This window comes from Streptomyces marincola, assembly GCF_020410765.1.
Taxonomy (GTDB): domain Bacteria; phylum Actinomycetota; class Actinomycetes; order Streptomycetales; family Streptomycetaceae; genus Streptomyces; species Streptomyces marincola.
This window is the reverse complement of sequence record NZ_CP084541.1, coordinates 2,415,410-2,470,529: the sequence shown is the minus strand read 5'-3', so window position 1 is coordinate 2,470,529 and position 55,120 is coordinate 2,415,410. Positions and strand designations below refer to the sequence as shown.

Sequence of the window (55,120 nt, the reverse complement as noted above, 5' to 3'; positions counted from 1 at the left end):
CGGCGCACGGACATCGCGACGGCGGGCGGCTCGTGGGAGCGCCAGGTGCGCGACCTGGCGCAGCAGGCGCCCCAGGGCGCGCAGCCGCAGGCCGGGCGCGCGCCGGCGGCAGGGCCGTCGCCCGCGCCGGTCGTGAACGCCCCGGCGGGCCCCGCCGCGCCCGCGCAACCGCGCGCGCAGGCGCAGGGCGCGGCGGTGCCGCAGGCGGGCGCGGCCGTGCCGCCGGCCGCGCAGCAGCGGGCGCCCCAGCAGGCCCAGCAGGCCCAGCCCTCCCCGCAGCAGGCGCGGGCCCCGCAGCCCGGCTACGGCTATCCGCCGCAGCAGGCGGGCGGCGCGGCGCCCGGCGGCTACGGTTACCCGCCCCAGCAGCCCGGCGCGGGCGCGCCCGGTGGCTACGGCTATCCGCCCCAGCAGGCCGGCGGCGCGGCGCCCGGCGGCTACGGCTATCCGCCGCAGCAGGCCCACCCGCAGCAGTCGCCGTTCCTCCAGTCGCACCAGGGCGAGGCCCTGACGATGATCCGGCGGTTCGAGACCACGCAGGCCCACCCGGCCGCCCTCGGCCGGCGGGTGCTGGCCCGGCTCGTCGACTCCCTGCTGCCCGTCGGCGCGGCCGTCGCGTTCGGCCTCCCGCTGCTCGGCGACGCCAGGGACCACATCCAGGACCAGGTGGACGCGGCAGAACGGGCCGGGGTCACCGAGACGGTCTGGCTGATCGACGGGACCACGGGCGGGTATCTGGCCATGGTCATCGGGGTGTTCCTCGGCGTGGGCCTGCTGCTCGAAGCGCTGCCGACCGCGCTGTGGGGCAGGACGCCGGGCAAGGCGCTGTTCGGTCTCCGGGTGCTCGACATCCAGCAGCAGGAGAAGCCGGGCTTCGGTGCGGCGTTGCTGCGCTGGCTGGTGTACAGCCTGCTGGGTGTACTGGTGGTGGGCGTCGTGAACGTGCTGTGGGCCCTGCGCGACCGGCCCTGGCGCCAGTGCTGGCACGACAAGGCGGCGGGTACGTTCGTCGGCACGCTGAAGCCGCGGGACCGCGAGGACTGAGCCGGTCGGCCCACGCCGCCTCGCGCGGCGGCCGGTGCCGGGATGCGGGCGCGCGGGGGCCGGGTTTGACTGGCGATCATGAGCACCGAGCAGCCAAGACCCGGCCCCGGCGACGAGCCGGGAAGCGGCCCCGACCGGAGCGCGTCGGACCTGCCCAAGGCACCTCCGCCCAGTGAGCCGCCGGGCGACCGCTACGGCGGCAACCCCTACGGCGGCGCGGGGGGCGCCGCCGACCCGCTCGCCGGCATGCCGCCGCTCGCCTCGCTCGGCCGCAGGCTGCTCGCGAGGATCATCGACTCGTTGATCGTCGGCATCCCCGTGTCGCTGCTCATGCTGCCGTTCATGGGCGACTACGAGTTCGACAACGGGGGCGGCGGCTACGGGCAGCAGGCCGTCGTGCTGCTCGTCTACTTCGTCTACGAGGCGCTCATGCTCAGCGCCCGCGGCCAGACCGTCGGCAAGATGGTGACGCGCGTGCGCGTGGCGATGCTCGACGACGGCGCGGTGCCGCGCGGCAATCCGGCCTGGACGCGGGCCGCGGTCTACGCGCTGCCGCAGCTCGTGCCGTGCATCGGCTTCCTGTTCTGGCTGCTGAACGTCCTGTCCTGCACGTGGGACCGGCCCTACCGGCAGTGTCTGCACGACAAGGCGGCGCGGACCGTGGTCGTCTCCGCCGTCTGAGGGGCGCCGGCGCGGCGCGGGCCGCGACGCGCCGTCAGACGTGCGCGCCCGGCCGCCGCGCCGTGCCGACGGGCCGGGCGGACCCCGCGGCCGGGCCCGCGGCCCCCGGCGCCCGGCCCTCGGGCGCCTGGCGGCGTCCCGGGGCGGCGACGGCGACCCAGGCCCCGGCGATCAGCGCGAGCGTGGCGATGAGGACCACCGCGGGCCCCGCCGCCGCGGGGAGCAGGAGCAGGGAGACGAACGTGAGGGAGATGACCGTGGCCGAACCGTAGGCGATCTGCACGGGAGTCGGGTGCGGCATGGCGGTTCCGTCCTGGGAGTGCCTCGGTGAGGGCTGCGGGTGGCCGCCCGGAAGGGACCCGGAAGAGGGGACGGCACTTCCGGACGGTTCTGGGGGGCTCAGTGCCCAGGTCTTGGATGCCGTAAGCGCGCGCCCCGGGCGGTGCGGGAGCACGGGGGGAGCAGGGGGGCGCACGGAACCGCGCGGCGGCGGGCCGCCGTACGACCGCGGTCGTACGCGCGAGCCGGATTGAGGGGTGTCTTTTTCTGCCTGACTCATGTCAAATGCTTCTGTCCCACTCATGTCAAACGCGTCCCACGACATCACTGCGTACGCAGGGGAGGCCAGGCAACACGTGAACACCGGAAAGCGGTCCATAAGAACGAGAACCGCCGCCGTGGCGACGGCCGTCGCCGCCGTCGGAGCGGCCGTGCTCGTGCCCGTCGGGGCTGCGCAGGCGCAGCCGGTGGCCGACGCCGAGGAAGTGCCGCGCGACGCGCGGGCGTTCTCGGCGGCCCCCGAGCTGGAGAACCCGCTCGGCGACAAGCGTGAGGCCCAGCGGCAGGAGGCCGCACGGCAGTTGGTCGCCGACGGGGCCAGCGCCCGCACCCTGGGCGGCTCCGAGGTGGTGGAGCTGAGCGACGGCGAGTTCGTGGAGACCGCCGTCACCGGGACGGACCGGATCTTCACCGTGCTGGTGGAGTTCGGCGACGAGATCCACCCCGAGTTCGGAGGCGACCCGGGCCCGCGGGTCAACCAGATCGCCGAGCCGGACCGCGAGACGGACAACACCACCATCTGGCGCGAGGACTTCGACCGCCAGTACTACGAGGACATCTACTACTCGGACGATCCCGCCGTCCCGTCGGTGAAGCAGTACTTCGAGAGCCAGTCCTCGGGCCGCTACACCGTGGAGGGCCACGTCACCGACTGGGTGCTGGTCGACTACAACGAGGCCAGGTACGGCAACAACGCCTGCGGTGACAGCGTGTGCCGCTCGGTGTGGGAGGTCGTGGCCGACGGCGTCAACGCCTGGTACGAGGACCAGCTCGCGGCCGGCGCGACGCCGGAGGAACTGGCGGCCACGCTGGCCGAGTACGACCGCCAGGACCGTTACGACTACGACGGCGACGGCGACTTCAACGAGCCGGACGGCTACCTGGACCACTTCCAGATCGTGCACGCGGGCGAGGACGAGTCGGCGGGCGGCGGCGCGCAGGGCGAGGACGCCATCTGGGCGCACCGCTGGTACGCGTTCAACGACCAGATCGGGCACACCGGTCCCGAGTACAACCTGGCGGGCGGCACCCAGATCGCGGACACCGGGCTGTGGGTCGGCGACTACACGATCCAGCCGGAGAACGGCGGAGTCGGCGTGTTCGCGCACGAGTTCGCGCACGACCTGGGCCTGCCGGACCTGTACGACACGCAGGGCGGCGAGAACGGCACCGGCTTCTGGTCCTCGATGTCCTCGGGTTCGTGGCTCGGCCCGGGCGAGGGGACGATCGGTGAGCTGCCGAACGACATGGGCCCGTGGGAGAAGCTGCAACTGGGCTGGCTCGACTACGACACGGCGCGGGCGGCGACCCGTTCCACGCACCGCCTCGGCGCTTCCGCGCTCACCTATCCCGAGGGGCGGGGCGCGCAGGGCAACGCGTCCCAGGCGCTGATCGTCGAACTGCCCGACAAGACGGTGACCACCGAGGTGCACGAGCCCGCCGAGGGCGAGGCGCAGTGGTGGAGCGGTTCCGGCGACGACCTGAACAGCACGCTGACCCGCACGGTCGACCTCGGCGGGGCGAGCACGGCGTCGCTCGACCTGACCGGCTGGTGGAGCATCGAGCAGGACTACGACTTCCTGTACGCCGAGGCGTCCGCGGACGGCGGCGCCACGTGGGTCCCGCTCGAAGGGACCGCGGACGGTGAGGAGTTGCCGCGGGACGGCGCGGACCGCCCGGCGCTGACCGGCGAGTCGGGCGGCGATGTGGCGCTGTCCTTCCCGCTGGACGCCTACGCGGGGCAGTCGGTCGACATCCGGTTCCGCTACCAGACGGACGGGTCCGTCTCCGGCACCGGGTTCACGGCCGACGCGCTCACGGTCACGGCCGACGGCGAGCAGGTGTTCGCCGACAACGCCGAGGCGGGCGAGGGTGATTGGGCCGTGGACGGCTTCCGCATCGTGGGCGCGTCCGTCACGGGCGAGTACCCGCAGTACTACATCGTGGAGAACCGCCAGTACGTCGGCTACGACGAGACGCTGCGCACCGGCCCGTACAACTTCGGCTGGGCGTCGGAGCGCCCGGACTGGGTCGAGCACTACTCCTACCGCAACGGCATGCTGGTCTGGCTGTGGGACACCTCGCAGACGGACAACAACACCAGCCAGCACCCGGGCGAGGGCCTGATCCTGCCGGTGGACGCCAACGCGGAGGCCGAGTACTGGTCGGACGGCACGCTGATGCGCAACCGCATCCAGAGCCGGGACGCCACGTTCAGCAAGCACGGGGTGCCCGAGCTGACGCTGCACCTGGACGGCGAGCCCACGACGCTGCCCGCGCAGCGGGCGACGCCGTACTTCGACGACCGCAGCGGCACCTACTGGGACGAGGCGAACCCGCGCAACAGCGTGGTCGTCCCCGACACCAACACCAGGATCACCCTGGTGGCCCAGCCGGGCAACGCGGAGCGGCCGATCCTGGTCCGGGTCGGCCCGAGCGGACGCTGAGGGCGCGGCGCCCGGCACGCGCCGGGCGCCGCGACCACCGGCGTGAGTGAACGGTCACGTTCCGTCGATATCTGACGGTTGTTGATCTTATCTGGCGCAAAATGGCTGGTCAGAGCGCATTCGGCCGCCGCCCCTCGACGGGCGGCGGCCGATGGCGTAAGGATGTCGGGGACCGCTTTTCCGCGTCCGGAGTCGATGAGAAGGTGACCCCATGGCCGAAGGAGGCTTTGTCCGGCTGCCCGATGGCAGCGTCGTCGTCGCGCTCGCCCTGCCCCGTCCCGGTGCCCCGGGCCGTGCCGTCCGCGTGCTGGTGCACGCGGCGAACCGCTCGCGGGCGCTGACCCGCCTGCGGAACCTGGGCCTGCGCTCGGTCTACCTGCGGGGGAACGGCGCCCCGCCCACTCCGGACGAGATCTCGGCCGTGCTGCACCACCCCGAGGGCGTCGTGTGGCGCCCGGCCCCGTGCCACGCCACCGAGGGCTGGCACCCGATGGCGCACCTGCTGCGGGGCCGGCCGACCGCCGCCTGAGCGCGCCTCGCCGGCCGGCCGCCGTTCAGCCGGCCACCACGGGCTGCCCGCTCAGCTCGACGCCGCCGGCCGCCATCTCGCGCAGCGCCGCGTCGACCGTGGGCCGGGCGACCCCGGCCGTCAGCCCGAGCAGGACCCGGGTCTCGAACCCCTCCCGCGCGGCGTCGAGCGCGGTGGCCCGCACGCAGTGGTCGGTGGCGATGCCGACGACGTCGACCGCCGCGACGTCGTGCGCGCGCAGCCAGTCGGCCAGCCCGGTGCCGTTCTCGTCGCTGCCCTCGAAGCCGCTGTACGCGGCGGCGTGCGCGCCCTTGTCGAAGCAGGCCTCGACCGCTCCCGAGGCGACGGCGGGCGCGAAGTTCGGGTGGAAGGCGGCGCCCTCGGTCCCGGCCACGCAGTGCGGCGGCCACGAGTGCGTGAAGTCCGGGTGCGCGGAGAAGTGGTCGCCCGGCGCGATGTGGTGGTCGCGCGTGGCCACCACGTGCCGGTAGCCGGCGGTGGCCGCGCCGATCAGGTCGGTGATGGCGGCGGCGACACCGGCCCCGCCGGCGACGGCGAGTGACCCGCCCTCGCAGAAGTCGTTCTGCACGTCGACGACGATCAGTGCGCGGTGCATGCGGTGCGTCCTTCCCGCGAGAGCGTTGAGCGGCCGTTGAGCAGCGTAGTCATCAGGCGGTCCCCGCGTAACGCGTCGGGAGCACCGGCTCGCCGCGCGAGAGCTGGCTGGCGGAGAGCGGCAGCGCCTCGCGGACGCGCCGGTGGCGGTCCCTGGCCGCGTCCAGCGACTCCCTGGCGACGGCGCGGCCCGCCCGCATCAGCTCGACGGGGACCTGCCGGTCGGCCAGCTCCGGCGGCAGGGGCCCGGTGCCGACGACCTCGGCCTCGGCGGCCCCGTGGGCGTCCAGCGGCCGGGCGGCCCACTTCCGCCCGCCGATCGACAGCTTGCCGCCCAGGGACTTCTTGGCCACCGGGACCAGCGGCGCGCCCTCTTCCTCGCCGCCGCCGTGCTCCTCGCCCGCCCGGGCGACGAGCTTGTAGACCATCGAGCACGTCGGGTGACCGCTGCCGGTGACCAGGCGGGTCCCGACGCCGTAGGCGTCGACCGGCGCCGCGGCCAGGGAGGCGATGGCGTACTCGTCGAGGTCGCTGGTCACGACGATCCTCGTGCCGGTGGCACCGAGTTCGTCCAGCTGCCTGCGCACCCGGTGCGCCACGACGAGCAGGTCGCCCGAGTCGATCCGCACCGCGCCGAGCCCGGGGCCCGCCACCTCGACCGCGGTGCGCACCGCCTCCGTCACGTCGTAGGTGTCGACCAGGAGCGTGGTGCCGGAGCCGAGCGACTCCACCTGCGCGGTGAACGCCTCGCGCTCGGAGTCGTGCAGGAGCGTGAAGGCGTGCGCGCTGGTGCCCACGGTCGGGATGCCGTAGCGGAAGCCCGCGGCCAGGTCGGAGGTCGAGGAGAACCCGCCGACGTACGCGGCGCGCGCCGCCGCCACGGCGGCCAGCTCGTGGGTGCGCCGCGCGCCCATCTCGATCAGCGGGCGGTCGCCGGCCGCGACGGCCATCCGGGAGGCCGCGGCGGCCACCGCCGAGTCGTGGTTGAGGATCGACAGGATCACCGTCTCCAGCACGACGCACTCGGCGAACGTGCCCCGCACGGTCATGATCGGCGAGCCGGGGAAGTAGACCTCGCCCTCGGGGTAGCCGTCGATGTCGCCGCGGAACCGGTAGTCGGCCAGCCAGTCGACGGTCGCCTCGTCCACGACCTTCCGTTCGCGCAGCCAGTCGAGCAGGGCGGGCTCGAAGCGGAAGTTCTCCACGGCGTCGAGCACGCGCCCGGTGCCCGCCACCACGCCGTACCTGCGCCCCTCGGGGAGCCGGCGGGTGAAGACCTCGAAGACCGACCGCCGGTGCGCGGTGCCCGCCCGCAGCGCGGCCTGGACCATGGTCAGCTCGTACTGGTCGGTGAAGAGCGCGGTCGAGGGCACCGCCACGGGCAACGCCGTGGGCGTGTCGTTCATGACATCCATGGCCCCACCCTACCCCCGATCTCGTCAATCTGACGATATGGGGTCGCGGGCCGCGCGTCGCCGGGTCCGAGGCCCCGCGAGGATCCCGTTTGGGCCCGTGGGGCGGGTTGGTGGCAGCATGGGAGGCGTGAGTGCCATCCCCCTGGAGATCGAGCGCACGGAGGCGGAGCGGGTCCCGGCGCGGGAGCCGGTGCCCGACGTGCCGTGGGTGACGATCGTGCACAACGATCCCGTCAACCTCATGAGTTACGTGACCTACGTGTTCCAGTCCTATTTCGGATATTCGAAGGACAAGGCCAAGAAGCTCATGCTGGACGTCCACCACAAGGGCCGTGCGACCGTTTCGCAAGGGAGCCGTGAAGAAATGGAGCGCGACGTGCAGGCCATGCACGGATACGGTTTGTGGGCGACGCTTCAGCAGGACCGCTGATGGCCGGCTACTTCGAGCCCGCCGCGGGCGGCGCGGCGATCGCGCTCGACGAGGTCGAGATCTCCATCCTGCGCAGCCTGGCCACGCAGCTGCTCGAACTGATCGGGCCGGGCGCGGGGGAGAGCGAGGACCCGCTGGACGCCCTGTTCGCCGAGGGGCCGGAACGGCCGCCCGAGGACCCGGCGCTCGCGCGGCTCTTCCCCGACGCGTACGGCGAGCCGGGGCGTCCGCAGGACGACGAGACCAGGCGGCTGGCCGCGGAATTCCGCAGGTTCACCGAGGGTGACCTGCGCACCCGCAAGCGGGACGACCTGCTCGCCATGGTCCGCGGCCTCGACGCCGCGGCCCAGGAGGCGGAGGCGGGCGGCGCGGTCCTGACGCTGAAGGCGGAGGAGTCGAAGCAGTGGCTCGGCGCCCTGAACGACCTGCGGCTCGCCATCGCGTCCCGTCTCGATATCACCGACGAACAGGGCGCGGAGAAGTTGTTCGAATTGCCCGACGATGACCCGAACAAGCCGATGGTCATGGCGTACTTCTGGCTCGGTGGCCTCCAGGAATCACTGGTGGAGACTCTACTTCCGTGATCTCATGTGATAGGAATACCGCTCATTCCTGCCACTGCTCACTGCCCGAGGTCGCGTCATGGCAAGCGGAGAATCCTGGACCGACGACGTTGACGAGGCGGTCAACGATGTATTCCAGCCGATCAGAGATGTCCTGTATGACGCGGTGTTCTACGAGATCGACCTCTTCGGCAGCGCGTTCCCGCTGATCGTCGGCTGGCTCGTGGTGGCCGGCGTGGTGCTGACCGCCTACTTCGGCGCTCCCCAGTTCCGCTACCTGGGCATATCCCTGCGCCTTGTGCGCGGCAAGTACGACCAGCCGGACGCCCCGGGCGAGGTCACGCACTTCCAGGCCCTCACCTCGGCGGTCTCGGGCACGGTCGGCCTCGGCAACATCGCGGGTGTCGCGATAGCCGTGTCCATCGGCGGTCCAGGGGCCGCGTTCTGGATGATCATGTGCGGCCTGCTCGGCATGGCCACCAAGTTCGTCGAGTGCACACTGGGCGTGAAGTACCGCGAGATCGACGAGAACGGCCGCGTGTCCGGCGGCCCGATGCACTACCTGCGCAAGGGGCTCGCCGAGCGCGGGCTGCCGGGGCTCGGCAAGGTGCTCTCGCTGCTCTCCGCGGTGATGATCCTGTTCTTCGCCCTGTTCGGCGGCAACCTCTTCCAGGTCAACCAGAGCCTTGAGCAGCTCGCCACCTCGACCGAGGACTACACCGGCTTCTTCGGCGGCTCGGGCGGCGCCCTGCTGTTCGGCGTCGTGGTCGCGGCCCTGGTCGCCGCGGTGCTGATCGGCGGCATCCGCGCGATCGGCGAGGTCACCAGCCGCCTGGTCCCGGCCATGGCGATCCTGTACCTCACCGCCTGCCTGGTGGTCATCCTCTTCAACGTCGGTGACGTGCCCGACGCGATCGGCACCATCGTCACCGAGGCGTTCAACCCCGAGGGCGTCACGGGCGGCCTCATCGGCGCCCTGATCATCGGCTTCCAGCGCGCGGCGTTCTCCAACGAGGCGGGCGTCGGCTCCGCCCCCATCGCCCACTCGGCAGTCAAGACCAAGCGCCCGGCGACCGAGGGCCTGGTCGCCCTGATCGAGCCGTTCCTCGACACGGTGATCGTCTGCGCGATGACCGCCCTGACCATCGTGGTGGCCGCGGGCCCCGAGTACATCGCGGCCCGGGATGCCGCGGCCGAGGGCGGCGAGGTCAGCGGCACGACCGTCGGCATCTCGATCACCTCGGACGCCTTCGAGACGGCCATGCCCTGGTTCCCCGGCGTGCTGACCGTGGCCGTCTTCCTGTTCGCCTTCTCCACGGTCATCACGTGGGGCTACTACGGGCAGAAGGCGTGGTCCCACCTCTTCGGCGACCGGCCCGTGTCGGTGAACATCTACCGCGTCGTCTTCTGCCTGTTGATCGTCGCGGGCGCGCTGCTCTCGGTCGGCACGCTGGTCGACCTGGCCGACGCCTTCCTCTTCGCCGCGGCCGTGTGCAACATCATCGGCCTCTACCTGCTGGCCCCCGTCGTCAAGCGCGAGCTGACCAAGGTCCTCGTCTACGTGCGCCGCCGCGACGCGGGGGAGAGCGACGCGCAGATCGAGGCCGACGAGGCCAGGGCGGCGGGCGAGAACGGCTCCGGGGAAGGTGCCACCCTGGCGAAGTGAGGCCGGGGCGCGGCGTTCTACGCTGGCGGCATGCTGACCATCTCGTATGAGCTGCGCGACCGGATCGTCGCGCACGCCCGGACCGATCACCCCGACGAGGCGTGCGGGGTGATCGCCGGGCCGGCCGGCAGCGACCGGCCCGAGCGGTTCATCCCCATGCTGAACGCCGCGCGCTCGCCCACGTTCTACGAATTCGACTCGGGCGACCTGCTCCGCCTGTACCGGGAGCTGGACGAGCGCGACGAGGACCCCGTCGTCATCTACCACTCGCACACCGCGACCGAGGCGTACCCCTCGCGCACGGACATCAGCTACGCCAACGAGCCGCTGGCGCACTACGTCCTGGTCTCCACGGCCGAGTGCGGCAACGACGAGGGGCCGGTGTCGTTCCGCTCGTTCCGCATCGTGGACGGCACGGTGACCGAGGAAGAGGTCCGCTTCGTCTGACCTCCGGGGGGCGGTGGCGGGCGCGGAACGCCGCATCTCTCGCGCTTCGAGACGGTTGTCCGGATGGTGGGACAAGGGCTCGGGTCGGCGGTCGGGAATCGATACGATGCACGCATGGTTGTCCAGGACGTGAGCGGCGAACGAGTGATCAGTGGTGCCCCGCTGCTCGTCGCGCGGCTGCACGTCGACCTGTGCCGCCTCGCCGGCTGCCTGTGTACCGCGCCTCGTTGATCCCCCGCCGATCCGTCGCCGCCGTTCCGTTCCGCACCCGCCCGCCTCAACCAGGAGGTCATCCATGGCCATCGAGGTCAGCATCCCGACCATCCTCCGCACCTACACCGACGGCCGGAAGGCCGTGGAGGGCAGCGGCGACACCATCGCCGAGCTGTTCACCGATCTGGAGGCCAACCACCCCGGCATCAAGGACCGGCTGGTGGAGGGCGAGGCCCTGCGCCGCTTCGTCAACGTCTATCTGAACGACGAGGACGTCCGTTTCCTGAGCGGCATCGAGACCAAACTGACCGACGGCGACCGGGTCACCATCCTGCCCGCCGTCGCCGGGGGCATGCGCTGATGCGCTTCGACTCCCCGCTCGCGGCGGTCGGCAACACCCCGCTGGTCCGGCTGCCGCGGCTCTCGCCCAGCGACTCCGTACGGATCTGGGCGAAGCTTGAGGACCGGAACCCGACCGGTTCGATCAAGGACCGCCCCGCGCTGTTCATGATCGAGCAGGCCGAGAAGGAGGGCCGGCTCACGCCCGGCTGCACCATCCTGGAGCCGACCTCGGGCAACACCGGCATCTCGCTGGCCATGGCGGCCCGGCTCAAGGGCTACCGCATCGTGTGCGTGATGCCGGAGAACACCTCGTCGGAACGGCGCGAGCTGCTGGCGATGTGGGGCGCGGAGATCATCTCCTCGCCCGCCGCCGGCGGTTCGAACACGGCGGTCAGGGTCGCCAAGGAACTGGCCGCCGAGCACCCGGACTGGGTGATGCTCTACCAGTACGGCAACCCTGGCAACGCCGGCGCGCACTACGCCGGCACCGGTCCCGAGATCCTCGCCGACCTGCCGTCGATCACGCACTTCGTGGCCGGCCTCGGCACCACGGGCACCCTCATGGGCGTCGGCCGCTACCTGCGCGAACAGCGGCCCGGCATCCAGATCGTCGCGGCCGAGCCGCGCTACGACGACCTCGTCTACGGCCTGCGCAACCTCGACGAGGGCTTCGTTCCCGAGCTGTACGACGAGTCCGTGCTCACCTCGCGGTTCTCCGTCGGCTCCGCTGACGCCGTGGCCCGCACGCGCGAACTCCTCTCGCAGGAGGGCATATTCGCCGGTGTCTCCACCGGCGCGGCGCTGCACGCGGCCGTCGGCGTCGGCCGCAGGGCGGTCAAGGCGGGGGAGCCGGCCGACATCGTGTTCGTGGTCGCGGACGGCGGCTGGAAGTACCTGTCCACCGGCATCTACACGGCCGAGTCGACCGAGGAGGCCGTCGCCCGCCTCCAGGGCCAGCTCTGGGCCTGAGGCCGCAGGGCGCCGGGCCGGACCCAGTCCGGCCCGGCGGCCCGCCCGGGCGCGCGTCACACGGAGTGTCGGTGCCTGCACGTAGAGTCTGCTCGTGTGACCGTGCGCAGCTACTCCCGTTCTTCCGGCGGTGTGGAGAGGACGGTCTGGACCAGGATCACCGCCCGGGACTCCCTGGCCAGACGGCTCGACTGGCCGCTGCTCGTCTCCGCCGTGACCCTCTCCCTGCTCGGCACCCTGCTGGTGTACTCGGCCACCAGGGGCCGGATGGACCTCAACAGCGGGGAGCCGGAGTTCTTCCTGGTCCGCCACTTCTTCAACGTCTGCGTCGGGGCCGGGCTCGCCGCCCTGACCGTCTGGCTCGGCCACATCAGGCTGCGCACCGCCGTGCCCGCGCTCTACGTGCTCTCGGTGCTGCTGTCCCTGCTGGTGCTGAGCCCGCTCGGCTCCACGGTCAACGGCTCGCGCAGCTGGATCCAGCTCGGCGGCGGCTTCGCCTTCCAGCCCTCCGAGCTGGTCAAGGTCGGCGTCGTGCTGGCGATGGCCACCCTGCTCGCCGCCCCGCTGGAGAGTGACGGCAGGCTGCGCCCCGACACCAGGGCCGTGCTCCAGGCGCTGCTGATCGCCGCGCTGCCCGCGGCGTTGATCATGCTCTCGCCCGACGTGGGCCAGACGATGGTGGTGGCGGCCATCGCGCTCGGCGTGCTGCTCGCCTCCGGCGCGGGGCGGCGCTGGGTCCTCGGGCTGCTCGGCCTCGGCGTGGCGGGCGCGCTGGCGGTGTGGCGGCTCGGGCTGCTCGACGAGTACCAGATCGACCGGTTCGCGGCGTTCGCCAACCCCGCGCTCGACCCGGCCGGGGTCGGCTACAACACCAACCAGGCCAGGATCGCGATCGGTTCCGGCGGGCTGACGGGGCAGGGCCTTTTCCACGGCAGCCAGACGACCGGGCAGTTCGTGCCCGAGCAGCACACCGACTTCATCTTCACGGTCGTGGGCGAGGAGCTGGGGTTCCTCGGCGCCGGGACGGTCGTCCTGCTGATCGGCGTGGTGCTGTGGCGCGGCTGCCGGATCGCCGCCCACGCCCCCGACATGTACGGCACGATCGTGGCCGTCGGCATCGTGACGTGGATCGCGTTCCAGAGCTTCCAGAACATGGGCATGGCCCTGGGCATCATGCCCGTCACGGGTCTGCCGTTGCCGTTCCTGTCCTACGGGGGATCGTCCATGTTCGCCATTTGGATCGCTATCGGTCTCTTGCTTGCCATTCGTGTCAGATCTCGTAGCAGAATGTGATCGAACGGGCTTGAGGGGGCATCTGACCGCCCGTTCGGCGCCGTGGCGTGCCCGTCCGCCGCGCTGGTGATTCCGCCCACACCCCGGCCCGCACCGGGAGCAGCCGGGCCCGTGGCGACTTACAGTCGTTCGAACCCCACTACGGAGGTTCCCCCTTCCATGAAGCTCACCGTCGTCGGCTGCTCGGGGTCCTTCCCGTCCGCGGACTCGGCCTGCTCCAGCTACCTCATCGAGGCCGAGGGCTACCGGCTGCTCCTTGATATGGGCAATGGCGCCCTCGGCGAGCTACAGAAGTACTGCGGGCTGTACGACATCGACGCCATCGCGCTCAGCCACCTGCACCCGGACCACTGCATCGACATGTGCGGGTACTTCGTGGCCAGGTACTACCGCCACGAGGGCGGCAGGTGCGACCCCGTGCCCGTCTACGGGCCCGAGGGCACCGAGCGCCGGCTGACCACCGCGTACGCCGACACGCCCACGGACACCTCGATGAGCGAGGTCTTCGACTTCCGCACGCTGGCCCCGGGTTCCCGGTTCGAACTCGGTCCGCTGAGCGTGGTCGCGCAACGCGTCACGCACCCGGTGGAGACCTACGGGTTCCGCGTCGAGCACGAGGGCAGGGCGTTCGTCTATTCGGGCGACACCGGGCGCTGCGCCGAGCTGGCCTCCCTCGCCGCGAACGCCGATCTCTTCCTGTGCGAGGCGTCGTTCACCGACGGCAAGGAGGACGCCCCCGAGGTGCACCTCACCGGCCGGGAGGCGGGGGAGTGCGCGCGGGAGGCGGGCGCCGAGCGCCTGGTGCTCACCCACATCCCGCCGTGGACGGACGCCCAGACGAACCTGTCCGACGCCAAGGCCGTTTTCGACGGCCCGGTGGAGCTGGCGAGGCCGGGCGCGGTCTACGAGATCTGACGCCGCGGGCCGCGGGCGGCGCCGGGCTGGCGGAGGGCGGCGTTCCGGCTCCGGGTTAGGCTCGCCCACATGTCCCGTATCGACGGCCGCTCGGCCGACCAGCTCCGCCCCGTCACGATCGAACGCGGCTGGAGCAAGCACGCAGAAGGATCGGTGCTTGTGTCCTTCGGAGACACCCGGGTGCTGTGCACCGCGAGCTTCACCGAGGGCGTGCCGCGCTGGCGGCGCGGCGGCGGCGAGGGCTGGGTGACCGGCGAGTACGCGATGCTGCCGCGCGCGACGAACACGCGGGGCGACCGCGAGTCCGTGCGCGGCCGGATCGGCGGCAGGACGCACGAGATCTCGCGGCTCATCGGCCGTTCGCTGCGCGCCGTCGTCGACTTCAAGGCGCTGGGCGAGAACACGGTCGTGCTCGACTGCGACGTGCTCCAGGCCGACGGCGGCACGCGGACCGCCGCCATCACCGGCGCGTACGTGGCGCTGGCCGACGCGATCGCGTGGGGCCAGCGGCAGAAGCTGGTCAAGGCGAAGGCCCAGCCGCTGACGGGCACCGTCTCCGCGGTGAGCGTCGGCATCGTGGCGGGCACGCCCCTGCTCGACCTCGCTTACGAGGAGGACGTGCGGGCCGAGACCGACATGAACGTGGTGTGCACGGGCGACGGCCGGTTCGTCGAGGTGCAGGGCACGGCGGAGGGCCAGCCGTTCGACCGCGGGGAACTCGACGCGCTGCTCGACCTCGCGGCGGCCGGCTGCGCCCAGCTCGACGGCGCCCAGCGGGCCGCCCTCGCCACCGGGTGAGCCGGGTAAAGTGGAGGCAAAACCAGGGGAGGGAGACGCCGATGCCGGGAAGGCCGGTCGTATCGGGGGCAGTGTCGGCGGCGCTCGCCGTGGCCGCGGCGATGACGCTCGGCGCGTGCGACGTGCAGCGCGCCGTGGACTGCGCGCGGCTCGCGCTTGAGGTCTCGCAGAGCGTGGACGAGCTGGAGCAGGCGGCCCAGGGGGAGAACCCGGACGTGCTCGTGGACGCCGTGGACGCGGTGGGCAACGACATCCAGGAGCTGCGCGACACCGTGGACGACGTCGACGTCCAGGAGGCCACGGACTCCGTCGAGGAGGCGGTGGACAGCGTCCGCGCGGGCGTCGAGGACGGGACGTCGATCGACCTGTCCCCGCTCGGTGACGCCGTGGACGCGCTGACGGACGTCTGCGCGTAGGCGCCGGTCCGCACGGGGCGTTCGATATCGCGAACGCCCCACAGAATTTCGAACCACACCCTTGACGGTGCGACAAACGCGTCCTTAGCGTGTCCGCACTCCGGCTGATCGTGCCCTCAGCCGGCCGTTCCGGCAAGGGAGCTGGTGGTGACGGACCGGGTGTCGAAGGAGAACCGCCCGTTCCGCCGTGCCGCGCGCCCGTTCCGCGGCGCCGCGCGCGCGGGGTCGCGCACCGTGCCCCGGGCCGCGCGCCCGCGCGCGCCCGCCCCCGGGCCGCGCGCCGTCCGCGCCGGTGCCCGGCCGGCTGCCTCCGCCCCCGCGTTCGCGCCCGCGCCCGCGTTCCCGTTTGCAGGAGAACGGCCGCCGGCGCCCGGCGCCGCGCGGGGCGCGAACCTGCGGCCCGCACGCCCCTGGCCCGGGAACGCCACGGGCTGCGCCGCCCGGAGCGCCGCTCGCGCCGCGGGGCGCCCGGGGCGGCGCCTCCCCGACTTACCGGGGCGGCGCGCCAGCGCCGCGCTCCCGGCAGCCAGGACGCAACCGAACGAGGGACGACGATGACCCTTCCTTCTCCTGCCCCGCCCCAGCCCCCCGATCTCACCCGCCGCCGGCTGCTCCGCCTCGGCGGCGGCCTCGGCGCGGCCGGCCTGCTCGGCGGCGCGCTCACCGGCTGCGGCGGCACCGCAGAGGCGGAACCCGTCACCTCGGGGACCGTCGACCTGTCCTTCTGGACCCACGACGACGCCTACGTCGAGTACTTCCGCACCGCCGCCGAGAACGCCGCGGCGGCCGGCGCCTCCCCGTTCCGCTGGCGCCTCAGCCCCACCCGCGCGGGCGCCTCCGACGTCGTCACCAAGACCATCGCCCAGGCCATCGCGGGCCGCGGCACCCCGGACGTGGCCGGCCTTGAGATCGGCGCGTTCCCCCGGCTCCTGCGCGGCGAGCTGGCGGCCGAACTGCTCCAGCCGCTCGACGACGCCGTCGCCGATGTCCGCGACGACCTGCTGACCGTGCGCACCGCGCCGTTCAGCAAGGACGGCACCCTCTACGCGCTCGACTCCGACGCCCCCCTGGTCGTCTACTACTACCGCGAACCCGAGTGGGGGCGGATCGGGCTGCCCACCGACCTCGGCTCCTGGGAGGAGCTGGCCGAGGCCGGCGCCCAGGCGCACCGGCGGCACGACGTCTGCGTCGGCCAGGTGACCGTCGGCAGCGAACTCGGCCAGGTCGTCCAGAGTTTCGACATGCTGCTGATGCAGCGCGGCGGCACGCTCTTCGACGAGCGGGGCGAGCTGGCCATCGACTCCGCGGAGGGCGAGGCCGTGCTGACGTTCATGGCCCGCGGCGTGCAGGAGGGCTGGATCGCCACCGTCGCCGACCCGATGGGCCCGTCCATGCAGGCCGCCCTCAAGTCCGGGCACGTCATCGGCCTGTGGATGGCCACCTGGTACAAGATCTACGGCCTGGTGCCCAACGTGCCCGAGCAGTCGGGGGAATGGCGCATCCGCCCCCTGCCCGCGTTCCGCGACGGCGGCTCGCGCACCTCGTTCACCGGGGGCACCGGCTTCGCCGCCCTGCGGGACAAGGAGAACACGCTCGCGGCCGTCGACCTGATCACGGCCGGCTACCTCACCCCGTCGGAACAGGTGCGCCGCTTCCTCGACCTCGGCTACCTGCCCACCAGGCGTTCCGTCTACGACAGCGGGGAACTGCTGCGCACCGAGGACGAATACTGCGGCGGCCAGCGGATGTTCGAGGTCTACCGGGGGGTCATCGACGAGGCGCCCGTCTTCCACCTCAGCCCCGACAAACCGGTGCTCGACACGGTGCTCAGCGGCTACCTGCTGCGCGCCTACCGCGGCGACCTGTCCCCGCGCGAGGCGCTGCGCCGCGCGACCGACGACTTCCACGGCCAGACCCGGTCGTCCCGCTCGTGAAGGGCAGCCCGATGACCCCACCACCGGCCGGGCGGGAGGGCAGGCGCAGGCAGCTCGCGCCGTACGCCTTCATCGCCCCGTTCTACGTCCTCTACGGCCTGTTCATGATCGTCCCCATCGCGGCGGGCGTGTACCTGTCGATGACCGAGTGGGTGGGCCTTGGCACACCCGAGTTCGTCGGTCTCGACAACTTCGCGAACCTCGCGCGGGACACCAGCTTCCACAAGGCACTCGGCAACTCGCTGATCTTCGTGCTGATCAGCCTCCTCGTCGTGGTGCCGGCCGCGCTGCTCATCGCGCAGGCCCTCAACACCCGCGGCCTGCGCGCCCGCGACCTGTTCCGCGTCACCTTCTTCATCCCGATGGTGCTGTCGCCCATCGTCATCGCCCTCGTCTACAGCCTGCTGCTCGACCGCGACTACGGCCTGGTCAACTCCGTGCTGCGCGCCCTGTTCGGCACCGGCACCACCGACTGGCTCGGCGACCCGACCCTCGCCAAGGTCTCCGTCGGCTTCGTCCTGCTGTGGCGCTGGGTCGGCTACCTCACCATCTTCTTCCTCGCCGCGCTCCAGGCCGTTCCCAGGGAGCGCTACGAGGCCGCCGAGATCGACGGCGCGGGCCCCTGGCGGACGTTCACCGCGGTCACCCTGCCCGGCATCAGGCCGGTCACCGCGTTCGTCGTCGTCACCTCGTTCATCGGCGCCTCCCAGCTCTTCGACGAACCGTTCCTCATCACCGGCGGCGGACCCGGCGAGGAAACGCTCACCGTCGCCATGTTCGTCTACCGCGCGGCCTTCGACCGCCAGCAGTTCGGCTACGCCGCCGCCGCGGGAGTCGTGCTGTTCGTCGTCGTCTTCGCGATCAGCCAGCTCCTGAACCGCCTGCTCTCCATAGGGAGGACGTCATGAGCGCCGCGACCCCGGCCCCGCCCGCCGCGGCACCCGCGGCGCGCCCCGCGCCCGACCGGAAGGGCAACCGCCCCAGGCGGCGCGGCAGCCGCTCCGGGCGCGTCGCGCTCTACCTCACCCTGTCCGTGCTGCTGCTGGTGTTCGTCGCGCCCATGGTGTGGGCGGTCAGCGGCTCGTTCAAGCCGCGCGGCGACATCTTCGAGTACCCGCCGAACCTCATCCCCAGCCCGGCCACCCTGGAGAACTTCGGCAACCTGCTGTCCGGCCAGCCGTTCTGGCGCTGGTTCGCCATCAGCGTGACCACGGCGCTGCTCGCCACCGCGGTCGCCGTGTTCGTGTGCGCGCTCGCCGGGTTCGCGTTCGCCAAGTACCGGTTCGCGGGGAAACGGGTGCTGTTCTCGGTGATGTTCAGCTCGCTCTCCGTGCCGTTCGCCGTGATCCTCGTGCCGCTTTTCGTGCTCGTGGTGAAATCCGGCCTCTCGAACCCGTGGTTCGCGCTCATCGTGCCGTGGGTCGCCCCGGCGTTCGGCATTTTCATGATGCAGCAGTACATCATCCAGTCGATACCCGACGAGATACTCGAAGCCGCGCGCATCGACGGGGCCTCCGAGTTCGGCATCTTCCTGCGTGTGGTCCTGCCGCTGCTGCGGCCCCCGCTCGGGGCCCTGGCCGTCTGGCAGTTCCTCCAGAGCTACAACAGCTTCCTGTGGCCGCTCGTCCTCATCTCGGACACCGACAGCTACACCCTGCCGCTCGGCCTCAACATCCTCTTCCGCGCAGAGAACCGCTCGTTCGACCTCGTGCTGCCGGGCGCGGTCCTCGCCTCCGTGCCGACCATCCTCGTGTTCCTGCTGCTGCGCAAGCAGTTGCTCGAAGGGCTTTCGGCCGGCGCCGTCAAGGGCTGAGGAACGCCGGCCCGCACCCCGCGGGCCCGCGTTCCCGACGACCGGCCTGAGCCCGACCCGCACACCCGCACCAACGGAAGAAAGAAAAGAGCGCACGTCATGCACAGGCTTCCCGGCCGGGTTCTCTTCGGTGCCGCCTATTACCACGAATACCAGCCCGTTCCGCGGCTGGAGGAAGACCTCGACCTCATGGCCGAGGCGCGTTTCAGCGTCATTCGCGTCGGCGAATCCGTCTGGTCCACGTGGGAGCCGGACGACGGCGTCTTCGACCTCGACTGGCTGCAACCCGTACTCGACGGCGCCCACCGGCGCGGCATCCACGTCATCCTCGGCACCCCCACCTACGCGGTGCCGCCGTGGCTGGCCCGCATCCACCCCGAGATCAACGCCGAGCGCCGCACCGGGCAGCCCATGGGCTGGGGCGTCCGACAGGAGATCGACTACACCCACCCCGCGTTCCTCTTCCACGCCGAACGCGTCATCCGCCGCGTCGTCGCCCGCTACGCCGACCACCCGGCCGTCATCGGCTACCAGGTCGACAACGAGCCGGGCAACGAACTCTTCCACAACCGCGGCGTCTTCCAGCGCTTCGTCGACCACCTGCGCCGCACCTACGGCTCGGTCGAGGAGATCAACGAGCGCTGGGGCCTCACCTACTGGTCCCACCGGCTGTCCACGTGGGCCGACCTGTGGACCCCGGACGCCAACGGGCAGCCGCAGTACGACCTGGCCTGGCGCCGTTTCCAGGCGGGCCTGACCACCGACTTCATCGGCTGGCAGGCCGACATCGTGCGCGAGTACGCGCGCGACGACCAGTTCGTCACCACCTGCATCTCCTACGAGCGGCCGGGCATCAAGGACGACGACCTCACCCGCCGCCTCGACATCACCGCGGGCAACCCGTACTACCGCATGCAGGACGGCCTCGCCCTGCCCGACACCGGCCAGGACGAACAGGGCTGGACCACCAGCGGCACGTGGTCGCTGTACGCCACCGCCGACCGCATGTACGCGTCGCGGCAGGAACCGTTCCTCGTCACCGAGACCAACGCCCAGGCCATCGGCGGCCCCTGGGTCAACGAACCCGCCTACGACGGCCAGTGGCGCCAGGCGGCGTGGGCCCTGGTCTCGCGCGGCGCCGCCATGATCGAGTACTGGCACTGGCACACGCTGCACTTCGGCGCCGAGACCTACTGGGGCGGCGTGCTGCCGCACAGCCTGGAACCCGGCCGCGTCTACGAGCAAGTCGCCGCACTCGGCGCCGAGTTCGAACGCGCCGGAGAGCTGGTCGCGGGCCTGACCCCCGACGCGGACGTCGCGATGGTCTGGTCGGCCGACACCAAGTGGGCCCTTGAGGGGCACCCGATGCTGCACGACGAGCGAGGCGATCCTGACCGCCGCTCCTACCGCGCGGTCTTCGACGCGTTCTACCGGGGCGCGTTTGACGCCGGTCTCCAAAGCCGCGTCCTGCACCCCTCGCAGATCTTCGCCGAGGACCCGGCGGCCTTCGCCGCGCGCCACCCGCTGCTGATCGCCGCCGGGCTGCTCGTCGCGGGCGACGACCAGCTGCGCTGGCTCGCCGCGTACGCCGCGGCCGGCGGCCACCTGCTGCTCGGCATCCGTACCGGGTACGGCGACGAGGAGGTGCGGGCGCGCCGCGAGGTCAAGCCCGCGTTCCTCACCGAGGCGGCCGGCGTGTCCTACGACGAGTTCTCCACGCTCAGGCGCCCGCTCGGCGTCGTCGCCCCCGAGGGCTCCCCGCTCGCCCTGCCGGGCGACGCGGTCGCCACCCGCTGGGCCGACGGTCTGCGCCCGGCCGGCGCTGAGGTCCTGGCCGCCTACGAGCACCCGCACTTCGGCCGCTGGCCCGCCGTCACCACCCACGCCCACGGCGAGGGACGCGTCACCTACGTCGGAACGGTCCCGAGCCCCGGCCTCGCCGCGGCCGTGCTGCGCTGGTGCGCCCCGGCGACCGGGGACCGCTGGCGCGCCACCGCCGACAGCCAGACCGTCACCGGCGCCACCGCCGCCGACGGCACGCGGCTGCGGTTCCTGCACAACTGGACCTGGCTGCCCAGCACGTTCGAACTGCCCGCCGCCGCCCGCGACGTGCTCACGGACGACGAACTGGCCGCCGGCACCGCCCTGACCCTCGGCCCCTGGGACGTCCGCGTCCTGGCGGAACTCCCGTGAGGCCCGCCCCGCCCGGCCGCAAGTTGCCCGGTCGGGCGGGGCACCGGCGGGCCGCTCCGTGAGGCGACTTCGACCGCATCGCGCGGTGCCGGAGGTGGCCGTCGTCCTCGGCCAGGCAGGAGCGTGACGTCAGTTGCCGCTCTCGTGCTCATCGGGAGGTGCCGCTCCGCGCACCCGGTCGAGGTATCCGGCGGAACCGGCGCTGATCGGGATGGCTGCGACTTCCGGGTTGTTCCACGGGTGGTGCTCCAACAGGTACGCCTCAAGCGCCGGATACCGGTCGGCCGTGGTCCGCAGGACGAGTTGCCACTCCTCGCCGGTGCCGAACCGGCCCAGGTGCCAGAAGACGGAGGTCACCGGGCCGAGGATCTGAGCCCCGGCGGCCAGCCGGGCCGCCACCGCCCCCCGCGCCAGACGCTCCGCCGCCTCGCGGCTCTCGGTCGCGGTGGACACCTGCACGCAGTCGGTCATGCCACGAGGCTACTGAGGCCGACACCGCGGCGGCGGCCGGCGCCGATCACCGGCAGTGGCCTTCTGCCGTGTGAGGAGCGGGCGGGGTCGGGGTCCTTCGCGCCCCGGGGACGTCCGGGTTCTCGCCGAACAGCCGTGGAGCCTTCACGGCTGTTTCGGTCTCCATCAAACTCTTTCTTGACCACCGGAGGCAGGCCCATGATGAGGAAGTCCTCAGGTATCCGACTTCTCGCGACTCATCGATTGTTATCCGTCCAGGCGGTGCGGAAAGCGGTATGCGGAGTATCTGTGCGGTGCGGTTCACCTGCGTGTCAGCTTTCCGTGGCCCGTTCTTCATCTTTCCGCTACGATCAACACGCATTCCGTGAACGGTCGATCGACGCGGCAGACGTCAAGTCGGCGGTATCTCCTTCCAGGTTGGCAGAGTCGCCAACGGCGGCTCTTGCTGCTTGCTCTTCGTCAATGACGTGAGTGTCGACACCACTCCCTGACCTTTTGGCGGCGTGGTGGCGCGGGACTCGGTATCCCGCGTCACCACGCAATCGAGGATTCCGTGAGATTACGTACCCTGCTACGGTCGAGCAGCGCACTTCGGGTAGCCCCGCTGGCTTTGGGTCTGGTCCTCTTCTACTACGCCGCGGTCGGATCCGAACTTGCCTTCCGGCAGGATTTCGGCTGGGCGCCCACCCTCGTGTCGGCGCCGTTGCAGGTGTCGTACGCCTTCGCCTACGGCGTGGCCGCCGCACTCGGCGTGTGGGAGAGCGGGCGGCTGAGGCGCGGGGCGATCTGGGGCCTGGCTCCGGCCCGGTCGCGCTACCTCATCGCCGCCCAGGCCCTGGCGCCCGTCGTCGTTCTGGCGTGGCTGATGCTGATCCTGCCGGTCGCCATCGCCCTTGTTCAGGGCGGTGCCCTCCCCACCCCCACGAGCGTCGGCCCCCTGCTGCTGGGAATGCTGCTGTGCCCGGCGCACGCCACCATCGGCTTCGCCGTCGGCCTGCGGGTGCCTGCCGTGGTCGGTGCGCCGGTACTGGCCGTCGTCGTGTGGCTCGTGGTGGCGACGTCACGGGCGACGTCGGAGCGTTGGAGGCGCCACACACTGGGGCAGTACCAGGTCCGCCTGGAGTTCGGCGAGACAGCGACGCTCACCTCGCTCGTCGCCCAGGCGCTCCCCACGGTGGGAATCGCGGTGGCCATCGGCGCCCTCTGGCTGCCGCTCCGCCACCTGGCAGTCCGGCTGGTGATAGGCGCCGCCGTGGCGGTGTCCTGTGCCGTGGCCGCCGTCGAGTCGACGCGGGACTGGGAGACGACCCCGCCACTGAACGCCGCTCAGGCTCCCATGCGCTGCGAGGGGACCATGCCCCGCGTCTGCCTGCCCGAGGCCACGGTCGGCGACCTCGCGGCGGTCCACGCGGACGTCACCGCCGCGATCGACGATCTCGTCGCGCTGGGGGTGTCGGAACGGCCGGAGGTCGTGACCGACTCCCTCCCCGACGGCCGGGGCGTCCGGCCTTCCACCCCGGAGACCTGGCGCCTCGCTCTGACGAACGGCGAACGTCAGGACAACGTGCGCTTCCGGGTCGTCGATGAGGCCGTGCGTTTCCCGTGTTCGAGCCCCGACCCCGCTATCGCTCTGGCCGCGATGATGTGGGTCACCGAGCGCACCGGTACCGCGGACACCCATGAGGAGTTCCTGGCCGGAGATCCCTACCTGGAGACATCCGAGCGCCAGTCGGCGCGCACGGCCGTCGACACCGTTCTGGCGATGACCGAGGAGGAGCAGCTGACCTGGTATCTCCAAGCGCTCCGCGAGTCGTGCGAGGCCGACGCGTGATCTGGTGGTGCAAAGTCAGGCGGGCCCATGTCCTGCTGCCCCTCGGGCTGCTGTCCCTGGCACTGCTCGCGCTGGTACTCCGGGACAGCACGGCGGCGTTGCCGTCCTTCAGCATGTCCGGCAGCAACGAGGCCAAGATCATGCTGTTCGCGCCGATTCCCCTGGTGTCGACCATCGCCTTGTGCCTCGACTCCCGGCTGCCCGCGGCCGAGGTCGCCGGCATCCGCCCGGTACGCGGGCTGGACACGGCCCTGACCGGTCTCGTGTTGGCGGTCGCCGTCATGGTCTGCCTTCTGCTGGGCGTATGGCTGGACTCCGGCACGGTTGTCGCCGCGGGGCGCAACACTGTCTTCCTGACCGGCCTCCTGCTCCTCCTGCGTCCCGTCGTCGGCGAGGCCGCCGTGATCGGCCCGGTCACCTGGCTCATGGCCGTCGTCCTGCTCGGATTCCGCGAGTCGGACGACCCCTATCCCTGGACCGTCCTGCCGGAACCCGTCGACGCGCCGCACGCCGCGCTTGCCACGGCTCTCGCGTTGCTCGCCGGCTCCACTCTCCTGCTTCGAGGCCCGAGGAACGTGCCGTGACCCTGGAACTGGAACTGTCCGCCTGCACCTACGGTTACCGGCGGCGCCGCCGACCGGTGCTGGAGAACCTCGACTACCGCCTCGCCGAAGGGCTGACGATCCTCCTCGGCCCCAACGGGGCCGGTAAATCGACGCTGTTGAAGCTGGCCGCGTCCGTCGTCAGTCCTCGCTCCGGAGCGATCACCTGCGGCGATCTCGTCTTCGGCTCCCCGTCCTATCGGCGGGCCGTGGCCTGGATGCCGCAGACCATCACGCCGCTCCCCTCCCTCACCGCCCGCGAGTACGTCGCCTACGTCGGATGGCTGAAGGGCATGACGCGCGGCGATGCGTGGCACCATGCCCGCCGGGCCCTCCACCGCGTGGAACTCACCGACAAGGTGTCGGAGAAGACCTCCCGACTCTCCGGCGGCCAGCTCCGCAGGGTCGGGGTGGCGGCGGCCCTGGTCCACGGCGCGCGCGTTCTGCTGCTCGACGAGCCGACCGCGGGCATGGACCCGCGCCAGCGGCGCGTCTTCCGCGACATCCTGGCCGACCTTCGCGGCGATGTCCGCGTCCTGATGTCGACCCATGACGTGGCCGACCTCGCCGAGGAGGCCGACCATGTCACCGTTCTGGACGAGGGACGTGTCCTTCATACCGGGACCACCGCGTCCTTCTTCCGCCACACCCCCGCGGACACCGCGCCGGCCCGTGCGGCAGAGGGGGCCTACACGGCCCTGCTCTCCCGCGGCCACTGAACTCCCTTGGTGATGTCCGGGCGTTCGCCTCCCGTGCCGGGAGGGCGCTGTGCACCACCTGAAGTGCGAGGTATGCGCGGGGCGGCGAACTGACCCACGCCGCTCAGCGGGGGGTGGCGAGGAGTTCGAGCGTGTCGATCACGCGGTGCGAGAAGCCCCACTCGTTGTCGTACCACGCGACCACCTTGACGCGGCGGCCGTCGACGCGGGTGAGGGCGGAGTCGAAGATCGACGAGGCGGGGTTGCCGGTGATGTCGGACGACACGAGCGGGTCGTCCGCGTATTCGAGGATGCCGGTCAACGGGCCCTCCGCCGCGGCGCGGTACGCCGCCAGCACGTCCTCGCGCGTCACGTCGCGGGCGACGGTCGTGTTGAGTTCGACGATCGAGCCCACCGGCACGGGAACGCGGATCGCGTCGCCCGACAGCTTGCCGTCGAGGTTCGGCAGCACCAGGCCGATCGCCTTGGCGGCGCCGGTCGTGGTCGGCACGATGTTGAGTCCGGCGGCCCGGGCGCGGCGGGGGTCGCGGTGGGGGCCGTCCTGAAGGTTCTGCTCCTGCGTGTAGGCGTGCACCGTCGTCATGAACCCGTGCTCGATACCGGCCAGTTCGTCGAGCACCGAGGCCAGCGGCGCGAGCGCGTTGGTGGTGCAGGAGGCGTTCGAGACGATCGTGTGCGCGTCCGGGTCGTAGGCGCCGGTGTTGACCCCGAACGCCAGGGTGACGTCGGCGCCGTCGGAAGGCGCGCTGACGAGGACCTTCCGCGCCCCCGCGTCGAGGTGGGCGCGCGCGGCTGCGGCCGAGGTGAACCGGCCGGTGGCCTCCAGAACGGTGTCGACGCCGAGTCCGGCCCAGGGCAGCCGCGCCGGCTCGCGTTCGGCCAGGACGGTGATCCGGCGGCCGTCGACGACGAGGGTGTCCCCGTCGACGGTCACCGGGCGCCCGAGCCGGCCGGCCGTGCTGTCGTAGGCGAGCAGCCGGGCGAGAGCGGCGGGCTCCGTCAGGTCGTTGACGGCGACGATGTCGAGGGCGCTGTCGCGCTCCAGCAGCGCGCGCAGCACATTGCGTCCGATACGGCCGAACCCGTTGATGGCGATGCGAGTCATGAGTGCGTTCCCTTCCCTTCGCTCCCAGCCTCGCCCGCGGCCCGCGCCGCCGACAGCGGCGGGAACGCCAGGGTCCGCAAGGATCCCGTCACGGGGTCATCCGCCCCGGGTGGGCCTTCTGGTGAAGCCCCGGGTGAAGGTCCGCCGGTACTCGCTCGGTGTGGTGCCGAGGATGCGCTGGAAGTGCAGGCGCAGGTTCGCGCCGGTGCCGAGCCCGACCTCGGCGGCGATCCGCTCGACGCTGTGCTCCGAGCGTTCGAGCAGTTCACGGGCCAGGTCCACGCGGGCGCGCATCACCCACTGCATCGGCGTGCAGCCGGTCTCCTCGACGAAACGCCGGGAGAACGTGCGCGGCGAGACCTCCGCCTGCCGCGCCAGCGCGTCGAGGGTGAGCGGCTCGCCGAGCCGGTGCAGCGCCCACTCGCGGGTGGCGGCGAACCGCTCGCCGAGCGGCTCGGGAACGCTGCGCGGCACGTACTGGGCCTGGCCCCCGCTGCGGTAGGGGGCGGCGACCAGGCGCCGGGCCGCGTGGTTGGACGCGGCCACCCCCAGGTCGCCGCGCAGGACGTGCAGGCACAGGTCGATGCCGGAGGCGGCGCCCGCCGAGGTGAGCACGCTGCCCTCGTCGACGAACAGCACGTTCTCGTCGACCCGGACGAGCGGATGCCTGGCCTTGAGCGCCCGCGTGTAGTGCCAGTGCGTCGTGGCGCGCTTGCCGTCGAGCAGGCCCGTGGCGGCGAGCGCGAAGGCGCCCGTCGAGATGGCGGCCAGTCGCGCGCCCCGGTCGTGGGCGGCGATCAGCGCGTCGACGACGGCCCGCGGCGGGTCGTCGCGGTCCGGGCCGCGGTAGCCGGGGACGAAGACGAGGTCGGCCCACGCGAGCGCGTCGAGACCGTGGGCGACGTCGTACGCGAGGCCGTCGCCGCCGGTCACGGGCCCGGGGGCCGCCCCGCACACCCGCACCTCGTAGGGCATGCTCGCGCGGGTGGTGAAGACCTGCGCCGGGATTCCGACGTCGAGCGGCTTCGCGCCGTCGAGCACGAGGACGGCGACGCGGCGCAGGCGGGAGGCTGGCACAGGAAGAGGCTACGGGGAACGCGCACGCGCGGTCGCGCCGCGCGGGCCCGGGGGCGCGCCCGCGCGGGGCGGGCCGTGCCGCCAGGGGGGTCAGGCGGCGGGGAACCGGGCCACCCAGCGGCGCTGCCACGGCGTTTCGACGGCCCGGGGGTGGTGGTGCGCGCGGGCCCACGCGACGGCGTCGGCCGCGGGCACTCCGGCCAGGACGGCCAGGCAGGCGATGACCGTTCCGGTGCGGCCGACGCCGCCTCCGCAGGCGACTTCGACCGCCGCGCCCGCCCGGGCCCGCTCGTGCAGCGCGCGGATGTGGCGCACGGCCGCGTCGCGGTCGCGCGGCAGCCGGAAGTCGGGCCAGTCGAGCCAGACGTGCTCCCACCCGAGGCCGGCCCCGTGCGTGCGGCGCAGCCGGTCCGTGCCCAGGTAGAGACCGACATCGGGTACGGCGCCGCCCGGTCGCGGGCGGCGCAGCCCGCGACCGCGGACCCAGGAGCCGTCGGGTAGGCGCAGGGCTCCCGGCAGCGGTGCCTCGTTCATCGGACGCCGTCCCCGAGTCGTTGGCGGCGGCGGTGGTTGGCGACCTTCAGCCGGTTCCCGCAGCGCTCGGGCATGCAGTAGCGGCGTTCCCCGGCCCGGGAGGTGTCGGCGAACACGCCGCGGCAGCCGGGGGCGGCGCAGGCGCGGAAACGCCGGTGGCCGAGCCGGCGGACCACGCCGAACAGGCCGATGGCCAGGAACGCCGCCAGCTCGGCGGCCAGGGGCGCGCCCGCGGAGGTGGTCACGTACCACTGCCACCGCCCCTTCCCGTCGCGCCGCAGCACCGGTGCGCGCGCGGCGCGGGCGGCCAGCACGCCCGCGCCCGCGACGGCTTCCTCCGCTGTGGCGGTCTCCATGACGCCCCGCACCTCCCGGCGCAGCAGATGCACATCGAAGAGGTCCGCTGCGCTCGGCGGGCGCGTCTGCGGCACGGCGTCGAGCCGGAGTCGGTGCCGCTCCAGGAAGGCCGTGAGCGCCTCGGCGTCCGGCAGGGCGTCCCCCTCCGGCTCCCGGACCGTGGGCGACGTGCACACCAGGGCGGTCGCCACCGCGGCCCCCCGTTCGTAGTCGTCGAGAGGGATCTCCATCGCGCCTCCGCTGCGGTAACGGGAATAGGCGAACTATACCGGTTACTTGCGACGGTCGGCGCCCTGTTCCGCCGGGGAACGCGAGGGCTGCGGCTCCGGGGCCGCGGCCGAACGGGCGTTCCCGGGCCCGGTCCGAGTCCCGGGCCCCCGGCCGGGCCGCCGGGGCCGCCCGCCCGCGGGGGGCGGGCCGCCGCGGGCCATAATCGCCGCATGTCACGACTCGTACTCGCCACCCGCAACGCCCACAAGGTCACCGAACTGCGCGCGATCCTCGCCGCGGCCGGCGTCGACATCCCGCTCGTGGGGGCCGACGCCTTCCCCGAGGTCCCCGATGTGAAGGAGACCGGTGTCACGTTCGCGGAGAACGCCCTGCTCAAGGCGCACGCCCTCGCGCGCGCCACCGGGCTGCCCGCGGTCGCCGACGACTCCGGGCTGTGCGTGGACGTGCTCGGCGGCGCGCCCGGCATCTTCTCGGCCCGCTGGGCGGGCCGGCACGGCGACGACGCGGCGAACCTCGACCTGCTCCTCGCCCAGCTCGCCGACGTGCCGGCCCGCCATCGCGGCGCGTACTTCGCGTGCGCCGCCGCGCTCGCCCTGCCCGACGGCACGGAACGGGTCACCGAGGGCAGGCTGCCCGGCGTCCTCAGGTACGAGCCGGCCGGCGCCGGGGGGTTCGGCTACGACCCGATCCTCCAGCCCGAGGGCGAGAGCCGCACGTGCGCCGAGCTGAGCCCTGAGGAGAAGAACGCCATCAGCCACCGGGGCCTGGCGTTCCGCGCCCTGGCGCCCCTGATCGGGGAACTCGTCACCGGCGGCCGGTGAGGTAGGCCGAGACGACGACGTTCGCCGAGTAGGCGCGGGTGGCCGGGTCGAAGTCGCCGCCGCACGTGATCAGCCGCAGTTCGGCGCCGCCCGAGCGCGGCCCGTAGACGCGCGCCGCGTCGAACGCGCCGCGTTCGACCACCTCGACGCCCCGCACCGCGAACTCCGCGACGCTGCCGTCGGCGCGCGTCACGCGCACCGCGTCGCCCGGCTCGGCCTCGCTCAGCCCGTGGAACACCGCGGGTTCGCGTTCGGTGTCCAGGTGTCCGACCAGCACCGCCGCGCCCTCGGCGCCGGGCGTCGGGCCGTCCGCGTACCAGCCGACGAGGTCGGGTTGTCCGAACGGCGGGGGCGCCACCCCGCCGCCGTCGTCGAGCCCGCGCGGCACCACGTCGGCGCGCACCCCCACGGCCTCGAACTCCACGGCGCGCGGCTCGGCGTCGCCCGGCAGCGGCGCGGCGGGCGGCGGCAGCCGCGCGCCCTGCGCCTGGCCGCCGGCCGGCAGCGGGCCGGCCGGCGCGCCGCCCGTCAACTCCCGCCCCCACAGCGACAGGGCGAGCAGCAGCACCGCCCACGTGGCCGCGGCGGCCAGCCGCCCGGCCGGGGACGAGCGGGGCTCGCCCCGGGCCATCACCCGCCCCGCGCGTGCAGCCGCCGGACGGCGAGCAGCGCGCAGCCGGCCAGCGCGCAGGACAGCAGCGTCAGCGCGGCCGCGCCGGCCGCCGCGGGCGGGCCGTCCGCGCCGTCGGCGGCGGTGCCGCCGCCCCCGGCCCGCACGGGGCCGGTCGGGCCCAGGGCCTCCGGGTGGCCGCCCGACCCGCCGTGCGGCCCCGACCGGCCCTGGTGCTCCGGGCCCGGGGGGCCGGGCCCTTCACCGTGTCCAGACCCCTCGGGCTTGCCCGGCTTGCCGGGCGGCCCGTGCCCGTCGGGGCCCGTGATGATCAGCCGCCCGGTCACCTCGCCGTGCTTCGCGTCGCACATCACGTCGATCCGGTGGACGCCGGGCTCGGCGGTCGAACGGACCGTGGCCTCGCCGACCAGGCCGCCGCCGGGCCCGGGGGCCAGCCGCGCGGGGGCCACGAACGCGGGGGACTTGGCCACTCCCGTGTCGCCCGCGCAGCCGTGCACGCGCAGTTCGACGTCATCGCCCGGGCGCGGGCTGACCGGCGTCACCCGCACCCCGCCGCGGTCGTCAGCCGCGCCGGCCCCTGGCCGTTCCTCCGCGACGCCCCCGGCCGGAGCGGCCGTCGCGGCATGCGGGAACGGCGCGTGCGCGGGCGCGGGGTTCAGCACGCGGGCGGGCGCGCCGCCCAACGCGCCGACGTGCGCGGTGCTCCACGTGCCGGCGTCAACAGCGTTCGACGTGCCGACGGGCGCGGCGTTCTGGGTGTCGGCGTGCGCCGGCGCGGCCCACAGCGCGGCGCACGCCGCCAGGGCAGCCGCGCCCACCGCGGGCCGTCGCGGGGAACGGATCGAGCGGGCCTGGCCCATGGCGCACCTCCGCCTCGGGTGGGGTTCTCCTCACCCGACGAAGGTCACCCGGCGCACGCGCGGGCGCACCCGCTGCGCCGCCCGGTTGGGCCGGTCGGGGCGCCGGGCCGCCCGACCGGGCGGCGCGCGCGGCGTTCCGTCAGACGCGCTCGATGAGGTCCGCGATCGAGTCGACCACGGCCGAGGGCCGGAACGGGAACCGCTCCACCTCGTCGGGACCGGTCAGCCCGGTCAGCACGAGGAACGTCTCCATGCCCGCTTCGAGCCCCGCGAGCACGTCGGTGTCCATCCGGTCCCCGATCATCGCGCTGGTCTCGGAGTGCGCGCCGATCATGTTCAGACCGGTGCGCATCATCAGCGGGTTCGGCTTGCCCACGAAGTACGGGTCGCGGCCGGTCGCCTTCGTGATGAGCGCCGCCACCGACCCCGTCGCGGGCAGTGCGCCCTCCGTCGAGGGCCCGGTGTGGTCGGGGTTGGTGGCGATGAACCGCGCGCCGTCGTTGATCAGCCGGATGGCCTTCGTCAGCGCCTCGAAGCTGTACGTCCTGGTCTCGCCGAGCACCACGTAGTCGGGCGCCACGTCGCTGAGCACGTACCCCACGTCGTGCAGCGCGGTGGTCAGCCCCGCCTCGCCGATGACGTAGGCGGTGCCGCCCGGCCGCTGGATGTCGAGGAACTGGGCGGTCGCGAGCGCCGAGGTCCAGATGCTCTCCGCCGGCACCTCAAGCCCCATGCGGGACAGCCTGGCCTTGAGGTCGCGGCGCGTGTAGATCGAGTTGTTCGTCAGGACCAGGAACGGTCGGCCCGACTCCTGGAGCCGCGCCAGGAAACGGTCCGCGCCCGGTACCGGCACGCCCTCGTGGATCAGGACGCCGTCCATGTCGGTCAGCCACGACTCGATCGGTTTGCGCATCGCCACGTCAGTCCGCTCCTTACCGGTTTCCCGCCGTCTACAGCTTCAGGTCCTTGATGAGCTTCGCCACGTGCCCGGTGGCCCGGACGTTGTACAGCGCGTGCGCGACCGTGCCGTTCTCGTCGACGACGAACGTGGAACGGATCACGCCGGTGACCTTCTTCCCGTACATCGTCTTCTCACCGAACGCGCCGTACGCCTGGAGCACCTGCTTCTCCGGGTCGCTGACCAGGGTGACCCTCAGCTCCTCCTTGTCGCGGAACTTCGCCAGCTTCTCCGGCGCGTCGGGGGAGACGCCGATCACGTCGTAGCCGGAGGAGGCGAGCAGGTCGAGGTTGTCGGTGAAGTCGCAGGCCTGCTTGGTGCAGCCGGGGGTGAGCGCGGCCGGGTAGAAGTAGACGATGACCTTGCGGCCCGCGTGGTCCGCCAGCGACACGGGCTTGCCCTCGGCGTCCGGCAGGGTGAAGGCGGGTGCCGGGTCCCCCGGCTGCAAACGCGCGCTCATGGTCGTTGTCTCCTCGTCGCAATCCCTCGGGTGCCGCTCGCCGGTCCACCGCCGCCCAGCCTAAACGGGGGCTCCGGCGGGCGGCGCCCGCGGTGAGCTGACACACTGTGCCGTGACCCGACGACGAGGCGACGGCGACCAGACGACGACGGAACGATGGACGACGGAACGATGGAGGCGCGAGCGTGCCGGAAGCAGCCGAGACCCCCGCGGAGATCCAGGCGCGGATCGCCAGGCGCCGCGACGACCTGCGCGTGACGCTTGAGGAGATCGGCGTCCGCGTGCACCCGAACACGATCGTGGGCGACGCCAAGGCCCGGGTGGCCGCGACCGTCGACCAGACCGCGGGCCGCGCGTTCGTCGCGGTCAACCAGGCCGTCAGCACGGTGCGGGCGCAACTGGTCTCCCCCGACGGCGCCCCCCGCCTCGAACGAGTGATCCCCGTCGCCGTGGTGACGGTCGCCGTCGCCGGGCTGTTCCTGGCCGCCACGCGCCGCCGTCGCGGGTAGGGCGCGTCCGCGAGGTCCCAGCGGGGCGCCGGGGGCGGAACCGATCCAACCCGGCGGCCCCGGCACCCGCCGTCCTGAGATACGGTCATCACGTGAGTTCGCACCCCAGCCACGACAAGCTGCCCATCCGGATGCTGCACGACCGGGTGCTGGTCAGGGCAGACACCGCGGAGGGCGAGCGCCGCTCGTCCGGCGGCATCGTCATTCCGGCAACCGCCCAGGTCGGCCGTCGGCTTGACTGGGCCGAGGTGGTCGCCGTCGGGCAGAACGTCAGGACCGTCGAGCCGGGCGACCGCGTGCTCTACGACCCGGAGGAACGCGCCGAGGTCGAGGTGCGCGGCGTCTCCTACCTCCTCATGCGCGAGCGCGACCTGCACGCGGTCGCCGCGGAACGGCTCCAGGGCTCCGAGGACTCCACGGGCCTCTACCTCTGAATATCTCTGATACCTCTGAGACGTCCGGGCTCTTCTGAGCTTTCTGGGTTCTTCTGAGTTCCCACGGCTTACCGGCCCGGCCGTTCGTGTCCCCGTGACCGGCGCGGCCCGCGCGGCACTACGCGGCCTGTGCGCCCTCGGTGGCCCCCGGGTCGGGCGCGGTCGCGGCGCCCGTTCCCGCCTCCGTTTCCGGGCTCGCGGGGCCCGCGGACCCGGTCGGGCCCGCGGACTCCACCGGCGGCGGTTCCGTCGGCCCCGCCGCGACCGGCGGCGGCCCGCCGCCGCTGTCGTCGGGTGGCGGCCCGGCGGACGCGGCCGGCTCCGCGCTGCCGCGCGCCGGGCCGCCGGGCGCGGTGGGCGTCGCGCCGTCCGGCGCGGTCCCCTCGGGTGCCGACGGCGTTCCGCCGGGGGCTCGCGGGCCGCCGCTCTCCTCGGCCTCCCGGCGTTCCTCCCCCTCGCCGCCGTCCTCGCCGCCTTCCTCCTCGCCGTCCTCGCCGTCCTCGTCCGGGCGTTCGCCCTGCCCGGGCACGTCCGTCCCGTCCTCGCCCGGCGGCCCGCCGGACTCCACCTCGGGCACCGGTTCACCGGCGCGCAGGTCGAACGACCGCACCGGCTCGCCGCGCAGCGCCTCGGCCGTGTACTGGCCCCAGATGCGCGCCGGGAAGCCGCCGCCGCTGATGCGCTCCTGGCCCGCCGCCCCGTACAGCTCGCGCTGCTCCCCGGTGTCCGGGTCCTGTCCGAACACGGCCACCACCGTGGACAGTTCGGGCGTGTACCCGGCGAACCAGGCGGCCCGGTCCTGCTCCGCCGTGCCCGTCTTGCCGGCCGCGGGCCGGCCGGCGGAACCGGCCGCGGTGCCCGTGCCGTCCTCCACCACGCCGCGCAGGACCGCGGTGGTCGCGTCGGCCGCCTCGCGCGACACCGCGCGCTCGGGGCGCGCCTCCGGCAGCCGCAGGCGTTCGCCGTTCTGCCTGACCTCGTCGACCAGCGTCACCTGCCGCCGTTCGCCGTGGGCGGCCAGGGTCGCGTACGCGCCCGCCATGTCGAGTGTGCTGGGCGTGGCGGTGCCGAGGGAGATCGAGCCCTGTGCCGTGTCGAGGCCAGGCGTGGTCTCCGGGATGCCGAGCGCGACCGCCGTCTCGCGCACCAGGTCGGTGCCGACGTCCGCGCCCATCTGCGCGAACACCGCGTTGACCGACTTGTCCATGCCCTCGGTCACGGTGATCTCGCCGTAGTCCCGGTCGCGCTCGTTCTCCGGCGCCCAGCCGGTGCCGCGGCCGTCGCGCCCCGTCACCTCGCGCCCGCTGTCGCCGTCGTACTTCGTGGCGGGGCCGATGCGTTCCCCGTCCCGTGTCTCGGAACGGTGTTCGAGCGCGGCGGCGTAGACGATCGGCTTGAACGTGGAGGCGGCCTGGTAGTCGCGGCGGGTCGCGTTGTTCACGTACTGCCGCGTGTAGTCCCGGCCGCCGTACATGGCCACCACGCGGCCGGTGCCCACCTCGACGGACGTCGCGCCGGCCCGCACCCACGCGTCCTGCTCGCGGTCCTCGCTCAGCGCGCTCTCCAACTGCTCGTTCACCGCGTCGGTCATCGCCCGCTGCCGCTCCGGCTCGATCGTCGTCGTGATCCTGAAGCCGCCCTCGGCGAGCCGGTCGCGGTCCGCGATGCCGTGCTGGGCGAGGTGGATGTTGACGGCCTCCACCAGGTAGCCGCGCTCGCCGCCGAGCCCCTCGCCCGGGGACCACTCGCGGGGCTCGGGGAAGTCGAGGCCGGCCCTGCGCCGTTCGCCGAGCCAGTCCTCGGAGACCATGCCGTCCAGCACGTAGTCCCAACGGGCGATGGCGCGTTCGGTGTTCTGCGGGTTGGCGCGGACGTCGTAGGAGTTCGGCGCGTTCAGCAGCGCGGCCAGGTAGGCGCCCTCGGCCGTGTCCAGGTCGGCCGCGTCCTTGCCGTAGTACGCCTGCGCGGCGGACTGGATGCCGTAGGCGTTGCGGCCGAAGTAGCTGGTGTTGAGGTAGCCCTCCAGAATGTCGTCCTTGCTCTCCTCGCGATCGAGTTTGATCGCGATGAACAGCTCCTTGACCTTCCGGGTCACGGTCTGCCGCTGGTCGAGGTAGTAGTTCTTCACGTACTGCTGGGTGATGGTCGATCCCGACTGGCGCCCGCCGCCGCGCAGCATGTTCCAGCCCGCGCGGGCCATCGCGGTGACGTCCACCGCGGGGGCGTGGTAGAAGTCGCGGTCCTCCGCCGCGAGGACCGCACGGCGCACCGTCAGCGGCACCTCGGAGAGCGGCACGCTCTCCCGGTTCACCTCGCCGACCCGGGCCAGCTGCGTGCCGTCGGCGTACAGGTACACGTTGCCCTGGGCCGCCGCGGCCGACTTGGGCTCGGGGATCTCCACCAGCAGGTAGCCCGCGATCAGACCGGCGAACAGGAGGACGAGACCCGTCAGCGCCGCCCCGAGCACCATGCGCCAGGTGGGGATCAGCCGGCGCCAGCCGGTGCGCCGCCGCCGCGGGCGCGGCGGGCGCGCGGCGTTCCGGGACGGCCACCCGGGCCACCGGCCGGCGGCGCGTCCTCGGGGCTCGCTGTCGTCGCTCACGGTGCGCTGTTGTCCCATCTGTCCGTTTGAGACACTCTCGCACCGTGCGTAACGAACCGCGCCCCGCGGCCACCCCCGCGCCCCGCGCCCGGTCCCCCGGACGGGCCCCGGGGCTCACCCGTTAGAGCGTGCGGTCGCCGCCGGCCGGCAGCGCCGCGAGGTCCACCGCGCCGGCCATCGCGCGGTAGCCGGCGTCGCTGGGGTGCAGCCCGTCGCCCGAGTCGAAGCGGGGCGCGAGCCGGTGCGGGTCGTCCGGGTCGCGCAGCGCGGCGTCGAAGTCGGCCACGGAGTCGAACACGCCGCCGTCGCGTATCTCCTCGTTCACCGCGAGGCGCACCCGCTCAAGCTCGGGCGTGTAGGCGCTGTGCCCGCCGAACGGCGCGAGCGTCGCGCCCACCACCCGCAGGTCGGCGGCGCGCGCGTCCTGCGCGAGCCGCCGCAGCCCGGCGACGAGCACCGCCGGGTCGGTCTGGCGCGGCTGGAGGATGATGTCGTTGATCCCGAGCTGCACCACGACCGCGCGCACCCCGGCCTGCGGCAGCACGTCGGTGTGCAGGCGGCGCAGCCCCGCGGGCCCGTTGAACTGCCGGTCGGGCGCGCCGTCCCGCAGCAGCCGGTTCCCGCTGATGCCCTGGTTGAGCACGGCGAGGGGCGGCGCGCCCGGCTCCTCGCGCAGCCGCGCGGCCAGGTGGTCGGTCCACCGCTGGTTGGCGCCCGGCGTCGAGGTGCTGCCGTCGGTCAGCGAGTCGCCGATGGCGACGACGGCGCCCGCCGTACCGGTCGAGAACACCTGCACCGCGGTCACGTAACGCCAGGTCTCGATCGACTGCGTGAACGCCGCGCCCTCGATGTCGTCGGCGTGGTCGCCCCGCGCCACCCAGCTGGTCTGCCGCGCCATGCGGTGGTGGGTGACGGGCCCCGAGGGGCCCGGGGCGTGCACGGTGACCAGCAGGTCGGCCGCCGCCGGCACGTCGAGCCGCACCCCGTCGCTCAGCACCGAGCCGCGGGCGGGAACGGTCACCGAGCCCCGGTCGCCGAACGTCAGCCGCCGCATGCTGTCCGGCACGGCCGCGGGCCCGCCCGAGGCGGACAGGGCCACGGTCACGTCCGTGAACGTCACGGGCTGGCTCCCGTAGCGGTTGGACAGCTCCACGCGCACGCCGGTGCCGCCCACGGTGGCGCGCAGCACGTTGCGGACCGAGCGGTTCGCCAGGCCGTCGCGCGTGCCGGGCTCGGGGCCGCTCGGGGCGGCCGACCACGTGCCGGTCCACTGGCCGTCGGCGGCCGGCCTGATGCCGTCGGCGGGCGCGGGAGCGGCCACGTCGTGCCGCGCGCCCTGCCCGGTACCGATGCCGAGCGCCACCCCGAGCAGTACGGCGAGCACCCCCGTCAGCAGGGCGAACACCCGCCGCCCGGTCACCACTCCCACGGGCACATGATCCCACGGGCACATGACACCGGCTGGCTCGTCCGGGTGAGGCGGCTCACCCGGCGACCGGCCCCGAGCCGTTCGGGAACGTCCCGCTCGTCCGGGCCCGTCCCGCGACCTGGTTCCGGGCGGGCCGCGGCGGGGCCGGGAGAATGGGAGCATGACCACGACTCGCTCCCCGGCCGGTCCCGGCCTGCTCACCGAGGCGGACGCCGAGAAGCTGCGCGGCCTGCGCAGGATGAAGGCACTGGCCACAGGACTGCTGGTGGCCGTTGCCGTCGTGTACGCGCTCGCCACCTGGGCCGAGCACAGGGGCGCAGGCGCGTGGGCGGGCTACGTGGCCGCCGCCGCCGAGGCCGGCATGGTGGGCGCGCTGGCCGACTGGTTCGCGGTCTCCGCCCTCTTCCGGCACCCGCTCGGCCTGCCGATCCCGCACACGGCGATCATCCCCGCCAAGAAGGACCAGCTCGGCCAGTCGCTCGGGGACTTCGTCGGTGAGAACTTCCTCGCCGAGGACGTCGTCCGCGACAAGCTCCGCTCGGTCGGCCTGGCCCGCCGCCTGGGGGCCTGGCTCTCCCGCCCGGAGAACGCCGACCGCGTCACCGCGGAACTCGCCACGGCCGTCCGCGGCGGCCTGCGCGTGCTGCGCGACAACGACGTGCAAGCCGTGCTCGCCGAGACGATCACGCGCAAGGCCGAGACCCAGGAGATCTCACCCGGCGTCGGGCGGCTGCTCGAACGGACCGTCCAGGACGACGGGCACCGCCGGTTCGTCGACCTGGTGTGCGCCCAGGCGCACGACTGGCTGGTCAAGCACAGGGACACCGTGCTGTCGGCCGTCGAGGGCGGCGCGCCGGGCTGGACGCCCCGGTTCGTCGACCGCCGCGTCGGCGACCGGGTGTACCGCGAACTCCTGCGCTTCGTCACGGAGATGCGCGACTCCCCCGAGCACCCGGCGCGCGGCGCGCTCGACCGCTTCCTGACGGATTTCGCGCACAAGCTCCAGCACGACGAGGAGACCCGGGCCCGCGTCGAGCGGCTGAAGTCGGACTTCGTCGCGCGGCCCGAGGTGCAGGAGCTCATCGCCTCGGCGTGGGGGAACCTGCGCGCCATGATCCTCACCGCGGCCGAGGACGAACGCAGCGCCCTGCGCCGCCGCGCCCGCGCCGCGATCCTCGGCATCGGCACCCGCCTGGCCTCGGACGAGGTGCTGCGCGCCAAGCTCGACGGCTGGGTCGCGGACGCCACCGTGCACGTCGTCTCCGGCTACCGCGCGGAGATCACCTCCCTGATCAGCGACACCGTCGCCTCCTGGGACGCGCGCACCACGTCGCGGAAGATCGAGCTGCACATCGGCCGCGACCTCCAGTTCATCCGCCTGAACGGAACCATCATCGGCTCCCTCGCCGGCCTGGCGATCCACGCCGTCACGACCGCGGCGGGCGGCTGATCTCCGGCCGGGCCCGGTACGATTGGCGGGCGAGCGGCCGTGATGGAATTGGCAGTCATGCTGGGTTTAGGTCCCAGTGCGCCACGCGCGCGTGAGGGTTCGAATCCCTCCGGCCGCACCGTTCGATCCGCTCCCCGGGGCCGCGAGCCGTTCCCCCGGACCCGTGAGCCGCCCCCGGAATGGGGGACAGGGCGCACATTACCCCCGCGCGGTGGGTATGCCTTCCCTGCGAGCGTGCACAAGTGATCGACCCGGCGCGGATGTTCACGGGGGGAATGTGCGGGAACCGCGGGAGCACCACGTGCGCAACGAACTCGGCGGGACCGTCGCGGGCCAGGCCGTTCAGATCGGTACCGTCCACGGCGACGTGCGGCTCGGCGCCCCGACCGGCCGCGACGGCGGCCACCGACCGCCGTGGCAGCTCCCGGCGGGCGGTGAAGTCGTCGGCCGGGCAGCGGAGTTGGCTTCGCTCGAACGCGCCAGGCAGCGGGCGGCGGAGCAGGGCCGCGCCGTCCGCGCCGTGCTCACCGGCCTCGGCGGCGTCGGCAAGACGGCGCTCGCCTCGGCCTGGCTGCACACCCTGCGCGACGAGTGCCCCGACGGGCAGCTCTACGCGGACCTCGGCGCGCAGTCGGAGACGGGGCCCGTGCCGCCGGGCGTGGTGCTCGGCCGGTTCCTGCTCGGGCTCGGCGTCGAACCCGAGCGCGTTCCGGCGGGCGTCGAGGAGCGCGCCGGTCTCTACCGCACCCTGACCTCCGGCCTGCGCCTGGGCATCCTCCTCGACGACGCCGCCTCGGCCGCCCAGGTCAGGCCGCTGTTCCCGGGCGGGCCCTGCATCGTCGCGGTGACCAGCCGCTGGCGGCTGACCGGACTCCTGCTCGACGACGCGTTGATGTTCGAACTCGGCACGCTCGACACCGACTCCGCCGTCCAACTGCTCGCCGAGGCGCTGCCGGGGGACCGCGTCGCCGCGGAACCGGCCGACGCGCGCGCCCTGGTCGACCTGTGTGCCGGGCTGCCGCTGGCCGTTCGCCTCTCGGCGGCCCGGCTGGCCGCCCGGCCGCGCCGCTCCATCGCGCTCATGGTGCGCGAACTCGCCGCCGAGCACGACCGCCTCGGCGCCCTCGGCCTGCACGACGACCGCGACGTGCGCGCGGCCCTCGACGTGTCCTACCGGGCGCTGCCGGGGCCCGCGGCCCGCCTCTACCGGCTCCTGGCGCGGCACCCGGGTCCCGACGTCACCGCGTCGACAGCCGCCGCGGCCCTGGGCGAGCCGCGCGCGAGCGGCACCGCGTGGCGCGCGATCGACGCGCTGCACGAAGCGCACCTGCTCGACGAGTTCGCCGAGGGCCGCTACCGCTTCCACGACCTGGTGCGCCTGCACGCCCGCGGGTGCGCCGAGCGGGAGGAGGATTCCGAGGAACTGGCCGCCGCCGGGCGTCGCGTCATGGACTTCTACCTGGCGACGGCGACAGCGGCCGAGGCGATCCTCGACCCGCACCACAGGACGCTCGCGCGCGACCACGGCCCCGGGCCCGTGGTCGTCGAGGAGTTCGCGGGCTCCGAGGCCGCCGCGCTGGCCTGGCTCGAAGCCGAGCTCGGCAACCTGCTCGCCATGCAGCGGGCCGCGCGCGAGGCCGGGCTCCCCGGCGTGGTGTGGCAACTGGCCGACGCCCTGCGCCCGTTCTTCCTGCGGCGCAAACATGTCGACGCGCGCCGGGCGGCGTACGCCGACGGGCTCGACGCCGCGCGAGCGGACCGGGCCACGGAGGCCGAGTTCCGCATGCTCGTCTCCGCCGGTCTCGGCGACCTGGACACGGGCGACGCCGGGCGCGCGCTCGACCTGTTCGAACGCGCGGCGCGGCTGTGCGCGGAGACCGGCGACGCGCTGGGAGCGGCCCGCACGCTCAACTACCGCGGGCTCGCCCTCGTCCGGCTCGGCCGCCTCACCGAAGCGGCCCGCTGTTTCGCGGACGCCGCGGCGGAGTACCCCCGCCTCGGTGACGCGCGGGCCGGCGGGCTCGCCCGGCTCAACCTCGCCGACGTGGCGCTGGCCCGCGACCGGCCGGCCGAGGCGGTCGACCACGCCGTGGCCGCCCGGGCGACGCTGGCCGCCGAGCGCGACGCCTACAACGCCGCACGCGCCCTCGTGCTCCTCGGCCGCGCCCGGCTGGCCGCGGGCCGGGCCGCCGCGGCCGAGGCCGCGCTCGACGAGGCCCACACCGCGCTCCGCGCCATGGCGGCCGACCACGAGGTCGCCCGCGTGCTCGAAGCCCTGGCCGACCTCGCCGACCACCGGGGGAACCGCGGCGCGGCCGAGGACCACAGGCGGGAGGCCGTCGCCATCTACACCCGGCTCGGGCTCCCCGGCGCGGCCGAGGCCGTGCGCGCCCGCCGCCCCGGCCGGCCCCCCGGACCGGCCGGAGCGGGGTAGGCGGCGCCCGGCCGGGCCGGTCACCGGCCGGGCCCGTACCGTGGCGCGGCCGTGGCGGGGCGCGGTCGTGGTGGGGCGCGGCCGTGGTGGGGCGCGGTCCCGCACCCGTTCCCGCCTCCCCGGCCGGCTCGGCTCAGCCCCTCCCGAAGTGCTCGCTCAGGCGCGCGTAGCTGTCGTCCGCGTGGCCGTCGGCCAGGGCCCCGGTGACCAGGTCCAGGGTGTAGCGGGGGAACCCGGTGTCGAGCCCGCGCGCGGCGCTCTCCCCGGTCAGGTCCTCGATCGACGGCAGGTGGTGCTTGAGCGCGCCGAACGGCGTCGCGAACCGGCCGTTGTCGGTCTCGTCGGCCACCACCGGCAGGCACCGGCCCCCGGCAGGCACCGGCACGGAGGCCGGGGGACCGGTCGCGGCGGCGATGACCGGTCGCGGCTGCGCCGCCGCGACCGGTCCTTCCGGACCCTTCAGGCCCCGCCTGGCACGGCCTGCGGGCGCAGCAGCACGCTCTGCGCCCGCGCCGCCCCGGCCGCGGCCTGCCGCAGCGCGTACCCCGTAGCCGAGGCGAGCGCGGCCACCGGCAGGCCGGCCGCCAGCCACGCGTGCAGCACCGAGCCCCACATCGGCCAGAACGGCTCGGCCGCCACCACCCGCAGCCGGACCGGCTCGGGGCAGCCGTGCCGCACGAGGCACGCGGCGTGCTCGGGCGAGGCCGTGACCAGCGCGCCCGGGTACCGCCCGGCGAGCCGCCCCGGCTCGCCGCGGCCCGTGACCACGTCGGCCACGGCCGGCCACGGGTGCGGCGCCGCCGCGTCGACCCGCAGGTGCCGGTCGACGAACGGGTGTCCCGGACCGTCCCCCGCGGGCAGCAGCGCCACCGAGGCCGCCCCCCGGCCGGGCTCGGGCTCGGACACGAGCGCGAGCGCGGCCGGGCACCGTTCGTCGTCGGGCACCAGCACCGCGGCGACCCGGCCCGCGGGCAGCCGGCCGGCCAGGGCCGCGACCAGCGGCATCATCCGGTCACGCTCCAGCGCCGCAGACCGCGTTCGACCGTGAACGGCGCCGGCGCCGCCGCGGTCGGCGGGCACTCCCCGACCGGGCGCAGCCGCAGCCTGCGGTACAGCAGCCGCCGCATCAGGGGCGCGAACCGGCCCGGCTGGGACGAGAGCCGTGCCACGACCCGCCCGTACAACTCCGTGCGGTAGTACGCGTCGTCGCGTTCGAGCTGACGGCGCAGCGGCCGGTCGGGCGCGAGCCTGGGCACGAACGAGCCGAGGTCGCTCACGGGGGCGGCCGGGTCGAGTCCCTCGGGCACGAACGACCCCATCGTCATCCGCGCGCCGGCCGCCGCGCCGTACAGGGCCATCGACCCCTGGTCGGCCACGACGACGTCGGCCGCGACCACCGGTCCCGCCGGGTCGGCGTACTGGCTGACCAGCGCGAGCCCCGCCCGGCACAACCCGGCCAGCCACGTGCTGATCATCCATTCGCCGTGCGCGGTCCAGGCGTTGGGGTGCAGCAGCGCGGCCACCCGGTACCGGTCGGACGGCAGTTCCGCGACCGCGCGCTCCAGCAGCTCGGGCGCCCGCCCGAGCAGCGAGTCGGGCCCCCAGGTCGACAGGAAGAGCACCAGCCGCTGGTCGGGCCCCGCGCCGAGCGCCGACCGGTACAGCGCCCGGGCGGGTCCGCTGACCAGCACCCGGTCGAGCAGCGGGTCACCGACCACGGCGGCCGTCGGCAGCGCCTCGGGGCACTGCCGGGCGAGCCTGACCCGCTCCTCCTCGTGCGCGAGCACCAGCGTGTCGGCGACCAGCCTGCCGTCGCTGACCAGCCGCTCGCGGTCCAGCCCGTAGGCCGTCCGCCCGCCGGCCGCCGCGGCCCCCGGCCGGCCGGCCGCGTACTTGTTGAAACCCGCGCCGTGCGACATCAGCACGATCGGCGCGTGCACCTCGTCGAGATGGCCGTAGGAGGCGGCGAGCGCCAGGTCGAACCGCGTCCTGACCGCCTGCTGCCACGGCAGGGCCGTGGCCCCGATCCGGTGCAGGAACTCATGCGCCCCGCCGTTGAACACGTCGGGCGCGATGGTGAACACGACCTGGAGGCGCAGGTCGTTCTGGAGCAGCTGGACGGCGTCCAGCAGGCGCTGGCCGCCGGGCACCGTGTGCACGACGACCAGCAGCCGCCGCTTGGCGTGCCGGGTGGCCCACCTTTCCGAGTCGAGTCGAAGGGGGACGGTGTTGCCGCCCCCCGCTTCCGTCACTACATGCATGGCACTTTCCCCTGCGTCGCTGCGCCCCGGGCGGGTGATCCGTACCCGGCGGGGCGTCCCCGTCGGGAGCCGCGTGGTTCGCGGCCCCTGGAGGAGCGGTGCCCGGCGGGGGTGTGCGTCCGCGTTGCAGCGGGGTTGCAGGACCGTTGAAGACGGCCCGTGCGCCCAGGAGATGCCCCCGTGCGCCCCCGCGCCGCACACGGGGGCCGTCTTCCCTACGGGTGGAAGCCGGCTGTCCGGGGCCCGCTGGGCGCGGGGGCGCGGTGGCGGGGCGGGGCCTTCCGCGGGGCGCCCGCGTCGCGTGCGGGGGCGTTCAAGGCCGAGGCGCACGCCCGGTACCGGGGGCGGCAGCGATAGCGTGTACCCGTACCACCCGTATGTGACCTGCTGTTCCCGTTCTCCCGGAGGAACGATCATGGCAACCACGCGCATCGCGACGACGAACTGGGAAGGCTCCCTCATGGAGGGCGCCGGGACCGTGGAGCTCAACTCGTCCGGTGTCGGCAAGTTCGACGTCTCCTGGCCGTCGCGGGCGGAGGAGGCGAACGGGCGCACCAGCCCCGAGGAACTGATCGCCGCCGCCCACTCGTCGTGCTTCTCGATGGCGCTCTCGCACGGCCTCGCCGGCGCGGGCACCCCGCCGGAGACGGTGGAGACGCAGGCCAGCGTCACCTTCCAGCCGGGCGAGGGCATCACCGGCATCGTGCTGTCCGTCAAGGCGCGCGTGCCCGGCCTGTCCGCCGAGGACTTCAAGACGGCCGCCGAGACCGCCAAGGAGAACTGCCCGGTGAGCAAGGCGCTCGCCGGCGCGCCCATCACGCTGGAGGCCGAGCTGCTCTCCTGAGCGAGCACAGCCGCCACCCGAACGTCCCGGCCCCGCCCCCGCGGCGCCGGGACGTTCCGCGTGCGTGGGAGCGGCTCGCGCTCCCGCCCGGCGGCGGCCGGGGCGCAGCGGCAGGAATGCCCGTACTCCGGGCGATAGGCTCGTGCCGTGACGAGGCGAGACATGCCGTGGGCCGAGGTCGAACCGCTGCCGGAGCTGAACGGCGACCTCACCTCCTTGCTGGCGTCCGTGCACGCCTTGCGGCGCGCCTGGAAGGCGGTGGTGTCCGCCAACACCGAGGCGTTCCAGGAGGCGCGCCGCCGCTCCCTGCGGCGCCACGCCATCGAGACCGGCATCATCGAGCGCCTCTACGACGTGGACTGGGGCGTCACTGAGGCGCTGGTCGCGGAGGGGCTGACGGCCGACGCCGTGGCCAGGGCCGGCGACGGTTCGCTGTCGGAGGACGTGCTCGACATCATCAGGTCCCAGTACGACGCGCTGGAGTTCCTCGCACAGGCGGCCCGCGAGGGCCGGGACGTCTCCGTGTCGCTCGTCAGGCAGCTCCACGTCGCGCTGACCCGGCTCCAGCCCACCTACGGCGCCACCGGGCCGACCGGAGCCGCGTTCCAGGCGACGCTCCACCACGGCGAGTGGAAGACGCAGCCGAACCACGTGACCCGTCCCGACGGGAGCATGCTGTACTACACGCCTCCCGAGCAGGTCGCGTCGCAGATGGACAGGCTGATGGCGCTCTACCGGGAGACGGAGTCGCACGACCCCGTCGTCCGCGCGGCCTGGCTGCACCACCGCTTCGTGCGCATCCACCCGTTCGAGGACGGCAACGGGCGCGTCGCCCGCTGCCTCACTCTGCTCGGCCTGCTCCGGTGCGATCTCGCTCCCCTCGTGGTGGACCGGCGCGAGCGCAATCGCTACCTGCTGTGCCTCGACCAGGCGAACGAGGGGGACCTGCGTCCCCTGGTGCGCTTCTTCGCGGAGCTGGAGATCGTGGCGCTGCGCAGCGAGCTGGAGCGACCGCCGGCGCCTCTCGACGCCGCCGAGCCGGCCGGTGGGGCCGTCGCGGTGCTCGAAGCCGGTCTCGACCGGTTGCGGCGGCTCCAGACCGAGAGCGGGGCCCGCAGGCGGGCGGAGGACGCGGCTGCGCTCGCCGGCGCGGTGCACCGGAAGGTGGAGTCCTGGCTTCGCGGCATGGCCGACCAGTTCGCGGTCCCGCTGACCGGCGTCGACTCCCAGGCGCGCACCTCCGTGCAGAGCGCCTGCCCGCCCGACGCGCGCGCCCGCTTCTGGCGCTGGCAGGTCGTGCAGGCCGCGCGCAGCGTGGACTTCTACGTCAACTTGCAGCAAGGCGTGTGGTGGACGCGGCTCAGGCTGGTCGCGCTCGGCCAGGAACTGCGGTACCTCGTCTTCATCCAGAAGGTCGGCCGCGGGGAGACCGGCGTGCTGGCCCTCACCGTCTACGCCGAAATGCTCGACAACGCGTCGGACGAGAGCGCCAAGCAGGAGGCGGAGCGGCTGCTCGTCTCCAGTCCGACCGAGACGGTGACGTGGATCCATTCCGACGCACCGGAGGCCCACTGGGCGAGCGTCGTCGACGTGCTCGACACCACGCTCGCCGGGGCGTTGCACAAGTTCACGTCGGCACTGGGCTGATCGGTGCCGACGCCGTCCGTGCCGTACCGACACATCCGAGAGGTGCATTGTGGCCAGCGTGGTGAAGATCAACGTCCTGACCGTTCCCGCCGAGCAGCGGGAGGTCCTTGAGCAGCGCTTCGGGGCGCGCGCGGGGGCGGTGGAGGGCCAGGACGGGTTCGAGTGGTTCGAGCTGCTGCGGCCCGTCGAGGGCACCGACACCTACCTGGTGTACACCCGCTGGCGCAGCGAGGAGGACTTCCAGAACTGGCTGAACGGCCCGATGCGGCAGGCGCACCAGGGCGGGGGCGGCAAGCCCGCGGCGTCCGGCGCCGAGCTGTGGTCGTTCGAGGTGGTGCAGCAGGCCGGGCCGAAGCGCGAGGACTGAACGCCGCGGCCCCGGCCGCCCGTTCAGACGGGCCCCGGCCGTCCGTTCAGACCACGAGGGTCAGCAGGGCCGGTGCCGCCTGGCGGTTGAGCGCCTCGGCGGCCCGGCGCAGCCGGTGCGCCTGCCCGACGGGCAGGGAGAGCGCCAGGCAGGCGACGGAGGCGCCGGCGGTCAGCGGCACGGCCGCGCACAGCGTGCCGACGGCGTACTCCTGGAGGTCGAGCACGGGCATCGTGGCCGGCTGGCGGTCCAGGGAGCTGAGCAGCGTGCGCTGGTCGGTGATGGTGCGCGAGGTGAGGCGGGCCGCGCGGTGCCTGGCCAGGTGGTCGCGGCGGCCGTCGTCGTCGAGCTGGCCGAGCAGGCACTTGCCGATGGCGGTGGCGTGGGCGGCGGAACGGAAGTCGACCCACTCGTTGACCGGCGGGATGTCGGGGGTGTCCGAGGTGTGCGTCACGATCAGCTCGCCGTCGGTGTAGCGGGCGAGGTAGATCGCGGCCCCGATCGAGTCGCGCAACGCGTCGAGCGCGGCCTGGAGTCTGGCCTGCCGGGTCTGTCTGCGGTCCTCGGCGGAGCCGAGGGCGAGCAGGGTCTGGCCGGCCGCGTAGCCGCCGTCGGTCTGCCGTCTCAGGTAGCCGTCGTGGCAGAGCATGCGCAGCAGTTGCGGCAGCGCCTGCGGCGGCAGGCCGGAACGGCGCGCCAGTTCGTCCTCGGCCAGTCCGTCGGGGCAGCCCGCGACGGTCTCCAGCAGCCGCAGGGCCTGGCGCACGGACTGGAACGGGGCCGTCCGCCCGGACATGGTCGCCACGTGGACCTCCTCTGCACCGCCTCCGTGCGGGACGGATGGCACCAAGCCTAGCGACCCGGGGCGGTGCGGCGCGGCGGGTTGGCGCGGTCCGGCGTCGTCACGCGGGACCTGGGCCGCGCCGCCGCGCGGCGCCGCGTCACAGGACCGTGGAGAGGAACTCCCGGGTCCGTTCGTGCTCGGGGTCGCTGAACATCTTGTCCGGCGACCCGGATTCCACGATCTTGCCCTGGTCGAACATCAGGACGGAGTCGGAGATGTCGCGCGCGAAGCTCATCTCGTGGGTGACGACGAGCATGGTGATGTCCGTGGTGTGCGCGATGTCGCGCAGCACGTCGAGGACGCCGGCCACGAGTTCCGGGTCGAGCGCGGAGGTCACCTCGTCGAGCAGCAGCACCTGCGGGCGCATCGCGAGCGCGCGGGCGATGGCCACGCGCTGCTGCTGGCCGCCGGAGAGCTGGCTCGGGTACTTGTCGAGCTGTTCGGTGAGGCCGACGAGTTCGATCAGTTCCCTGCCCCGCTGCTCGGCCTCGTCCTTGGACATGCCGAGCACGTGCACGGGCGCCTCGGTGACGTTCCGCAGCACCTTCATGTTGGGGAAGAGGTTGAACTGCTGGAAGACCATGCCGATCTTCTTGCGGACCTCGCGGACGTGCTTGTCCCCCGCCTTGACGAGCTTGCCGTCGCGCTCCTGGTGGTTGAGGTAGTCGCCGTCGACCCTGATGGTGCCCTCGTCCGGCGTGAGCAGCGTCATCAGCAGCCGCAGGATCGTGGTCTTGCCGGAGCCGGAGGGGCCGATGAGGGTGACGTGCTTGCCGGTCGCGACGGAGAAGTCGAGCTGGTCGAGGACGGTCACGTCCCCGAAGCGCTTGGTGACCTTGTCGAACCGGATCAGCTCGGAGCCGTTGGCCCGGCTGGACGCGGAGTTTCTCGGGGTGTCAGCTGGTGATGGCAAGACGACGCTCCAGGACGCGGATGAGCAGAGAGGCCGGGTAGGCGATGGCGATGAAGGCGATGCCGACGATCGTGTATGCCTCGAATGTGAACGTTTCGTTGCTGAAGCTCTCGGCCTCTCCGAACATTTCCAGTGCCCCGATGATCGCGATCATGGGGGAGTCCTTCAGCATGGCGATGACGTAGTTGCCCAGCGCGGGCACGACCCGGCGGATGGCCTGCGGCAGGATCACCGCGGTCCAGGTGCGGGTGCGCGGCAGGCTGAGCGCGGTGGCCGCCTCCCACTGGCCGGGCGGCACGCCGCCGATCCCGGCCCGGTAGACCTCGGCCGTGTAGGTCGAGTAGTGCAGCCCGAGGCCGATGATGCCGGTGGTCAGCGCCGACATCGAAGGACCCCACTCGGGCACCACGTAGAACAGGAAGAACAGCTGCACCAGCAGCGGCGTGTTGCGGATGAACTCCGTGAGCGCGTTCACCGGCCAGCGGATCACCGCGTGCCGCGAGCGCTGGGCGATGGCCCACACGAGCCCGAGGCTGAACGCGATCAGGCTGCCGAACAGCAGCGCCTGAAGCGTGAGCAGCACCCCGTCCCAGAAGCGCGGCATGAAGTCGCCGACGACGTTCCAGTCCCAGTTCATCGGGTCGTGCCTCCCGCCGTCAGCGCGCCGGAGCCCTCACCGGCGCTGGAGCGCAGCGAGAGCCGCGACCACAGGCCGCCGCCGCCCGGCGGCGCCTGGCCCACGCGGGACTTGGCGTGCTTCTCCAGCACGCGCATGCCGCGGGTGAGGACGAACGCGAACACGAAGTAGAGGGCGAGCAGCAGCGTGTACACCGGGGCGCTCTCGTTGCTGCCGATGCGCACGAGGTTGGCCGCGTACGTCATGTCCGCGACCATGATCGTGGAGACCAGCGCGGTGCCCTTGAGCAGTTCGATCAGCAGGTTGTTGAACGGCGGCACCATCTCGGGCCACGCCTGCGGCACCTCGATCCGCCGCAGCCGCTGGAACTTGGTGAAGCCCAGCGCGACTCCCGCCTCGCGCTGGGCCACCGGCACGGCGGCCAGCGCGCCGCGCACCACCTCGGACCCGTAGGCGCCGTACGTCAGCCCCAGGGCCAGCACGCCCGCGAACATCGGCACGAACTGCAACCGGAACATCAGGGGGACGGCGAACACCAGCCAGAACATCAGCACCAGCGAGGACGTGCCGCGGAACAGCTCGAAGTAGATCCCGGACAGGAAGCGCACGATCCACAGGCGCGAGGTCCGCAGCGTCCCGATCACGAACGCGACGACCAGGGCGAGGGCCGCGCTGAAGAAGGTGACCTGAATGGTGATCCAGATGCCGGGGAGGAAGTAGTTGCTGAACATCCCTTCGCTCATCATGGGCACAGCTCCTCAAGCGTGAGATCGGTCATCTCCTGCTCGGTGAAGCCGAACGGGGCGACGATGTCCAGCAGCTCGCCGCTGTCCTTGAGCTTGTGCAGTTCCTCGTTGAAGGCGTCGCGGAAGTTCTTCTCGGAGAGCCGGAACGCGAAGCCGCCGGCGCCCAGCGCGGGCTCCCCGCCCAGCATCGGCTGGAACGGCTCGGTGGCCTCGACCCGGTCGTTGCCCTCGACCGCGCCCTTGACGGTGACGTTGGTCCCGGCGAACGCGTGCACCCGGCCCTGGGCGACGGCGTCGAGGCCGGCCACCTGGTCGGGCAGGATCAGCAGGTCGTCGATGCCCGCGTCCCTGGCGTACTCGATCTCCGCGTACGCCTGTCCCGTGGCCAGCCGCAGACCCTTGTCGACGATCGACTGGTAGTCCGTGATCCCCTCGGGATTGCCGGCCGGGACGATCATCGCGTCGAGCATGATGTAGTCCGGGTCGGCGAACAGCACCTGGGCGCACCGGGTGGGGTTGATGAACATGCCGGCGGAGACCACGTCGAACTGCTGTGCCTTGAGGCCGGGGATCAGGGCGCTGAAGTCCACGTTCACCGGTGTGATGGTGTCCACACCGAGCCGTTCGAAGATCACTCGGGCGATGGCCGGGGCCTGCCCGGTCGGCTCGCCGTCGTCGTTGATCCAGCCGAACGGAGGTTCGTTCGCGATGCCGACCTTGACGCTGCCGCGGTCCCGCAGCCGCTCCAGCAGATCACCCCCCTCGACCGTGCCCTCGGAGGGAATGCGGCTGCAACCGGCCGCGCCGAGGGCACCGAGAGCCGCAGCCCCCGCCAGCAGCGAGCGGCGGCTCACCCCTGCGGCTCTTCGTGAATATGTCGGTTTCTTTCTCTCTGGTGGAGCCATGGCCGCGCGGCTACCCAGACTCTCCGGATGTATGCGGGCCCGTTCGGGGCGTTATCCGGGCGTGTCCTGACCGTTGATCGGGCCCGTTCCCCGCACGTCGAGCAGGACGCGATCGATTCCGGTGTCCTCAAGGCAGCCGATCAGGCGGTGCTCGTCGTGCTCGCTGAGCGAGGGGTGCACCGTGCCCGCGTACAAACGGCCCTCGGCCAGCTCGGCGAGCCCCGCCTCGACCAGCGGCACCGCGGTGGCGTCCCGGCAGCGCTCCCACACCTGCCGGGCGGCCAGCGCGGCGCGCCCCTGGCCGGTGCCGCGGCCCTCGACGGCGAACAGGACGGAGGTCGCGGTGGCGTCCCCGCGCCGCGGCGGCTCCGTCTCGGTCAACGCCGACAGGCCGAGGAACAGCGCGCCGACCAGCGCCACCGCCACGGCCCCCGCGCCCGCGCGCAGCAGCCGGCCGCGCGGCGGCCCGGGGCCGAGGGCGGGCCGTTCCGGCAGGTCGGGCAGCCGGCCGCAGGCCCGCGGCCCGCCCGGCGGCGCCGCCAGGGGCGCGAGGCGCCCGGCCAGGCGCCGGCGGGCGAGGGGGCGCGTGGTCGCCCCTGCGACGCGCTCCACGGCCCAGGCCAGCCCCGACAGCACCGCACCGGTCACCATCAGTACCGGAACGAACACGAACGTGCGGGTTCCGTCGCCGTCCAGCCAGGCGAAACGCGGCCCGGCGCGGCGTTCCTCCTCGGCCGCCCGCAGCTGCGCGGCGATCTCCTCCCGCCGCCGGTCGCCCTCCCGCACCCGGGCTTCGAGGCGGCCCAGCCGGTCGAGGGCCGCCAGGCCGATCAGCAGCACCTCGATGATCAGCAGCAGCACGGCGCACAGCAGCGTGCGCTGCCACTGCCACCGGTAGAGGTAGATCACCATGTAGGCCGCGGCGCCCAGGGCCGCCGCCCCGCCGAACGCGTACCCGGCCCGCCGCGCCGTCCTCATGGCCGCGCCTCCGCCGTCAGGTCACGCGCGGCCACCTCGCCCGTGCCGCCGTCGAGCAGCAGCGGCGTGCCCGGCGGGAAGCGGTCGACGGCGCCGGCCGCGCCGGTGACGACCGGCAGGTTCAGCTCGCGCGCCAGCAGCGCCAGGTGCGACAGCGGGCTGCCGGTCTGCGCCACCAGGCCGGTCAGCGCGGGCAGCAGCGGCGCGAGCGACGGGTCGAGGGTGCGGGTGACGAGCACCGCGCCGCGCGGCGGCTCGCCCGCGCCGTCCCACGCCACGCCGAGCACCCGGCCGCCCGAGACGCCGCGCCCGGCCCCGTCCGCCCCGTCCGCCGCGTCGCGCGCCCGCGCGGCCACCACGGCGCCGCACGCGGCGACCCGGAACGCGTCGGGCAGCGGCGGGGCCGCGCCCGGCGGCCGGCGTCCCGCCAGATCGGCGGGCAGCGGGCCGCCCGCCGCGGCCGTCAGCAGCTCGGGCCAGCGCAGCAGCGCGAACCGGTCCACGCCGACGCTGCGCCGCGCCGCCTCGCGGACCAGCGCGACCTGGAACGCGTGCACCCACCGGATGCGCAGCCGCAACGCCTCCCTGGTGCCGAGCGTTCCCGTGCCGGGACCCGTGCCCGCGGCGCCCCGCGGCGGCAGCCGCAGCGGCTCGGTGAGGCTGGGCGGCACCAGCGCGAGCACCTCGGGCCGCGCCGCTGTCAGTTGCGCGTCGGTCAGGCCCTCGGCCCGGCCGTGGTGCAGCGCCGCGAGGCCGGCCGCCGCGGCGCCGCCGCCCGGCCGTTCCTCGGGCGGGAGCAGCGCGCCGGCCAGTGCCTCCTGGGCGTGCAACGCGACCAGCACGGCGCGCGACCAGCGCAGCGCGGCTGTCAGCGCGGCGGGTCCGAGCCCGGCGGGAGCCGGCGCCTCGGCCAGGTGCCGGTCCACGTCCGCCCGCAGGGCGGTGGCCAGCCGCGGCAGCGCGGCGCGCAGCCGGCCCACCCGCCAGGCGGCGCGCAGCCGCCGCAGCGGGGGGCCGGGGTTCAGCCGCGCGGCCGGGCCGCGCCGGCCGGGGGCGAGGCCGAGCAGGGCCAGGTCGGCGACGGCCCGCCCGCCGACGGTGGTCACCGCGGGCACCGCGCGCAGCGTGCGGCGCGGCGCGGCCCCGGCCAGGTCGAGCGCGGCGGCCAGCCCGTGCGCCATGGGCACCACCCACAGGTCCTCCTCCAACGGGCGCAGCACGCCCGGCAGGGTCTCCGCGACGGGACCAGGGCCGAGCAGCCTGGCGCGCCGCGGGGGGCGCGGCGCCATCGCGGTGATCGGCCGCGCCTGGAACAGCCACAGCTGCCCGCCGTCCGCCGCGAACCCGAACTCGATGTCCTGCGGCCCGCCGAACACCTGGCGCGCGCGCCGCGCGAGCCCGGCGAGCCGGCGCAGCTCCGCGCCGGTGAGCAGCGGCCGGCCGCCGGCCGGCGCGGCGGCGCGGGGCCGCACCGGGCGGCCGTGCGGGGTGAGCCGCAGGTCCGCGCCCGGCAGGGCGCCGCCGACCAGCAGGTCGGGTCCGCCGGCCACGGCGCTCAGCAGCAGCCGGTCGGTGCGCCCGGCCAGCGGGTCGGCGCCGAACAGCACGCCGCCGACGCGGGCGCGCAGCATCGGCTGCACCAGGACGGCCATGGGCGCGTCGCCCGAGGCGCGGACCGCGCGCAGCGCGCGGAGGAACGCGTCCCAGCCGCGCACGTCGGGCAGGGACAGGAACCGGCCGGCCAGCGAGGAGTGCGCGGTGTCCTCGGCCGTCGAGGAGGAGCGCACGATGAGTGCGGTGCGCCCCTCGTCGCTCAGTTCGCGCCAGGCGTCGTACAGGTCGCGGCCGCGCGCGCCCGCCTCCGGGGGCAGGACCACGAACCCGGGCAGCACCGGCAGCCGCGCGCCCGCGGCTCTGGCCAGGGCCGCGGCCTTGTTGCCGGTCAGGGCCGCGCGCGCGGCGCGCGGGTCGTGCAGAGGGAGGGCGGCGCCCGCCTGGGCGCCGAGCGGATCGTCGTGGACTTCGAGGTCTGGTGTGCGCATCGCCCGCCTCCTGCGATACCTGCGGCTCCGTGCCCTGGCCCGCCCGCGGGGCACTGACCCCCGCGGGGACGCTCCCCGGAGAAGACGCCGGGAGCCCGCGGGTGCCTGACAGGAGAACGGGACATGGCGGGTGATCGTCCGTCATGTGTCCTGTCCGTGACCCGTAACCGGCCCCGTGCATATGCATGCGACGGAACGCGCCCCGATGTGCGTCCCACGGGAACCGAACAGGCGCGTTCGGGGTCGTATGCGGGTGAGGAGGGGAGCGAAGGGCCTGGCGGGGGGCAGGCCCTTCGGCGCACTCCGGCGCGCATGCGCCCCGCGCCCCCGGGTGTCCGTGGTCGGCGCTACCGTCGGGACCATGTCGCACAGTGCGGTGATCGAGGGCGTCCTTGAGCGCATCACCTATGCCAACGAGGAGAACGGCTACACGGTGGCGCGCGTCGACACCGGCCACGGCGGCGGCGAACTGCTCACGGTGGTGGGCGCGTTGCTCGGCGCGCAGGTCGGGGAGTCGCTGCGCATGCAGGGCCGCTGGGGCTCGCACCCGCAGTACGGCCGCCAGTTCACCGTGGAGAACTACACGACGGTGCTGCCCGCGACGGTGCAGGGCATCCGCCGCTACCTGGGCTCCGGGCTGATCAAGGGCATCGGCCCGAAGACGGCGGAGCGGATCGTGGACCACTTCGGGACCGACACGCTCGACGTCATCGAGGACGACCCGAAGAAGCTGATCGCCGTGCCCGGTCTCGGGCCGAAGCGGACCGCGCTGATCGCCCAGGCATGGGAGGAGCAGAAGGCCATCAAGGAGGTCATGGTCTTCCTCCAGAGCGTGGAGGTCTCCACGTCCATCGCCGTGCGCATCTACAAGAAGTACGGGGACGCCTCGATCTCCGTCGTGAAGAACCAGCCCTACCGGCTGGCCGCCGACGTGTGGGGCATCGGGTTCCTGACCGCCGACCGGATCGCCCGCGCGGTCGGCATCCCGCAGGACAGCCCGGAACGGGTGAAGGCGGGCCTGTCCTACGCGCTGTCCCAGGCGACCGACCAGGGGCACTGCTACCTGCCGGAGGAACGCTTGATCGCCGACGCGGTCAAGCTGCTCCAGGTGGACACCGGGCTGGTGATCGACTGCCTCGGGGAGCTGGCGGAGCAGCCGGACGGCGAGGGCGTGGTGCGCGAGCGGGTGCCGGACCCGCAGGGCGATGAGGGCGCGGTCACGGCCGTGTACCTGGTGCCGTTCCACCGGGCCGAGCTGTCGCTCGCGGGGCAGACGCGCCGGCTGCTCACCGCGCCTGACGACCGGCTCGCGGCGTTCGCCGACGTGGACTGGGCCAGGGCCCTGGCCTGGCTGGCGGAGCGCACCGGGGCCGAGCTGGCGGAGGAGCAGGAGCAGGCGGTCAGGCTGGCGCTGACCGAGAAGGTCGCGGTGCTCACCGGTGGGCCCGGCTGCGGCAAGTCGTTCACGGTGCGGTCCGTGGTGGAGCTGGCGCGGGCCAAGCGGGCCAAGGTCGTGCTCGCCGCGCCGACCGGCCGGGCGGCCAAGCGGCTCTCGGAGCTGACGGGGGCCGAGGCGTCCACGGTGCACCGCCTGCTTGAGCTGAAGCCGGGCGGGGACGCGGCCTACGACCGGGACCGGCCGCTCGACGCGGACCTCGTGGTGGTGGACGAGGCGTCGATGCTCGACCTCCTCCTGGCGAACAAGCTGGTGAAGGCGGTGGCGCCGGGCGCGCACCTGCTGCTGGTCGGGGACGTGGACCAGCTGCCGTCCGTGGGCGCGGGCGAGGTGCTGCGCGACCTGCTCGCGCCCGGCAGCCCGGTGCCCGCGGTGCGGCTGACGAAGATCTTCCGGCAGGCCCAGCAGTCGGGCGTGGTCACCAACGCGCACCGGATCAACTCGGGCCTGCCGCCGGTGACGCAGGGCCTGGCCGACTTCTTCCTGTTCGTCGAGGACGACACGGAGGAGGCGGGCCGGCTGACGGTGGATGTCGCGGCGCGCAGGATCCCGGCCAGGTTCGGCCTCGACCCGCGGCGCGACGTGCAGGTGCTGGCCCCGATGCACCGGGGCCCGGCGGGCGCCGGCGTGCTGAACGGCCTGTTGCAGCAGGCCGTCACGCCGCCCCGGCCCGGGCTCGCCGAG

Annotated in this window: 55 protein-coding genes and 1 tRNA gene (2 of these 56 cut by a window edge); 32 read left to right on the top strand and 24 right to left on the bottom strand. The window is 73.7% G+C overall.

All coding sequences use genetic code 11. The annotated features are described in order from the left end of the window. On the top strand, positions 1-1,044 hold the 3' portion of the coding sequence (locus LC193_RS28965; RefSeq protein ID WP_264086265.1) for an RDD family protein. It extends 708 nt beyond the left edge of the window; the window shows 1,044 of its 1,752 coding nt (coding positions 709-1,752); its start codon lies off the left edge, out of view; the stop codon is at positions 1,042-1,044. 78 nt (positions 1,045-1,122) lie between these two features. Then, entirely contained in the window at positions 1,123-1,725 is a 603-nt protein-coding gene (locus tag LC193_RS10385) for an RDD family protein (protein ID WP_226073542.1), read from the top strand. A 34-nt stretch (positions 1,726-1,759) separates the two neighbouring features. Here the strand turns inward: LC193_RS10385 and LC193_RS10380 are convergent, their stop codons facing one another. After that, a complete protein-coding gene (locus tag LC193_RS10380) occupies positions 1,760-2,026 on the bottom strand; it encodes a hypothetical protein (protein WP_226073541.1) in 267 nt (88 codons plus the stop codon). A 334-nt stretch (positions 2,027-2,360) separates the two neighbouring features. On the opposite strand from LC193_RS10380, the gene LC193_RS10375 reads away from it, so the two are divergent. Together LC193_RS10375 and LC193_RS10370 are read left to right on the top strand one after the other, a co-directional pair. Then, positions 2,361-4,730 carry an immune inhibitor A domain-containing protein gene (locus tag LC193_RS10375; protein ID WP_450264061.1) on the top strand — a complete coding sequence of 790 codons (2,370 nt, stop codon included), beginning with the start codon at positions 2,361-2,363 and terminating at the stop codon, positions 4,728-4,730. A 211-nt stretch (positions 4,731-4,941) separates the two neighbouring features. Further along, positions 4,942-5,259 carry a hypothetical protein gene (locus tag LC193_RS10370; protein WP_086160293.1) on the top strand — a complete coding sequence of 106 codons (318 nt, stop codon included), beginning with the start codon at positions 4,942-4,944 and terminating at the stop codon, positions 5,257-5,259. Positions 5,260-5,284: 25 nt separating this feature from the next. Here LC193_RS10370 and LC193_RS10365 read toward each other — a convergent pair whose 3' ends face one another. Both LC193_RS10365 and LC193_RS10360 read right to left on the bottom strand, forming a co-directional pair. Next, entirely contained in the window at positions 5,285-5,875 is a 591-nt protein-coding gene (locus tag LC193_RS10365; protein WP_226073539.1) for an isochorismatase family protein, read from the bottom strand. Positions 5,876-5,927: 52 nt separating this feature from the next. Next, on the bottom strand, positions 5,928-7,280 hold the full coding sequence (locus LC193_RS10360; protein WP_226078542.1) for a nicotinate phosphoribosyltransferase: 1,353 nt from the start codon (positions 7,278-7,280) through the stop codon (positions 5,928-5,930). 127 nt (positions 7,281-7,407) lie between these two features. Here LC193_RS10360 and clpS point away from each other — a divergent pair, with 127 nt between their 5' ends. The 15 genes from clpS (at position 7,408) to LC193_RS10290 (ending at position 21,281) form a co-directional block, all read left to right on the top strand. Continuing rightward, positions 7,408-7,719: an ATP-dependent Clp protease adapter ClpS gene (clpS, locus tag LC193_RS10355; RefSeq protein WP_226073538.1), complete on the top strand. Its 312-nt coding sequence runs from the start codon at positions 7,408-7,410 to the stop codon at positions 7,717-7,719. Then, complete coding sequence (locus tag LC193_RS10350; protein ID WP_226078541.1) at positions 7,719-8,303, top strand: DUF2017 domain-containing protein; 585 nt, start codon at positions 7,719-7,721, stop codon at positions 8,301-8,303. The genes clpS and LC193_RS10350 overlap by 1 nt, the downstream gene beginning before the upstream one ends. A gap of 58 nt (positions 8,304-8,361) precedes the next feature. Next, complete coding sequence (locus tag LC193_RS10345; RefSeq protein ID WP_226073537.1) at positions 8,362-9,948, top strand: alanine/glycine:cation symporter family protein; 1,587 nt, start codon at positions 8,362-8,364, stop codon at positions 9,946-9,948. A 30-nt stretch (positions 9,949-9,978) separates the two neighbouring features. Continuing rightward, positions 9,979-10,395 carry a Mov34/MPN/PAD-1 family protein gene (locus LC193_RS10340; RefSeq protein WP_226073536.1) on the top strand — a complete coding sequence of 139 codons (417 nt, stop codon included), beginning with the start codon at positions 9,979-9,981 and terminating at the stop codon, positions 10,393-10,395. A 114-nt stretch (positions 10,396-10,509) separates the two neighbouring features. After that, positions 10,510-10,626, top strand: coding sequence for a putative leader peptide (locus LC193_RS29080; RefSeq protein ID WP_318842141.1), 117 nt, complete (start codon positions 10,510-10,512; stop codon positions 10,624-10,626). A gap of 64 nt (positions 10,627-10,690) precedes the next feature. Continuing rightward, complete coding sequence (locus LC193_RS10335) at positions 10,691-10,969, top strand: MoaD/ThiS family protein (RefSeq protein ID WP_226073534.1); 279 nt, start codon at positions 10,691-10,693, stop codon at positions 10,967-10,969. Continuing rightward, entirely contained in the window at positions 10,969-11,919 is a 951-nt protein-coding gene (locus LC193_RS10330) for a PLP-dependent cysteine synthase family protein (RefSeq protein WP_226073533.1), read from the top strand. The genes LC193_RS10335 and LC193_RS10330 overlap by 1 nt, the downstream gene beginning before the upstream one ends. A 96-nt stretch (positions 11,920-12,015) precedes the next feature. Further along, positions 12,016-13,212, top strand: a complete 1,197-nt coding sequence (gene rodA, locus LC193_RS10325; protein ID WP_226073532.1) for a rod shape-determining protein RodA — start codon at positions 12,016-12,018, stop codon at positions 13,210-13,212. A 159-nt stretch (positions 13,213-13,371) separates the two neighbouring features. Next, on the top strand, positions 13,372-14,127 hold the full coding sequence (locus LC193_RS10320) for an MBL fold metallo-hydrolase (RefSeq protein ID WP_226073531.1): 756 nt from the start codon (positions 13,372-13,374) through the stop codon (positions 14,125-14,127). A gap of 69 nt (positions 14,128-14,196) precedes the next feature. Then, positions 14,197-14,925 (top strand): ribonuclease PH, encoded by a 729-nt coding sequence (gene rph / locus LC193_RS10315; RefSeq protein WP_086160303.1) that lies wholly within the window; start codon positions 14,197-14,199, stop codon positions 14,923-14,925. 41 nt (positions 14,926-14,966) lie between these two features. Continuing rightward, a complete protein-coding gene (locus LC193_RS10310) occupies positions 14,967-15,341 on the top strand; it encodes a hypothetical protein (protein ID WP_159029875.1) in 375 nt (124 codons plus the stop codon). Between the two features lie 554 nt (positions 15,342-15,895). Then, positions 15,896-17,275 carry an extracellular solute-binding protein gene (locus LC193_RS10305; protein ID WP_226073530.1) on the top strand — a complete coding sequence of 460 codons (1,380 nt, stop codon included), beginning with the start codon at positions 15,896-15,898 and terminating at the stop codon, positions 17,273-17,275. An 11-nt stretch (positions 17,276-17,286) separates the two neighbouring features. Then, a complete protein-coding gene (locus LC193_RS10300; RefSeq protein WP_226073529.1) occupies positions 17,287-18,183 on the top strand; it encodes a carbohydrate ABC transporter permease in 897 nt (298 codons plus the stop codon). After that, the gene (locus LC193_RS10295) at positions 18,180-19,088 is read left to right on the top strand and encodes a carbohydrate ABC transporter permease (RefSeq protein ID WP_226073528.1); all 909 of its coding nucleotides are present in this window, start codon (positions 18,180-18,182) and stop codon (positions 19,086-19,088) included. Before LC193_RS10300 ends, LC193_RS10295 begins: the two co-directional genes overlap by 4 nt. 99 nt (positions 19,089-19,187) lie before the next feature. Continuing rightward, on the top strand, positions 19,188-21,281 hold the full coding sequence (locus LC193_RS10290) for a beta-galactosidase (RefSeq protein ID WP_226073526.1): 2,094 nt from the start codon (positions 19,188-19,190) through the stop codon (positions 21,279-21,281). Between the two features lie 129 nt (positions 21,282-21,410). Here LC193_RS10290 and cutA read toward each other — a convergent pair whose 3' ends face one another. Beyond that, positions 21,411-21,752, bottom strand: coding sequence for a divalent-cation tolerance protein CutA (gene cutA / locus LC193_RS10285; protein WP_226073525.1), 342 nt, complete (start codon positions 21,750-21,752; stop codon positions 21,411-21,413). Positions 21,753-22,362: 610 nt separating this feature from the next. Here cutA and LC193_RS10280 point away from each other — a divergent pair. The 3 genes from LC193_RS10280 to LC193_RS10270 are packed head-to-tail and all read left to right on the top strand — an operon-like array spanning position 22,363 to position 24,904. Then, positions 22,363-23,583, top strand: coding sequence for a hypothetical protein (locus tag LC193_RS10280; RefSeq protein ID WP_226073524.1), 1,221 nt, complete (start codon positions 22,363-22,365; stop codon positions 23,581-23,583). Further along, positions 23,580-24,167 (top strand): hypothetical protein, encoded by a 588-nt coding sequence (locus LC193_RS10275; protein ID WP_226073523.1) that lies wholly within the window; start codon positions 23,580-23,582, stop codon positions 24,165-24,167. Before LC193_RS10280 ends, LC193_RS10275 begins: the two co-directional genes overlap by 4 nt. Positions 24,168-24,169: 2 nt before the next feature. After that, positions 24,170-24,904 carry an ATP-binding cassette domain-containing protein gene (locus LC193_RS10270; RefSeq protein ID WP_226078540.1) on the top strand — a complete coding sequence of 245 codons (735 nt, stop codon included), beginning with the start codon at positions 24,170-24,172 and terminating at the stop codon, positions 24,902-24,904. Between the two features lie 103 nt (positions 24,905-25,007). Here the strand turns inward: LC193_RS10270 and gap are convergent, their stop codons facing one another. The 4 genes from gap to LC193_RS10250 form a co-directional block, all read right to left on the bottom strand. After that, complete coding sequence (gene gap / locus LC193_RS10265) at positions 25,008-26,009, bottom strand: type I glyceraldehyde-3-phosphate dehydrogenase (RefSeq protein ID WP_226073522.1); 1,002 nt, start codon at positions 26,007-26,009, stop codon at positions 25,008-25,010. A gap of 96 nt (positions 26,010-26,105) precedes the next feature. Then, a complete protein-coding gene (locus LC193_RS10260) occupies positions 26,106-27,086 on the bottom strand; it encodes a GlxA family transcriptional regulator (RefSeq protein ID WP_226073521.1) in 981 nt (326 codons plus the stop codon). Positions 27,087-27,176: 90 nt separating this feature from the next. Further along, positions 27,177-27,620, bottom strand: coding sequence for a phosphatase domain-containing protein (locus LC193_RS10255; protein WP_226073520.1), 444 nt, complete (start codon positions 27,618-27,620; stop codon positions 27,177-27,179). After that, positions 27,617-28,207: a CGNR zinc finger domain-containing protein gene (locus LC193_RS10250; RefSeq protein WP_226073519.1), complete on the bottom strand. Its 591-nt coding sequence runs from the start codon at positions 28,205-28,207 to the stop codon at positions 27,617-27,619. Before LC193_RS10250 ends, LC193_RS10255 begins: the two co-directional genes overlap by 4 nt. Before the next feature lie 210 nt (positions 28,208-28,417). Here LC193_RS10250 and rdgB point away from each other — a divergent pair, with 210 nt between their 5' ends. Next, positions 28,418-29,029: an RdgB/HAM1 family non-canonical purine NTP pyrophosphatase gene (rdgB, locus tag LC193_RS10245; RefSeq protein WP_226073517.1), complete on the top strand. Its 612-nt coding sequence runs from the start codon at positions 28,418-28,420 to the stop codon at positions 29,027-29,029. Here the strand turns inward: rdgB and LC193_RS10240 are convergent. The 4 genes from LC193_RS10240 to bcp form a co-directional block, all read right to left on the bottom strand. Next, positions 29,013-29,660 carry a class F sortase gene (locus LC193_RS10240; protein WP_226073515.1) on the bottom strand — a complete coding sequence of 216 codons (648 nt, stop codon included), beginning with the start codon at positions 29,658-29,660 and terminating at the stop codon, positions 29,013-29,015. The two genes, rdgB and LC193_RS10240, sit on opposite strands and share 17 nt — an antisense overlap. Beyond that, positions 29,660-30,520 carry a hypothetical protein gene (locus tag LC193_RS10235; RefSeq protein ID WP_226073513.1) on the bottom strand — a complete coding sequence of 287 codons (861 nt, stop codon included), beginning with the start codon at positions 30,518-30,520 and terminating at the stop codon, positions 29,660-29,662. Before LC193_RS10235 ends, LC193_RS10240 begins: the two co-directional genes overlap by 1 nt. Before the next feature lie 139 nt (positions 30,521-30,659). After that, positions 30,660-31,439: an HAD-IIA family hydrolase gene (locus LC193_RS10230; RefSeq protein WP_226073511.1), complete on the bottom strand. Its 780-nt coding sequence runs from the start codon at positions 31,437-31,439 to the stop codon at positions 30,660-30,662. Between the two features lie 31 nt (positions 31,440-31,470). Further along, on the bottom strand, positions 31,471-31,938 hold the full coding sequence (bcp, locus tag LC193_RS10225) for a thioredoxin-dependent thiol peroxidase (RefSeq protein ID WP_086160318.1): 468 nt from the start codon (positions 31,936-31,938) through the stop codon (positions 31,471-31,473). A 185-nt stretch (positions 31,939-32,123) separates the two neighbouring features. Here bcp and LC193_RS10220 point away from each other — a divergent pair, with 185 nt between their 5' ends. Then, on the top strand, positions 32,124-32,447 hold the full coding sequence (locus LC193_RS10220) for a DUF3618 domain-containing protein (protein WP_226073509.1): 324 nt from the start codon (positions 32,124-32,126) through the stop codon (positions 32,445-32,447). Positions 32,448-32,578: 131 nt separating this feature from the next. After that, positions 32,579-32,881, top strand: a complete 303-nt coding sequence (locus LC193_RS10215; RefSeq protein WP_226078539.1) for a GroES family chaperonin — start codon at positions 32,579-32,581, stop codon at positions 32,879-32,881. A gap of 118 nt (positions 32,882-32,999) precedes the next feature. Here LC193_RS10215 and LC193_RS10210 read toward each other — a convergent pair whose 3' ends face one another. Beyond that, complete coding sequence (locus LC193_RS10210; protein WP_404819385.1) at positions 33,000-35,501, bottom strand: transglycosylase domain-containing protein; 2,502 nt, start codon at positions 35,499-35,501, stop codon at positions 33,000-33,002. Between the two features lie 103 nt (positions 35,502-35,604). Then, positions 35,605-36,903 (bottom strand): SGNH/GDSL hydrolase family protein, encoded by a 1,299-nt coding sequence (locus LC193_RS10205; protein WP_226078537.1) that lies wholly within the window; start codon positions 36,901-36,903, stop codon positions 35,605-35,607. Between the two features lie 127 nt (positions 36,904-37,030). On the opposite strand from LC193_RS10205, the gene LC193_RS10200 reads away from it, so the two are divergent. The 3 genes from LC193_RS10200 (at position 37,031) to LC193_RS10190 (ending at position 40,796) form a co-directional block, all read left to right on the top strand. Further along, positions 37,031-38,362, top strand: a complete 1,332-nt coding sequence (locus tag LC193_RS10200; RefSeq protein WP_404819527.1) for a DUF445 domain-containing protein — start codon at positions 37,031-37,033, stop codon at positions 38,360-38,362. 33 nt (positions 38,363-38,395) lie between these two features. Continuing rightward, positions 38,396-38,480, top strand: a tRNA-Leu gene (locus tag LC193_RS10195). 183 nt (positions 38,481-38,663) lie between these two features. Further along, positions 38,664-40,796 carry a regulator gene (locus tag LC193_RS10190; protein WP_226073504.1) on the top strand — a complete coding sequence of 711 codons (2,133 nt, stop codon included), beginning with the start codon at positions 38,664-38,666 and terminating at the stop codon, positions 40,794-40,796. A 133-nt stretch (positions 40,797-40,929) separates the two neighbouring features. On the opposite strand, the gene LC193_RS10185 is transcribed toward LC193_RS10190, so the two are convergent. The 3 genes from LC193_RS10185 to LC193_RS10175 all read right to left on the bottom strand — a co-directional run bounded on the left by LC193_RS10185 (position 40,930) and on the right by LC193_RS10175 (position 43,057). Next, on the bottom strand, positions 40,930-41,175 hold the full coding sequence (locus tag LC193_RS10185; RefSeq protein WP_404819526.1) for an imine reductase family protein: 246 nt from the start codon (positions 41,173-41,175) through the stop codon (positions 40,930-40,932). 80 nt (positions 41,176-41,255) lie between these two features. Continuing rightward, complete coding sequence (locus LC193_RS10180) at positions 41,256-41,804, bottom strand: hypothetical protein (RefSeq protein WP_226073500.1); 549 nt, start codon at positions 41,802-41,804, stop codon at positions 41,256-41,258. After that, positions 41,801-43,057 carry a hypothetical protein gene (locus LC193_RS10175; RefSeq protein WP_226073498.1) on the bottom strand — a complete coding sequence of 419 codons (1,257 nt, stop codon included), beginning with the start codon at positions 43,055-43,057 and terminating at the stop codon, positions 41,801-41,803. Before LC193_RS10175 ends, LC193_RS10180 begins: the two co-directional genes overlap by 4 nt. A 415-nt stretch (positions 43,058-43,472) precedes the next feature. Here LC193_RS10175 and LC193_RS10170 point away from each other — a divergent pair, with 415 nt between their 5' ends. From LC193_RS10170 to LC193_RS10160, 3 genes are all read left to right on the top strand, one after another. Then, entirely contained in the window at positions 43,473-43,901 is a 429-nt protein-coding gene (locus tag LC193_RS10170; protein WP_226073496.1) for an OsmC family protein, read from the top strand. A gap of 147 nt (positions 43,902-44,048) precedes the next feature. Then, positions 44,049-45,548 (top strand): Fic family protein, encoded by a 1,500-nt coding sequence (locus LC193_RS10165; protein ID WP_226073494.1) that lies wholly within the window; start codon positions 44,049-44,051, stop codon positions 45,546-45,548. A 49-nt stretch (positions 45,549-45,597) separates the two neighbouring features. Continuing rightward, positions 45,598-45,915: an antibiotic biosynthesis monooxygenase family protein gene (locus LC193_RS10160; RefSeq protein WP_226073491.1), complete on the top strand. Its 318-nt coding sequence runs from the start codon at positions 45,598-45,600 to the stop codon at positions 45,913-45,915. Between the two features lie 46 nt (positions 45,916-45,961). Here the strand turns inward: LC193_RS10160 and LC193_RS10155 are convergent, their stop codons facing one another. From LC193_RS10155 to LC193_RS10125, 7 genes are all read right to left on the bottom strand, one after another. After that, positions 45,962-46,720, bottom strand: coding sequence for an IclR family transcriptional regulator (locus tag LC193_RS10155; protein ID WP_404819384.1), 759 nt, complete (start codon positions 46,718-46,720; stop codon positions 45,962-45,964). 136 nt (positions 46,721-46,856) lie between these two features. Next, positions 46,857-47,672 carry an ectoine/hydroxyectoine ABC transporter ATP-binding protein EhuA gene (ehuA, locus tag LC193_RS10150; RefSeq protein ID WP_226073489.1) on the bottom strand — a complete coding sequence of 272 codons (816 nt, stop codon included), beginning with the start codon at positions 47,670-47,672 and terminating at the stop codon, positions 46,857-46,859. Beyond that, complete coding sequence (gene ehuD, locus LC193_RS10145; RefSeq protein ID WP_226073487.1) at positions 47,656-48,309, bottom strand: ectoine/hydroxyectoine ABC transporter permease subunit EhuD; 654 nt, start codon at positions 48,307-48,309, stop codon at positions 47,656-47,658. Before ehuD ends, ehuA begins: the two co-directional genes overlap by 17 nt. Continuing rightward, the gene (ehuC, locus tag LC193_RS10140) at positions 48,306-49,055 is read right to left on the bottom strand and encodes an ectoine/hydroxyectoine ABC transporter permease subunit EhuC (protein WP_226073485.1); all 750 of its coding nucleotides are present in this window, start codon (positions 49,053-49,055) and stop codon (positions 48,306-48,308) included. The genes ehuD and ehuC overlap by 4 nt, the downstream gene beginning before the upstream one ends. Next, positions 49,052-49,960 (bottom strand): ectoine/hydroxyectoine ABC transporter substrate-binding protein EhuB, encoded by a 909-nt coding sequence (gene ehuB / locus LC193_RS10135; RefSeq protein ID WP_226073483.1) that lies wholly within the window; start codon positions 49,958-49,960, stop codon positions 49,052-49,054. The genes ehuC and ehuB overlap by 4 nt, the downstream gene beginning before the upstream one ends. Positions 49,961-50,011: 51 nt before the next feature. Further along, complete coding sequence (locus tag LC193_RS10130; protein ID WP_226073481.1) at positions 50,012-50,938, bottom strand: hypothetical protein; 927 nt, start codon at positions 50,936-50,938, stop codon at positions 50,012-50,014. Continuing rightward, complete coding sequence (locus tag LC193_RS10125; RefSeq protein ID WP_226073479.1) at positions 50,935-52,980, bottom strand: PEP/pyruvate-binding domain-containing protein; 2,046 nt, start codon at positions 52,978-52,980, stop codon at positions 50,935-50,937. The genes LC193_RS10130 and LC193_RS10125 overlap by 4 nt, the downstream gene beginning before the upstream one ends. Before the next feature lie 361 nt (positions 52,981-53,341). Here LC193_RS10125 and recD2 point away from each other — a divergent pair, with 361 nt between their 5' ends. Further along, positions 53,342-55,120, top strand: partial view of an SF1B family DNA helicase RecD2 gene (gene recD2, locus LC193_RS10120; RefSeq protein ID WP_226073477.1) — the 5' portion only. Its footprint extends 447 nt past the window's final position; the window shows 1,779 of its 2,226 coding nt (coding positions 1-1,779); the start codon lies at positions 53,342-53,344; its stop codon lies beyond the right edge, outside the window.

Bases quoted from the DNA above. Each gene is read 5' to 3' on its own strand.
- LC193_RS10215 (WP_226078539.1), top strand. From the start codon at position 32,579: ATGCTGCACGACCGGGTGCTGGTCAGGGCAGACACCGCGGAGGGCGAG.
- LC193_RS10345 (WP_226073537.1), top strand. From the start codon at position 8,362: ATGGCAAGCGGAGAATCCTGGACCGACGACGTTGACGAGGCGGTCAAC.
- LC193_RS10125 (WP_226073479.1), bottom strand. From the start codon at position 52,980: ATGCGCACACCAGACCTCGAAGTCCACGACGATCCGCTCGGCGCCCAG.
- LC193_RS10340 (WP_226073536.1), top strand. From the start codon at position 9,979: ATGCTGACCATCTCGTATGAGCTGCGCGACCGGATCGTCGCGCACGCC.
- LC193_RS10360 (WP_226078542.1), bottom strand. From the start codon at position 7,280: ATGAACGACACGCCCACGGCGTTGCCCGTGGCGGTGCCCTCGACCGCG.
- rdgB (WP_226073517.1), top strand. From the start codon at position 28,418: ATGTCACGACTCGTACTCGCCACCCGCAACGCCCACAAGGTCACCGAA.
- LC193_RS10250 (WP_226073519.1), bottom strand. From the start codon at position 28,207: ATGGAGATCCCTCTCGACGACTACGAACGGGGGGCCGCGGTGGCGACC.
- LC193_RS10350 (WP_226078541.1), top strand. From the start codon at position 7,719: ATGGCCGGCTACTTCGAGCCCGCCGCGGGCGGCGCGGCGATCGCGCTC.
- ehuC (WP_226073485.1), bottom strand. From the start codon at position 49,055: ATGATGAGCGAAGGGATGTTCAGCAACTACTTCCTCCCCGGCATCTGG.
- LC193_RS10300 (WP_226073529.1), top strand. From the start codon at position 17,287: ATGACCCCACCACCGGCCGGGCGGGAGGGCAGGCGCAGGCAGCTCGCG.
- LC193_RS10210 (WP_404819385.1), bottom strand. From the start codon at position 35,501: ATGGGACAACAGCGCACCGTGAGCGACGACAGCGAGCCCCGAGGACGC.
- LC193_RS10385 (WP_226073542.1), top strand. From the start codon at position 1,123: ATGAGCACCGAGCAGCCAAGACCCGGCCCCGGCGACGAGCCGGGAAGC.
- LC193_RS10255 (WP_226073520.1), bottom strand. From the start codon at position 27,620: ATGAACGAGGCACCGCTGCCGGGAGCCCTGCGCCTACCCGACGGCTCC.
- rph (WP_086160303.1), top strand. From the start codon at position 14,197: ATGTCCCGTATCGACGGCCGCTCGGCCGACCAGCTCCGCCCCGTCACG.
- gap (WP_226073522.1), bottom strand. From the start codon at position 26,009: ATGACTCGCATCGCCATCAACGGGTTCGGCCGTATCGGACGCAATGTG.
- cutA (WP_226073525.1), bottom strand. From the start codon at position 21,752: ATGACCGACTGCGTGCAGGTGTCCACCGCGACCGAGAGCCGCGAGGCG.
- LC193_RS10240 (WP_226073515.1), bottom strand. From the start codon at position 29,660: ATGGCCCGGGGCGAGCCCCGCTCGTCCCCGGCCGGGCGGCTGGCCGCC.
- LC193_RS10180 (WP_226073500.1), bottom strand. From the start codon at position 41,804: ATGATGCCGCTGGTCGCGGCCCTGGCCGGCCGGCTGCCCGCGGGCCGG.
- LC193_RS10310 (WP_159029875.1), top strand. From the start codon at position 14,967: ATGCCGGGAAGGCCGGTCGTATCGGGGGCAGTGTCGGCGGCGCTCGCC.
- LC193_RS10365 (WP_226073539.1), bottom strand. From the start codon at position 5,875: ATGCACCGCGCACTGATCGTCGTCGACGTGCAGAACGACTTCTGCGAG.
- bcp (WP_086160318.1), bottom strand. From the start codon at position 31,938: ATGAGCGCGCGTTTGCAGCCGGGGGACCCGGCACCCGCCTTCACCCTG.
- LC193_RS10290 (WP_226073526.1), top strand. From the start codon at position 19,188: ATGCACAGGCTTCCCGGCCGGGTTCTCTTCGGTGCCGCCTATTACCAC.
- LC193_RS10320 (WP_226073531.1), top strand. From the start codon at position 13,372: ATGAAGCTCACCGTCGTCGGCTGCTCGGGGTCCTTCCCGTCCGCGGAC.
- LC193_RS10335 (WP_226073534.1), top strand. From the start codon at position 10,691: ATGGCCATCGAGGTCAGCATCCCGACCATCCTCCGCACCTACACCGAC.
- clpS (WP_226073538.1), top strand. From the start codon at position 7,408: ATGGGAGGCGTGAGTGCCATCCCCCTGGAGATCGAGCGCACGGAGGCG.
- LC193_RS10370 (WP_086160293.1), top strand. From the start codon at position 4,942: ATGGCCGAAGGAGGCTTTGTCCGGCTGCCCGATGGCAGCGTCGTCGTC.
- LC193_RS10175 (WP_226073498.1), bottom strand. From the start codon at position 43,057: ATGCATGTAGTGACGGAAGCGGGGGGCGGCAACACCGTCCCCCTTCGA.
- LC193_RS10295 (WP_226073528.1), top strand. From the start codon at position 18,180: ATGAGCGCCGCGACCCCGGCCCCGCCCGCCGCGGCACCCGCGGCGCGC.
- LC193_RS10380 (WP_226073541.1), bottom strand. From the start codon at position 2,026: ATGCCGCACCCGACTCCCGTGCAGATCGCCTACGGTTCGGCCACGGTC.
- LC193_RS10330 (WP_226073533.1), top strand. From the start codon at position 10,969: ATGCGCTTCGACTCCCCGCTCGCGGCGGTCGGCAACACCCCGCTGGTC.
- ehuB (WP_226073483.1), bottom strand. From the start codon at position 49,960: ATGGCTCCACCAGAGAGAAAGAAACCGACATATTCACGAAGAGCCGCA.
- LC193_RS10305 (WP_226073530.1), top strand. From the start codon at position 15,896: ATGACCCTTCCTTCTCCTGCCCCGCCCCAGCCCCCCGATCTCACCCGC.
- LC193_RS10130 (WP_226073481.1), bottom strand. From the start codon at position 50,938: ATGAGGACGGCGCGGCGGGCCGGGTACGCGTTCGGCGGGGCGGCGGCC.
- LC193_RS10170 (WP_226073496.1), top strand. From the start codon at position 43,473: ATGGCAACCACGCGCATCGCGACGACGAACTGGGAAGGCTCCCTCATG.
- ehuD (WP_226073487.1), bottom strand. From the start codon at position 48,309: ATGAACTGGGACTGGAACGTCGTCGGCGACTTCATGCCGCGCTTCTGG.
- LC193_RS29080 (WP_318842141.1), top strand. From the start codon at position 10,510: ATGGTTGTCCAGGACGTGAGCGGCGAACGAGTGATCAGTGGTGCCCCG.
- LC193_RS10235 (WP_226073513.1), bottom strand. From the start codon at position 30,520: ATGGGCCAGGCCCGCTCGATCCGTTCCCCGCGACGGCCCGCGGTGGGC.